Origin of the sequence: Streptomyces sp. NPDC096105 (assembly GCF_044763335.1) — a bacterium.
Taxonomy (GTDB): Bacteria; Actinomycetota; Actinomycetes; order Streptomycetales; family Streptomycetaceae; genus Streptomyces.
On sequence record NZ_JBIWGC010000001.1, the window covers coordinates 169,665 to 225,196 of the forward strand.

53 protein-coding genes and 2 riboswitches (1 of these 55 only partly in view) are annotated in these 55,532 nt (G+C 74.1%); of the genes, 23 read left to right on the forward strand and 30 right to left on the reverse strand.

The annotated features are described in order from the left end of the window. Positions 1-196: 196 nt before the first annotated feature. The 3 genes from ACIQ8B_RS00765 to ACIQ8B_RS00775 all read right to left on the reverse strand — a co-directional run bounded on the left by ACIQ8B_RS00765 (position 197) and on the right by ACIQ8B_RS00775 (position 2,336). Complete coding sequence (locus ACIQ8B_RS00765) at positions 197-601, reverse strand: DUF3040 domain-containing protein (RefSeq protein ID WP_290007506.1); 405 nt, start codon at positions 599-601, stop codon at positions 197-199. Positions 602-888: 287 nt separating this feature from the next. Next, positions 889-1,659, reverse strand: coding sequence for a methyltransferase (locus ACIQ8B_RS00770; RefSeq protein ID WP_290007504.1), 771 nt, complete (start codon positions 1,657-1,659; stop codon positions 889-891). Between the two features lie 113 nt (positions 1,660-1,772). After that, a complete protein-coding gene (locus ACIQ8B_RS00775; protein ID WP_290007503.1) occupies positions 1,773-2,336 on the reverse strand; it encodes an SAV_6107 family HEPN domain-containing protein in 564 nt (187 codons plus the stop codon). 168 nt (positions 2,337-2,504) lie between these two features. On the opposite strand from ACIQ8B_RS00775, the gene ACIQ8B_RS00780 reads away from it, so the two are divergent. The 4 genes from ACIQ8B_RS00780 to ACIQ8B_RS00795 all read left to right on the forward strand — a co-directional run bounded on the left by ACIQ8B_RS00780 (position 2,505) and on the right by ACIQ8B_RS00795 (position 8,136). Then, positions 2,505-3,506 carry an ABC transporter ATP-binding protein gene (locus ACIQ8B_RS00780; RefSeq protein WP_403544237.1) on the forward strand — a complete coding sequence of 334 codons (1,002 nt, stop codon included), beginning with the start codon at positions 2,505-2,507 and terminating at the stop codon, positions 3,504-3,506. Next, entirely contained in the window at positions 3,478-5,562 is a 2,085-nt protein-coding gene (locus ACIQ8B_RS00785) for a YhgE/Pip family protein (RefSeq protein WP_403544239.1), read from the forward strand. Before ACIQ8B_RS00780 ends, ACIQ8B_RS00785 begins: the two co-directional genes overlap by 29 nt. Before the next feature lie 35 nt (positions 5,563-5,597). Next, positions 5,598-6,227 (forward strand): TetR/AcrR family transcriptional regulator, encoded by a 630-nt coding sequence (locus ACIQ8B_RS00790; protein ID WP_106416467.1) that lies wholly within the window; start codon positions 5,598-5,600, stop codon positions 6,225-6,227. 424 nt (positions 6,228-6,651) lie between these two features. Next, a complete protein-coding gene (locus ACIQ8B_RS00795) occupies positions 6,652-8,136 on the forward strand; it encodes a phytoene desaturase family protein (protein WP_403544241.1) in 1,485 nt (494 codons plus the stop codon). A 54-nt stretch (positions 8,137-8,190) separates the two neighbouring features. Here ACIQ8B_RS00795 and ACIQ8B_RS00800 read toward each other — a convergent pair whose 3' ends face one another. The 5 genes from ACIQ8B_RS00800 to ACIQ8B_RS00820 form a co-directional block, all read right to left on the reverse strand. Beyond that, positions 8,191-9,108, reverse strand: a complete 918-nt coding sequence (locus ACIQ8B_RS00800) for a hypothetical protein (protein WP_403544243.1) — start codon at positions 9,106-9,108, stop codon at positions 8,191-8,193. Between the two features lie 56 nt (positions 9,109-9,164). Beyond that, positions 9,165-10,088: a methylenetetrahydrofolate reductase [NAD(P)H] gene (gene metF / locus ACIQ8B_RS00805; protein ID WP_403544245.1), complete on the reverse strand. Its 924-nt coding sequence runs from the start codon at positions 10,086-10,088 to the stop codon at positions 9,165-9,167. Positions 10,089-10,206: 118 nt separating this feature from the next. Beyond that, the gene (gene thiE, locus ACIQ8B_RS00810) at positions 10,207-10,866 is read right to left on the reverse strand and encodes a thiamine phosphate synthase (RefSeq protein ID WP_403544247.1); all 660 of its coding nucleotides are present in this window, start codon (positions 10,864-10,866) and stop codon (positions 10,207-10,209) included. 386 nt (positions 10,867-11,252) lie between these two features. Further along, positions 11,253-11,618 carry an Rv2175c family DNA-binding protein gene (locus ACIQ8B_RS00815; protein WP_006131264.1) on the reverse strand — a complete coding sequence of 122 codons (366 nt, stop codon included), beginning with the start codon at positions 11,616-11,618 and terminating at the stop codon, positions 11,253-11,255. A gap of 90 nt (positions 11,619-11,708) precedes the next feature. Next, a complete protein-coding gene (locus ACIQ8B_RS00820) occupies positions 11,709-12,944 on the reverse strand; it encodes an NAD(P)/FAD-dependent oxidoreductase (RefSeq protein WP_403544249.1) in 1,236 nt (411 codons plus the stop codon). A 95-nt stretch (positions 12,945-13,039) separates the two neighbouring features. Next, positions 13,040-13,151, forward strand: a riboswitch (TPP riboswitch). On the opposite strand from ACIQ8B_RS00820, the gene thiO reads away from it, so the two are divergent. The 5 genes from thiO to ACIQ8B_RS00845 all read left to right on the forward strand — a co-directional run bounded on the left by thiO (position 13,149) and on the right by ACIQ8B_RS00845 (position 18,302). Continuing rightward, positions 13,149-14,315, forward strand: a complete 1,167-nt coding sequence (gene thiO, locus ACIQ8B_RS00825; RefSeq protein WP_403544251.1) for a glycine oxidase ThiO — start codon at positions 13,149-13,151, stop codon at positions 14,313-14,315. It overlaps the preceding riboswitch by 3 nt. Continuing rightward, positions 14,312-14,533 (forward strand): sulfur carrier protein ThiS, encoded by a 222-nt coding sequence (gene thiS, locus ACIQ8B_RS00830; RefSeq protein ID WP_106414615.1) that lies wholly within the window; start codon positions 14,312-14,314, stop codon positions 14,531-14,533. The genes thiO and thiS overlap by 4 nt, the downstream gene beginning before the upstream one ends. A 2-nt stretch (positions 14,534-14,535) precedes the next feature. Further along, positions 14,536-15,330, forward strand: a complete 795-nt coding sequence (locus tag ACIQ8B_RS00835; RefSeq protein WP_403544254.1) for a thiazole synthase — start codon at positions 14,536-14,538, stop codon at positions 15,328-15,330. 110 nt (positions 15,331-15,440) lie between these two features. Continuing rightward, on the forward strand, positions 15,441-17,375 hold the full coding sequence (gene pknB, locus ACIQ8B_RS00840; RefSeq protein WP_403544256.1) for a Stk1 family PASTA domain-containing Ser/Thr kinase: 1,935 nt from the start codon (positions 15,441-15,443) through the stop codon (positions 17,373-17,375). A gap of 48 nt (positions 17,376-17,423) precedes the next feature. Continuing rightward, a complete protein-coding gene (locus ACIQ8B_RS00845) occupies positions 17,424-18,302 on the forward strand; it encodes a deoxyribonuclease IV (protein ID WP_366252705.1) in 879 nt (292 codons plus the stop codon). 13 nt (positions 18,303-18,315) lie between these two features. Here ACIQ8B_RS00845 and ACIQ8B_RS00850 read toward each other — a convergent pair whose 3' ends face one another. Then, entirely contained in the window at positions 18,316-18,963 is a 648-nt protein-coding gene (locus ACIQ8B_RS00850; RefSeq protein ID WP_290007481.1) for a sulfite oxidase-like oxidoreductase, read from the reverse strand. Positions 18,964-19,148: 185 nt separating this feature from the next. On the opposite strand from ACIQ8B_RS00850, the gene bfr reads away from it, so the two are divergent. Then, positions 19,149-19,667, forward strand: coding sequence for a bacterioferritin (bfr, locus tag ACIQ8B_RS00855; protein ID WP_106414610.1), 519 nt, complete (start codon positions 19,149-19,151; stop codon positions 19,665-19,667). Positions 19,668-19,684: 17 nt separating this feature from the next. Here the strand turns inward: bfr and ACIQ8B_RS00860 are convergent, their stop codons facing one another. Together ACIQ8B_RS00860 and ACIQ8B_RS00865 are read right to left on the reverse strand one after the other, a co-directional pair. After that, complete coding sequence (locus tag ACIQ8B_RS00860) at positions 19,685-19,933, reverse strand: bacterioferritin-associated ferredoxin (protein WP_403544260.1); 249 nt, start codon at positions 19,931-19,933, stop codon at positions 19,685-19,687. Between the two features lie 153 nt (positions 19,934-20,086). Next, on the reverse strand, positions 20,087-21,442 hold the full coding sequence (locus tag ACIQ8B_RS00865; protein WP_290007477.1) for a class II 3-deoxy-7-phosphoheptulonate synthase: 1,356 nt from the start codon (positions 21,440-21,442) through the stop codon (positions 20,087-20,089). A 170-nt stretch (positions 21,443-21,612) separates the two neighbouring features. On the opposite strand from ACIQ8B_RS00865, the gene ACIQ8B_RS00870 reads away from it, so the two are divergent. After that, on the forward strand, positions 21,613-21,669 hold the full coding sequence (locus ACIQ8B_RS00870) for a trp operon leader peptide (RefSeq protein WP_351712869.1): 57 nt from the start codon (positions 21,613-21,615) through the stop codon (positions 21,667-21,669). Positions 21,670-21,775: 106 nt separating this feature from the next. Further along, positions 21,776-23,686: an anthranilate synthase family protein gene (locus tag ACIQ8B_RS00875; protein WP_403544262.1), complete on the forward strand. Its 1,911-nt coding sequence runs from the start codon at positions 21,776-21,778 to the stop codon at positions 23,684-23,686. Positions 23,687-23,761: 75 nt separating this feature from the next. Here ACIQ8B_RS00875 and ACIQ8B_RS00880 read toward each other — a convergent pair whose 3' ends face one another. From ACIQ8B_RS00880 to ACIQ8B_RS00895, 4 genes are all read right to left on the reverse strand, one after another. Next, on the reverse strand, positions 23,762-24,757 hold the full coding sequence (locus tag ACIQ8B_RS00880; protein WP_106414605.1) for a 2-hydroxyacid dehydrogenase: 996 nt from the start codon (positions 24,755-24,757) through the stop codon (positions 23,762-23,764). A 114-nt stretch (positions 24,758-24,871) separates the two neighbouring features. Next, entirely contained in the window at positions 24,872-25,564 is a 693-nt protein-coding gene (locus ACIQ8B_RS00885) for a response regulator (RefSeq protein ID WP_403544264.1), read from the reverse strand. Then, entirely contained in the window at positions 25,561-26,799 is a 1,239-nt protein-coding gene (macS, locus tag ACIQ8B_RS00890) for a MacS family sensor histidine kinase (protein ID WP_403544266.1), read from the reverse strand. The genes ACIQ8B_RS00885 and macS overlap by 4 nt, the downstream gene beginning before the upstream one ends. A 35-nt stretch (positions 26,800-26,834) precedes the next feature. Further along, complete coding sequence (locus tag ACIQ8B_RS00895; RefSeq protein ID WP_290007517.1) at positions 26,835-27,638, reverse strand: 1-acyl-sn-glycerol-3-phosphate acyltransferase; 804 nt, start codon at positions 27,636-27,638, stop codon at positions 26,835-26,837. A gap of 197 nt (positions 27,639-27,835) precedes the next feature. Here ACIQ8B_RS00895 and ACIQ8B_RS00900 point away from each other — a divergent pair, with 197 nt between their 5' ends. Both ACIQ8B_RS00900 and ACIQ8B_RS00905 read left to right on the forward strand, forming a co-directional pair. Further along, positions 27,836-28,633: an alpha/beta hydrolase gene (locus ACIQ8B_RS00900; protein WP_403544268.1), complete on the forward strand. Its 798-nt coding sequence runs from the start codon at positions 27,836-27,838 to the stop codon at positions 28,631-28,633. Further along, positions 28,626-29,210, forward strand: coding sequence for a hypothetical protein (locus ACIQ8B_RS00905; protein WP_403544270.1), 585 nt, complete (start codon positions 28,626-28,628; stop codon positions 29,208-29,210). The genes ACIQ8B_RS00900 and ACIQ8B_RS00905 overlap by 8 nt, the downstream gene beginning before the upstream one ends. A gap of 6 nt (positions 29,211-29,216) precedes the next feature. Here ACIQ8B_RS00905 and ACIQ8B_RS00910 read toward each other — a convergent pair whose 3' ends face one another. From ACIQ8B_RS00910 to ACIQ8B_RS00935, 6 genes are all read right to left on the reverse strand, one after another. Next, positions 29,217-29,975, reverse strand: coding sequence for an endonuclease/exonuclease/phosphatase family protein (locus ACIQ8B_RS00910; protein WP_403544272.1), 759 nt, complete (start codon positions 29,973-29,975; stop codon positions 29,217-29,219). A gap of 96 nt (positions 29,976-30,071) precedes the next feature. Then, positions 30,072-31,025, reverse strand: a complete 954-nt coding sequence (locus ACIQ8B_RS00915) for an ROK family glucokinase (RefSeq protein ID WP_403544274.1) — start codon at positions 31,023-31,025, stop codon at positions 30,072-30,074. A gap of 117 nt (positions 31,026-31,142) precedes the next feature. Beyond that, positions 31,143-31,715: a DUF5304 domain-containing protein gene (locus tag ACIQ8B_RS00920; protein WP_106414598.1), complete on the reverse strand. Its 573-nt coding sequence runs from the start codon at positions 31,713-31,715 to the stop codon at positions 31,143-31,145. Between the two features lie 58 nt (positions 31,716-31,773). Continuing rightward, positions 31,774-32,925 carry an ArsA family ATPase gene (locus ACIQ8B_RS00925; RefSeq protein ID WP_403544276.1) on the reverse strand — a complete coding sequence of 384 codons (1,152 nt, stop codon included), beginning with the start codon at positions 32,923-32,925 and terminating at the stop codon, positions 31,774-31,776. Positions 32,926-33,064: 139 nt separating this feature from the next. Beyond that, positions 33,065-33,508 carry an SRPBCC family protein gene (locus ACIQ8B_RS00930; protein WP_106414597.1) on the reverse strand — a complete coding sequence of 148 codons (444 nt, stop codon included), beginning with the start codon at positions 33,506-33,508 and terminating at the stop codon, positions 33,065-33,067. 142 nt (positions 33,509-33,650) lie between these two features. Further along, positions 33,651-34,448 carry a metallophosphoesterase gene (locus ACIQ8B_RS00935; RefSeq protein WP_403544278.1) on the reverse strand — a complete coding sequence of 266 codons (798 nt, stop codon included), beginning with the start codon at positions 34,446-34,448 and terminating at the stop codon, positions 33,651-33,653. A 296-nt stretch (positions 34,449-34,744) separates the two neighbouring features. Here ACIQ8B_RS00935 and ACIQ8B_RS00940 point away from each other — a divergent pair, with 296 nt between their 5' ends. Next, a complete protein-coding gene (locus tag ACIQ8B_RS00940; RefSeq protein WP_403544280.1) occupies positions 34,745-36,550 on the forward strand; it encodes an AMP-dependent synthetase/ligase in 1,806 nt (601 codons plus the stop codon). Between the two features lie 222 nt (positions 36,551-36,772). Here ACIQ8B_RS00940 and ACIQ8B_RS00945 read toward each other — a convergent pair whose 3' ends face one another. Next, positions 36,773-37,915 (reverse strand): glycosyltransferase family 4 protein, encoded by a 1,143-nt coding sequence (locus ACIQ8B_RS00945; RefSeq protein ID WP_403544282.1) that lies wholly within the window; start codon positions 37,913-37,915, stop codon positions 36,773-36,775. Between the two features lie 121 nt (positions 37,916-38,036). Between ACIQ8B_RS00945 and ACIQ8B_RS00950 the strand changes: the two genes are divergently transcribed. Beyond that, a complete protein-coding gene (locus ACIQ8B_RS00950) occupies positions 38,037-39,272 on the forward strand; it encodes a glycosyltransferase 87 family protein (RefSeq protein WP_403544760.1) in 1,236 nt (411 codons plus the stop codon). Between the two features lie 9 nt (positions 39,273-39,281). Here ACIQ8B_RS00950 and ACIQ8B_RS00955 read toward each other — a convergent pair whose 3' ends face one another. From ACIQ8B_RS00955 to ACIQ8B_RS00975, 5 genes are all read right to left on the reverse strand, one after another. Next, positions 39,282-40,472: a hypothetical protein gene (locus tag ACIQ8B_RS00955; protein ID WP_403544284.1), complete on the reverse strand. Its 1,191-nt coding sequence runs from the start codon at positions 40,470-40,472 to the stop codon at positions 39,282-39,284. A gap of 33 nt (positions 40,473-40,505) precedes the next feature. Further along, entirely contained in the window at positions 40,506-41,513 is a 1,008-nt protein-coding gene (locus ACIQ8B_RS00960; RefSeq protein ID WP_403544286.1) for an NlpC/P60 family protein, read from the reverse strand. A 190-nt stretch (positions 41,514-41,703) separates the two neighbouring features. Continuing rightward, positions 41,704-42,741, reverse strand: coding sequence for an NlpC/P60 family protein (locus tag ACIQ8B_RS00965; protein ID WP_403544288.1), 1,038 nt, complete (start codon positions 42,739-42,741; stop codon positions 41,704-41,706). 231 nt (positions 42,742-42,972) lie between these two features. Then, positions 42,973-44,316 carry an NYN domain-containing protein gene (locus ACIQ8B_RS00970; protein ID WP_403544290.1) on the reverse strand — a complete coding sequence of 448 codons (1,344 nt, stop codon included), beginning with the start codon at positions 44,314-44,316 and terminating at the stop codon, positions 42,973-42,975. Between the two features lie 103 nt (positions 44,317-44,419). Then, positions 44,420-44,659 (reverse strand): hypothetical protein, encoded by a 240-nt coding sequence (locus ACIQ8B_RS00975; protein ID WP_403544292.1) that lies wholly within the window; start codon positions 44,657-44,659, stop codon positions 44,420-44,422. Between the two features lie 155 nt (positions 44,660-44,814). Between ACIQ8B_RS00975 and ACIQ8B_RS00980 the strand changes: the two genes are divergently transcribed. The 7 genes from ACIQ8B_RS00980 (at position 44,815) to ACIQ8B_RS01010 (ending at position 51,035) form a co-directional block, all read left to right on the forward strand. Further along, a complete protein-coding gene (locus ACIQ8B_RS00980; RefSeq protein ID WP_290007449.1) occupies positions 44,815-45,552 on the forward strand; it encodes a rhomboid family intramembrane serine protease in 738 nt (245 codons plus the stop codon). Then, on the forward strand, positions 45,549-45,830 hold the full coding sequence (locus ACIQ8B_RS00985) for an Lrp/AsnC family transcriptional regulator (RefSeq protein ID WP_030820493.1): 282 nt from the start codon (positions 45,549-45,551) through the stop codon (positions 45,828-45,830). The genes ACIQ8B_RS00980 and ACIQ8B_RS00985 overlap by 4 nt, the downstream gene beginning before the upstream one ends. A 127-nt stretch (positions 45,831-45,957) precedes the next feature. Further along, positions 45,958-46,287: a small secreted hydrophilic protein gene (locus ACIQ8B_RS00990; RefSeq protein WP_403544294.1), complete on the forward strand. Its 330-nt coding sequence runs from the start codon at positions 45,958-45,960 to the stop codon at positions 46,285-46,287. Next, positions 46,193-47,710: an ATP-binding protein gene (locus ACIQ8B_RS00995; RefSeq protein WP_403544296.1), complete on the forward strand. Its 1,518-nt coding sequence runs from the start codon at positions 46,193-46,195 to the stop codon at positions 47,708-47,710. The genes ACIQ8B_RS00990 and ACIQ8B_RS00995 overlap by 95 nt, the downstream gene beginning before the upstream one ends. After that, a complete protein-coding gene (locus tag ACIQ8B_RS01000) occupies positions 47,707-48,369 on the forward strand; it encodes a response regulator transcription factor (protein WP_403544298.1) in 663 nt (220 codons plus the stop codon). Before ACIQ8B_RS00995 ends, ACIQ8B_RS01000 begins: the two co-directional genes overlap by 4 nt. 76 nt (positions 48,370-48,445) lie before the next feature. Continuing rightward, positions 48,446-49,861: an SLC13 family permease gene (locus ACIQ8B_RS01005; protein ID WP_403544300.1), complete on the forward strand. Its 1,416-nt coding sequence runs from the start codon at positions 48,446-48,448 to the stop codon at positions 49,859-49,861. Between the two features lie 13 nt (positions 49,862-49,874). Further along, a complete protein-coding gene (locus ACIQ8B_RS01010; RefSeq protein ID WP_403544302.1) occupies positions 49,875-51,035 on the forward strand; it encodes a glycerate kinase in 1,161 nt (386 codons plus the stop codon). A gap of 162 nt (positions 51,036-51,197) precedes the next feature. Here ACIQ8B_RS01010 and ACIQ8B_RS01015 read toward each other — a convergent pair whose 3' ends face one another. From ACIQ8B_RS01015 to ACIQ8B_RS01025, 3 genes are all read right to left on the reverse strand, one after another. After that, entirely contained in the window at positions 51,198-52,619 is a 1,422-nt protein-coding gene (locus ACIQ8B_RS01015; RefSeq protein ID WP_403544304.1) for an aminotransferase class V-fold PLP-dependent enzyme, read from the reverse strand. 173 nt (positions 52,620-52,792) lie between these two features. Beyond that, a riboswitch (SAM riboswitch) is annotated at positions 52,793-52,909 on the reverse strand. A 97-nt stretch (positions 52,910-53,006) separates the two neighbouring features. Continuing rightward, entirely contained in the window at positions 53,007-54,071 is a 1,065-nt protein-coding gene (gene trpD, locus ACIQ8B_RS01020) for an anthranilate phosphoribosyltransferase (RefSeq protein WP_290007427.1), read from the reverse strand. A gap of 148 nt (positions 54,072-54,219) precedes the next feature. Next, positions 54,220-55,532: the 3' portion of a cytochrome bc complex cytochrome b subunit gene (locus ACIQ8B_RS01025; RefSeq protein WP_290007425.1), read on the reverse strand. Its footprint extends 325 nt past the window's final position; only the last 1,313 of its 1,638 coding nucleotides appear in the window; its start codon lies off the right edge, out of view — the gene reads right to left on this strand; it ends in the stop codon at positions 54,220-54,222.

The window sequence follows — 55,532 nt, forward strand, 5'->3', positions numbered from 1 at the left end:
CGCGGTGTTCGTGGGGGGGGGGCTGGGGGTGCTGGTCGTGTGGGTGGGCTTGGTCCCCCCCGCCCGCCCCGGGGGGGGGCACCCCCCCCCACACGACTACGGAGCGACCACGGGTGGGGCCGCGACCGGTGCCAGGGACGGCTCAGGGGCGCCCACCGTGTCGGTGGGCGCCCCTGAGCCAGAAGCTACGAGGACCTCAGTGGCCGCCGCCCTGTTCGTCACGGCGCCGCTGCCACCGCTCCTCGATGCGGTCCATCATCGAGCGACGCGCTCTGCTCTGGCGGCCGGCGCGCGGCGCGGCACTCGCACCGGCGGCCTGCTCACCCGGCTTGGGCGCCTTGCGCCATCCGGTCACCGCGAGTACGGCGCATCCCAGCATCACGAGGAAACCCACGACGCTGAGCCACACCAGCTGGGCGACCATACCGGCCATGAGGAGCGCAATACCTACGAGGAAGCCCGCGACCGCCTGGTAGACCCGTCGCCGGGTGTACGTACGCAGCCCGCTTCCCTCGAGCGCCGTCGCGAACTTGGGATCTTCGGCGTACAGCGCTCGCTCCATCTGCTCGAGCATGCGCTGCTCGTGCTCCGAGAGCGGCACGGAGTCCTCCTCATCGTGCAGTCGCCGGGGCGACCCGGGGGGTCCCTTCAGGATAGGCAGGGAATCGCCCCCGTGAAACCCGCCCCTCTGCGCCAATTGCCAACCGGTGTCCGCCATCACGCACCGGTCCGCTGAGGCTGTCATTCCCCGGCGGCCGGCCCGTCATGCCGGGCGGTCTCCTTCGATCATACGGCTCCGAGCCGCCGTTCGGGGGGCCTGTGGCACAGTCCATGCGCCCCGGGGCCGCCGGACGCGCCGCTGATCAGCGCCGTGTCACGGACGGCGGCTCACGCCTCGGCGGTCCCCCTGGCCCCACCGAGCACATGAAGCTGCGTGGCCACGGAGTGGAACGCGTCGAGCTCGGCCGCTGCGGCCTCCAGCTTCAGCAGCGCCTCCAGAGCTCCGGGCTCGGTGTCGACCAGCACTCCGGGGACGAGGTCCGAGAAGACCCGTACGCCGTGCACCGCGCCGACCTCCAGGCCCGCGCCGCGCACCAGCGCGGTGAGCTGGTCGGCGGTGAAGCGGCGCGGCACGGGGTCGCCCTCGCCCCATCGGCCGTTCGGGTCGCCGAGCGCCTGCCGGGCCTCCGTGAAGTGCCCGGCGAGGGCGCGGGCGAGCACCGCGCCGCCCAGGCCCGCGGCGAGCAGGCTCAGGACGCCGCCGGGGCGCAGGGCTGCCACCGTGTTGCGCACGCCCTCCGCCGGGTCGTCGACGTACTCCAGGACGCCGTGGCACAGCACGACGTCGTAACCGCCGCGCTCGGCGACGTCGAAGAGGCCGCGGACGTCGCCCTGCACGCCGTGCACCCGGTCCGCGACGTCCTCCTCGGCGGCACGGCGCTCCAGGGCGAACAGGGCGTCGGGGCTGGGGTCCACGACGGTCACCCGGTGACCGAGCCGGGCCAGGGGCACGGCGAAGTTGCCGCTGCCGCCGCCGGTGTCGAGGACGTCCAGGGCCTGCCGTCCGGTGGCCTTGACCCTGCGTTCCAGGGCGTCCTGGAGGACGTCCCAGACAACGGCGGTACGGAGAGCGGCGCGGGGGCGCATCGGGTCCGGCACGGTGGTGACTCCTCGGCGGGGCACCGCCTGGGGTGGGGCGGGGCGATCGGGTTTCAGGCGCTGTCCACCCTATGGCCTGCGCGGCGGCCCGCCCTCACCCGGTGGCGCCCCGGTCAGCCCGCGTCGGGCAGGCCGCCGCGCGGGGTGGTGTCCGGGCCGTCCTGGTCGGGGCGGGACTGGGGCAGCACCGGCTGGAGCACCAGCATCCGCTCGACCAGCCGCAGGAACATCGCCACGTCCCGGATCAGGTCGTCGGCGTCCCGCACGGTCGCCGCGCCCTGGATGCCCGCCTCGGCCCGGGCGCGGCGCTGCGCCCCGGAGGCGAAGAGGGCGCTCCACTCGGTGAGTTCGGGCGCGATCTCCGGGAGCACCTCCCACGCGCTTCGTATCCTCGCCCGCGCCCGGGGCGAGGTCTCGGGCCTGCCCCGGGCGGCGAGCACGGCGGCGGCGGTGCGCAGGGCGGCCAGGTGGGCCATGGCGTAGCGCTCGTTGGGGGTGTCGAGGACGGCGGCCTCGTCGAGTCCGGCGCGGGCCTGGGCGAGCAGGTCGAGGGCGGCCGGCGGGGCCGTGGCGCGGCGCAGCACGGGGTGGATGTCGCTCGCCGGGCCGTTGTTCAGTGAGGGGGCAGGGCCGGTTGCGCGGCGCCGACGGGCGGCTGCTGCGGACGAGTGGGCCATGACGAACCTCCTGTCGTCTTCGTGACGGCACGCCATGAGGCAAGTGCCGTATGTGCACATCGTGCGGTATGGCACTGACAATCCGTTCTGACCTGCGACGTTGCCCCGCTCGCCCGTTCGAGCTAGCTTTTGCACTGACCAGTCAGTTCAAAAGTTCCAGGGGGACTCGTGGACGATCCGGGCGGACTCGCCGTCGTGGCCGACGGCCTCGGCCTGAGGGGGCCGCGGGGGTGGGCCTTCCGCGACGTCTCGGTCCACGCCGGGCCCAGTGCGCTGATCGCGGTGACGGGACCGTCCGGCACGGGCCGCACCTGTCTGCTGCTCGCGCTCACCGGGCGCATGAGGCCGACGGAGGGGCGGGCCGTCGTCGGCGGGCTGGAACTGCCCCGGCGCATGGCCGCCGTACGCCGCCGCAGCGGCCTGGCGCACGTCGCCGGGGTGACCGACCTCGACCCGGCGTTCACCGTGGCCGAGCACCTGCGCGAGCGGGAGCTGCTGCGGCGCCGCTTCGGGGACGCGCTCCCCCGGCCCCGGCAGTTGCTGCGCCCGCGCGCCGAGCGGCGGCGGGAGCGGCGCCGGCACATCGAGGAGGCGCTGGCCACCGCCGGCCTGGACCCGGCGGCCCTGCCCAAGGGCGAGCGGACCGCGGTGCGGGACCTGGAGCGGGTGGAGGCGCTGCGGCTGTCGCTGGCGCTGGCGTTGCTGGGGCGTCCCCGGCTGCTCGGGATCGACGACACCGACCTGAAGCTGTCGTCCGCCGAGCGGGACGAGGTGTGGGGCCTGCTGCGGTCCGTCGCGGACACGGGCGTCACGGTGCTGGCCGTGTGCAGCGAGCCGCCGTCCGGCGCGGTGGTCGTCCGCACCGGCGCCGGACGGTCCGGCACGGGGGCCGACGAGCCCGCCGCTCCCGCCGACGACGAGCCGGGCACCTCCCCCGCCGGCACGGCAGCGGACCCCGGCGCCCCGGCAGCGGACCCCGGCCGGACCGACGCCGGCCCCGACGCCCGCCGGGACGGGACAGCCGAGGCCGACAGCCCCTGCGCAGCCGCCCACGCCGCTGCCGACGAGGCCCACGAGACCCACGGGACCGACGCCACCGGCCACTCCCCCGCCGACCACGCCGAGAAGGAGGCCGCCGACGATGCGATCGCCCCGACTGGCCGCCCTTGAGCTGCGGCGTTTCGGGCGCGGCACCCTCCCGCGCGCGGCGCTCGTCGCCCTGCTGGTGCTGCCCCTGCTCTACGGCGCCCTGTACCTGTGGTCGTTCTGGGACCCGTACGGCCGTCTCCACCGGATCCCCGTGGCCCTCGTGAACGAGGACAGGGGCGCGACCGCGGACGGCGAGCGGATCACGGCCGGCGACGACATCGCGGAGGGTCTGCACGACAGCTCCGCCTTCGACTGGCGGGAGGTGAGCGAGGAGGAGGCCAGGCGCGGGGTCGAGGACGGCACGTACTACCTGTCGCTGACGGTGCCCGCCGACTTCAGCCGCCGTATCGCCTCCAGTTCGGGCGACTCCCCCGAGACCGGCGCGCTGCGGGTGCGCACCAACGACGCGAACAACTACATCGTCGGGCAGATCTCCCGGACGGTGTTCGGCGAGGTGCGGCGGGCGGCGTCCACCAGGGCCTCCCGGTCCTTCCTGGACCGGATCTTCGTCTCCTTCTCCGACCTCCACGGCGAGACCGTGAAGGCGGCGCAGGGCGCCGACGAGCTGAACGGGGGCATCGGCGAGGCGGAGAAGGGCTCCAAGGACCTCGTCGACGGGCTGCGGGACGCCCGCTCGGGCAGCGGCAAGCTGTCCAAGGGGCTGAAGGACCTCCACAAGGGCGCGGGCGCCCTGGAGGACGGCTCCGGGAAGGTCGCGGACGGCACGCGCCGGCTCGCCGAGAAGGTGAACGCGCTGAACGCCGGGGCGGGCCCGTTCCTGAAGAAGAACGAGAAGGCCATCGGCGAGACGGCCCGGCTCGTCGCCGACGGGGCGGAACGACTGCGGGACGACCTGGACGCGCTGGCGGAGAAGGCGCCGGCCGCCGCGAAGGACGCCCGTGAGGCGTCCGGCACCCTGGACACGCTCCACCGCGAGCGCTGCGAGGACGCCGACGCGCCCGACCCCGCCTGTCCGGACCTGGAGAAGGCCGGGGAGGCGGCGGCGGCCGCCTCGTCCGTCGCCGACGACGTCGACGGCCTGGTGACCTCCCGCCACGCCGACCTGAAGAAGCTCGACGGGCAGCTCGCCGCCCTGGAGAAGCAGGCGCGCGCGCTGGCCGGGCGCGCCCCGCGCCTCTCCGAGGACCTCGAGGACGCCGTCAGCCGCGTCGACAAGCTCGACACGGGCGCCCGCAAGGTCGCGGCGGGGGCGAAGAAGCTGCACGAGGGACTCGCCACCGCCGAGACGGGCGCCCGGAACCTGGACAAGGGCGTCGGCAGGCTGAAGACGGGCGCGGACGACCTCAGCGGCGGGCTCTTCAAGCTGGCCGACGGTTCCGAGGAGCTGGCCGGCGGTCTGCACGAGGGCGCCGGGAAGATCCCCGACTACGACGAGCAGGACCGCGACCGGCGCACCGAGGTGATGGCCGACCCCGTGCGGCTGGTCTCCCACGACCTGCACAAGGCGCCCGATTACGGCACCGGTTTCGCCCCGTACTTCATCCCGCTGTCACTGTGGGTGGGCGCGATGGTGGCGTACATGCTGATCGCGCCGATGAACCGGCGGGCGCTCGCGGCGGGCGCCTCCGCCTGGCGGATCGCGCTGGCGGGCTGGCTGCCGGTGGCGGCGATCGGGGTGCTGCAGACCGTGGCGCTGATGTCGGTGCTGCACTGGGGGCTCGGCCTGCGGATGGCGCGGGCGGCCGGCACGGTGGGCTTCCTGTTCCTGGTCACGGCGTGCTTCGCGGCGATCGTGCAGTGGCTGAACGCCCGCTTCGGCGCGGCCGGCCGGATCCTGGTGCTGGCGCTGCTGATGCTCCAGCTCACCTCGGCGGGCGGCACGTACCCCGTGCAGACCAGTCCGGACTTCTTCAACGCGCTGCACCCGTTCCTGCCGATGACGCACGTCGTGGAGGCGCTGCGGCGGCTGATCACGGGCGGCGGGCTCGGCCCCGTGTGGACGGCCTGCGCCGTGCTGGCGGCGTTCACGGCCGGGGCGCTCGCGCTGACCGCGCTGTCGGCCCGCCGCCGGCAGGTGTGGACGCTCGACCGGCTGCACCCGGAGCTGAGCCTGTGAACGGACGGACGGGCGCTCCTGTGAGAATCAGGGCCATGGAACGCAGCAGCACCACGCCGGGCGGCAGCGCCCGCCGCGAGGCCACCCGGCAGAAGCTCTACGAGGCGGCCGTCACCCTCATCGCCGAGCAGGGGTTCTCCGCCACCACCGTGGACGAGATCGCCGAACGGGCGGGCGTCGCGAAGGGCACCGTCTACTACAACTTCGCGAGCAAGTCGGTCCTCTTCGAGGAGCTGCTGCGGCACGGGGTCGGCCTGCTGACCGCCTCGCTGCGGGAGGCGGCCGAGCGGACGGCCCGGGAGGGCGGCTCCAAGGTCGACGCCCTGGACGCCATGATCCGCGCTGGGCTGGTGTTCATCGACCGCTACCCGGCCTTCACGCAGCTCTACGTGGCCGAGCTGTGGCGCACCAACCGGGCCTGGCAGTCGACGCTGATGGTGGTGCGGCAGCAGGCCGTGGCGGTGGTCGAGGGCGTGCTGCGCGGGGGCGTGGCGGCCGGGGAGTTCAGCGAGGAGATCGACGTGCCGCTGACGGCGGCGGCGCTGGTGGGCATGGTGCTGGTGGCGGCGCTGGACTGGAAGTCGTTCCAGCCGGAGCGGTCCCTGGACGACGTGCACGCGGCGCTGTCGCGGCTGCTGCAGGGGCGGGTCAGCGGCCGCCGCTGACGTCCGCCGCGGAAGTGAAGGCGCCGGTCCGCCGGTGGCCGCGTCCCCCGCGGGCCACCGGCCGGACCAGCGCCTTCCGTTCCCCCGTACGTCCCCCCGTGGAACCCCCGTCGCGATCGTTCCCCCGGGTTCCCCCGTGCCTCGCTCCCGCCGACGGCGCCGGCGGAAGGAGCGGATCGCGGGCCGGCTCCCGTTCCGGCGCCCCGTGTCGCCGGTCCCGTGGGTCCGGGCCCCTCTCCGTGGCCTCCACTTTTCCGTTCCCGCCGGTCCGGGCCCATCCGCCGCCGTACTCATCTCGCCGGCTAGGTACGCGTACTCACGCCTGCGCACCCGGGCCCATCACGGTGTGCGCCCGGACGGTCGCGCCACGGGGGTGCGGGGCCTCGGGGACGGGCCGTGACCTGCGGCGGATAAAGTCCCTGGCATGGCACGGATTGCGGTGATCGGCGCCGGCGCGGGCGCGCTGGCGGCCGCCGCCCGGCTGGCCGTCGCGGGCCACCGGGTGGCGGTGTACGAGCGGACGGAGACCTACGGCGGTGCGCTGCGCCGCCGGGAACGGGACGGGTTCGCCTTCGACACCGGTCCCGGGCTGCTGCCGCTGCCCGCCGTCTACCGCGACCTGTTCGTGAAGACGGGCCGGGAGCCGCTGGAGGAGTGCGTCGAGCTGGTGCAGGCCGACCCGTCGTCGCACCACGTCTTCGCGGACGGCACCCGGGTGTCCCTGCCGAACGCCTCGCGCGCGGGCGTGATCTCCGCGCTGGAGGAGGCGCTGGGCGCGGACGCGGCACGGCGCTGGGGCGACTTCCTGGTGCGGGCCCGCGAGGCCTGGGACCGGGCGCGCCGCCCGCTGCTGGAGGAGCCGCTGTGGCCCAACTGGGAGGTGCTGGCCGGACGCGAGCCCTACCCCGCGGTCCCGCACCGGCGGCTGCTGCGCACGCGCAAGGCGGCCACACTGGCCGAGGTGGGCGACTGGGAGCTGCGTGACCCGCGGCTGCGGGCACTGCTGGAGAGCCACGCCCTGGCGTTCGGGCTGGATCCCCGGACCGCCCCGGCGAGCGCGGCGGTGCTGCCGTACATGGAACACGCCTTCGGCACCTGGTACGTGCGCGGCGGGCTGCGGGAGCTGGCGCGGGCGGTGTACGAGCGGTGCCTGGCCCGCCGGGTGGAGTTCCGCTTCGGCGCGGAGGTCACCGCGGTGCTGGAGAAGGACGGCCGGGCGGCGGGTGTGGAACTCGCCGACGGCACGGCGGTGGAGGCGGACCTGGTGGTCGCGGGGGTGGACCCCGGCGCGCTGGAGCGGATGAGCGGCACGCGGCTGCGCGGGGAGGGCGAGGTGCCCGCCCGGCGGGACGGGGCGAGCCGGACGACGGTGCTGCTGGCGCTGCGCGGCGGCCGCCCGGAGGGCACCCCGCACCGGACGGTCGTGCACACCCGGGACCGCGAGGCGGAGCTGGACGCGCTGTCCGGCGCCGGGCTGCCCGCCGAGCCGACGGTGACGGTGCTGCGCCCGGACGACCCGGCGCTGGTCCCGGACGCCGGGCACGAGGCGGTGACGGTGACGGCGGTGACGCCCGCCGGGACAGCCGGCGTCGAGGAGTACGCGGAGCGGATGGTCACGGCCGCCGCGCGGGCCGTGCCGGATCTGCGGGACCGGCTGCTGTGGCACGAGGTGCGCACACCGCGGGACGTCGCGCGGGAGACGGGCGCGGAGGGCGGCGCGGTGCCGTCGCCGGCGCTCGCCGCGGCGGACGGCCGTTTCCTGCACGCGTCCAACAGCACGCGGCTGCCGGGTCTGTTCACCGTCGGCGGCTGGTCGCACCCCGGCGGCGGGCTGCCGCACGCCGGGATGTCGGGGGCGCTGGTGGCCGGACTCGTCGTCGAGGGGCCGGACTTCCGCGGCTCGCGGTGAACACGGGCCGCTGAGGGGGCGGTTGAGCGGGACCACGCGGGACCGCCCGCTGGCTCAGAAGCGGTACTGCTCGTCGTACCCGCTGCCGTTGGCGCCCTGCTGCTGCCCGCCGTCCTGGTACGGGTACTGCTGCTCCGGCGGGAGTTCGCCGCCGTACGGGTCGTCGGTGCTGCGCTGCTGCGGCACCCACAGGCCGCCGGCCGGGGTCTCGCCGCCGTAGCCGCCCGTCGCGTACGGGTCCGGGGCCGCGTAGCCCTGCTGGGCGTACTGCTGGTCCGTGTAGCCCGTGTCGTACGCGCCGCCGTCGTACGCGGGGTTGCCGGTGTACGGCTCGGAGTACGCGGCGTACTGCTGGCCGGTGTCGTAACCCTGCTGTCCGTAGCCGGAGTAGTCGTAGGCGTAGTCGGCGTGGGCGGTCTGCGCGGTCGCGGCGTACTGGTCCTGGCCGGCGTGGCCCTGCTCGCCGTAGACGCCGTAGGAGCCGGTGTCGTCGGGCATCGGCTGCGGTTCGTGGACGGCGGTGGTCTCCGCGGCCGTCTGCCGGTCGGACGCGGGGGTGAAGACGTCGTCGTGGTCGTAGTCGTCGTCGGCGCCGTGACCGGCCGCCTCCGGGCGGGGGTCGAACGCGTCGGCTCGGTCGCCGGACGCCTCGAGGCCGCCGACCTCCAGCGTCGGTTCCTCCCGTTTGCGGCCGCGGCCCTTGGCGGCGGACAGCATCGGCGCGTTGACCGCCCAGCCGGCCTGGAAGCCGCGGCGGAACGACAGCGTGACGTAGGTCTGCCCGACGGCGAAGGCCGCGGCGCCCAGTCCGATCACCACCACGGACGGGATCAGCACGCCGAACACGACGCCGAGGAACCCGACGAAGGCGAGCAGCCGCCAGCGCAGGCGCGCCTTGTACTGCAGCAGCACCTCACCCAGCAACCACAGCGCGACGATGCCGAACGCGATGTAGAGGACCGCCCAGCCCATGTACGCCCCTCTCCCAGTGGCCGTTACGCAGTGTGTCGTATGCGCGTGCGACCGGTCTAGGTCTGCGGCGGGTGGTGCAGACCCAGGTTCTCGTAGATTTCCAGCGTCGCCGTGGAGTTGTTGAGCGTGATGAAGTGCAGACCGGGCACTCCTTCGGCCAGCAGCCTCGCGCAGAACTCCGTGGCGAAGTCGATACCGATGGAGCGTACCGCCGCCGGATCGTCCTTCGCTGTGAGGATCCGCTCTTTGAGGGTGTCAGGGAAGGCCGCGTTGCTGAGCTTCGGCAACCGTTCCAGCATCTTCACGCTGGTCACGGGCATGACCTCGGGGATCACGGGCGTCTCGCAGCCCGCCGCGTCGACTCGGTCACGCAGCCGCAGGTACGACTCGGGCCGGAAGAACATCTGGGTGATCGCGTAGTCCGCGCCGGCCCTGCACTTGTCGACGAAGCGGGCGACGTCGGTGTCCCAGTCGCTGGACCGCGGGTGCATCTCCGGGAAGGCGGCGACGCCGACGCAGAAGTCGCCCGACTCCTTGATGAGACGCACCAGTTCGGCCGCGTAGGTCAGGCCCTGGGGGTGCGGCACCCACTCGCCCATCGGGTCGCCGGGCGGGTCGCCGCGCACGGCGAGCATGTTGCGGATCCCGGCGTCGGCGTACTGGCCGATGATGTTGCGCAGTTCGGCGACGGAGTGCTCCACCGCGGTGAGGTGCGCGACCGGGGTGAGGGTGGTGTCGGCGGCGATCTGCTCGGTCGCCTTCACCGTGCCGGCGCGGGTGGAACCGCCCGCGCCGTAGGTGACGGAGACGAAGCTGGGCGCGACGGCCTCGATCCTGCGGAGCGCGTTCCAGAGGTTCCGCTCGCCCTTCTCCGTCTTGGGGGCCCAGAACTCGAACGAGTACGTCGTCTTCCCGGTGGCGAGCATGTCGCGCACGGTGCGTGCGCGGTCCGTCCTGGTGGATGCGGTTCCGAGGGCCATACGGGCAGCGTAGCCACGGGTCGGCGGCCCCCCAACCAGAAGCGAGATATTTGTCTGATTTGCCGACTTGCCGTCCACAGTGTGGACGGACGCGAGATGTCGGCCCCCGCCGCGCCGGTCAGCCGGCGTCCGCCGCCTCCCGCACACGGCGTGCCAGCTCGGCGGCCGCGGCGCCGGGATCGTCGGCCTCGGTGAGGGCGCGGACCACGACCACCCGGCGGGCGCCGGCGTCCAGCACCTGGTCGAGGGTGGCGAGGTCGATGCCGCCGATGGCGAACCAGGGGCGGTCGGTGCCGAGCCCGGCGGCGTACCGGACGAGGTCCAGGCCGGGGGCGGGACGGCCGGGCTTGGTGGGCGTGGGCCAGCAGGGTCCGGTGCAGAAGTAGTCCACGCCGGGCTGGACGGCGGCCGCGGCGGCCTCCGGCTCGGCGTGGGTGGAGCGGCCGATCAGGATCTCGTCGCCGAGGACCGCGCGGGCGGCGGGGACGGGCAGGTCGCCCTGGCCGAGGTGGAGGACGTCGGAGCCCGCGGCGTGGGCGACGTCGGCGCGGTCGTTGACCGCGAGCAGCTTGCCGTGGCGGGCGCAGGCCTCGGCGAGGACCGCCAGGTGCTCCAGTTCCTCGGCGGCCTCCATGCCCTTGTCGCGCAGCTGCACGACGTCGACGCCGCCGGCGAGCACGGCGTCCAGGAACTCCGGCAGGTCGCCCTGCCGCTTGCGGGCGTCGGTGCAGAGGTAGACGCGGGCGTCGGCGAGCCGGGCGCGCGGGCTGTCGGTCATGGGGTCCCCCCGGGTTCGTCTCGGCGGCACACGGGCCGGGCGGACCCGCGCTGCCGGCGGCCCCGGCCCGCCTCGGGCCGGACCCGCCGCCGGAACCCTATGCGGTGCCTCATGAGCACCGCACGGCGGTCCGGCCCCGGGAGTCCGGCGGCCCGGACGCACGGCACACCCCGCGCCCACCGGACCCGCACACGAGAACTCGCCAGCACGAGGGGCGGGCAGGGCCCAGCGCCGGTGCGGGGCGCGACAGGCCCGCGGCCCCGGGCGGGAACAGGCACCCGCCCGGCACCCCGGCCCCGCGCCCGCGGAACCCGCACGCGGCAGTCCGCGGCCGGGGCGGTGGGCCCCGGCCGTCGGGAACGGTGTTCGGACAGGGGCGGGCGCGGTCAGACCGCGAGGGCCTGGGCCCGGCGCTTCACCTCCGTGCCGCGGTTCTCCGCGAGGGCCTGGGCGGGCGTGCCCGGCAGGCTGGGGTCGGGGGTGAAGAGCCACTCCAGCATCTCTTCGACCGTGAAGCCGTCGTCCCGCAGGAGCGTCAGGGTTCCGGTCAGGCCCTTGACGACCTTGTCCCCGTCGATGAAGGCGGCGGGGACGTGCAGCGCGCGGTTCTCCCCCCGGCGCACGGCGATGAGCTGGCCCTCCTTGACCAGCTGCCGGACGCGCGTCACCTCGACGCCGAGCTTCTCGGCGATGTCGGGGAGGGTGAGCCAGGCGGGGACGAGAGCATCGATCTTTGCGTCAATCTCGGTCACGGGACAAGCCTGCCACCTGCCACCGACAGTCGGAAGCCAGCCCCGTCCCACCGGGCGGGCGCGTCGGCGGCGGACCCCGACGGCGGGGTGTCAGACGGCCGCCGATCTCAGCGGCCGCGCCGGGTCGGCCACCCGCTCCGCGTCCATCGCGGCGCCCGCCTCGATCAGCCGCCGCCCCTGCGCCAGGTCCCGGGGCCGCCCGACGGCGAGCAGCGCGACCAGCCGGCCCCCGCGCAGCCAGCAGACGCTCCACGCCGGGTCGGAAGGGTTCCCGCGCCACACCGTGCGGTCCGCGTCCGCGTGGTGGCCGGCGTACTGCACGAACCGCCCGAACTGCTCGGACCAGAAGTACGGCACCGGGTCGTACGCCTCGCGGCCCGCGGTCCCGCCGACGATGTTCGCGGCGACCGTGCGCGGCCCCTGCAGGGCGTTGTCCCAGTGGTGGACCAGCAGGCGCTCGCCGTAGCGGGCGGACGGGAAGGACGCGCAGTCGCCGACGGCGTACACATCGGGCAGGGAGGTCGCCAGGTGCGCGTCGGCGACGACCTCGCCGTGCGTCCCGAGGGCGATCCCGGACCCGGCCAGCCAGGCCGTGGCGGGGCGGGCGCCGATGCCGACGACCACCGCGCCGGCGGGCAGCCGGCTGCCGTCGTCGAGGAGCACGGCGCCGGGCTCGACGCCGCTCACGCGCGCGCGGGTGCGCAGGGTGACGCCGGCCTCCGCGTACCAGGCGGTCATCGGCGCGGCCACCTCCGCGGGCAGCACCCCCGCCAGCGGCCGCTCCTCGGCCTCCACGACGGTGACCGCGCAGCCCGCCTCGCGGGCCGCCGTGGCGAACTCCGCGCCGATCCAGCCCGCCCCCACCACCACGACGTCGTGGCGCGCGGCGAGCACCGGCCGCAGCCGCTCGGCGTCGTCCAGGGTGCGCAGCAGATGCACCCCGGGCACGCCCTCCGCGGCGGGCAGCCGCAGCGGTTCCGCGCCGGTGGCGATCACCAGCACGTCGTACGGGACGGGCCCGGCCTCCGTGTCCAGTTCGTGGTCGCCGGGGCGCAGGCCCGTCACCTCGCAGCCCAGCCGCAGTGCGATGCCGAGCTCCTCGAAGTCCACGTCGAAGGCGGAGCTCTCGGCGGTGCCCAGCAGCACCGCCTTGGACAACGGCGGCCGGTCGTACGGCTGGTGGGGTTCCGCCCCGATCAGCGTCACCTCGCCGGTGAAGCCCCGCTCCCGCAGCGCCGCCGCGGTCTGCACGCCCGCCATGCCCGCGCCCGCCACCACGACCCGGCGCGGCGCGGCCCCTCCCGGTTCCTGCGTCTGCTCGCTCACCCGCTCACCATAGACACCCGCGCCCGCCACGCCGGACCGCTGCCGGGCGGGGTCCCTTACGGGTGCGGCGCGGCGCGGGCTAGGGTGGCCCGCGTACACGCACTCGCGGGAGTCCGGACGCACCGGGCTGAGAGGGAGGCTGGCGGCCTCCGACCGTACGAACCTGATCCGGGTCATGCCGGCGAAGGGAGGGGCTGGACGCCCATGTCGCCCACGCGTACCGCGGACGTCCTCGTCGTCGGGGGCGGGATCATCGGCCTGGTCACGGCCTGGCGGGCCGCGCAGGCCGGTCTCGCCACGGCCGTCGTGGACCCCGAGCCGGGCGGGGGCGCCGCCCGGGTGGCCGCCGGGATGCTGGCCGCCGTCACCGAACTGCACCACGGTGAGCAGACGCTGCTGGGCCTCAACCTGGCCTCGGCGCGCCGCTACCCCGGCTTCGCGGCCGAGCTGGCCGAGTGCACCGGCCAGGACCTCGGCTACCGCCGCTGCGGCACCCTCGCCGTGGCGCTGGACGCCGACGACCGCGCCCACCTGCGCGAGCTGCACGCCCTGCACCAGCGCTCCGGCCTGGACTCGCAGTGGCTGACCGGGCGGGAGTGCCGGCGCCTGGAGCCGATGCTCGCGCCGGGCGTGCGCGGCGGGCTGCGGGTGGACGGCGACCACCAGATCGACCCGCGCCGGCTGGCGTCCGCGCTGCTGACCGCCTGCGAGCGGGCCGGCGTCGCCCTGCACCGCACCCGGGCCGAGCGGCTCGTCGTCCGCCGCGACCGCGCCACCGGCGTGGTCACGGCGGACGGCGGTGCGGCGGCCGCGGGCCAGGTGGTGCTGGCCGCGGGAAGCTGGAGCGGGCGGCTGGCGGGCGTCCCGCCGGAGGTGCTGCCGCCGGTGCGGCCGGTGAAGGGGCAGGTGCTGCGGCTGGCCATGCCGGACCGCCCCGAGCCGTTCCTGAGCCGCACGGTGCGGGCCGTGGTGCGCGGCAGCCACGTCTACCTGGTGCCGCGCGAGAGCGGTGAGCTGGTGATCGGCGCGACCAGCGAGGAGCTGGGCTGGGACACCACGGTCACCGCGGGCGGCGTCTACGAGCTGCTGCGCGACGCCCACGAGCTGGTGCCGGGCCTCACCGAGCTGCCGCTCACCGAGACGACCGCCGGTCTGCGCCCCGGCTCCCCCGACAACGCGCCGCTGCTCGGCCCGACCGGCCTCGCCGGGCTGCTGCTGGCCACCGGCCACCACCGCAACGGCGTGCTGCTGACGCCCGTGACCGGCGACGCCATGGCCCAGGTGCTGACCACCGGCGAGCTGCCCGAAGAAGCCCTCCCGTTCACCCCCCGGCGCTTCGGCGCCCCCGTCCTCGCGGAGCAGTCCGTATGAACGCCCCGGACCCCACGGTCACCGTCACCGTCAACGGCGAGCCCCGGCGGTTCCCGCCCGGCACGGCTCTCGACCTCGTCGTGAGGTCGCTCACCGCGGCCCCCTCGGGAGTGGCCGCCGCTCTCAACGAAACCGTCGTCCCGCGCGCGCAGTGGCCCGCCACCCCCCTGTCCGCAGGGGACCGGGTGGAGGTCCTCACCGCCGTCCAAGGAGGCTGACCATGGCCGACGATCCCCTCGTCCTGGGTGGCCGGACCTTCACGTCCCGGCTGATCATGGGCACCGGCGGGGCGCCGAGCCTCGACGTGCTGGAGCGGGCGCTGGTGGCGTCCGGCACCGAGCTGACGACCGTCGCCATGCGGCGGGTGGACCCCTCGGTGCAGGGGTCGGTGCTGTCGGTGCTGCGGAAGCTGGGCGTCGAGGTGCTGCCGAACACGGCCGGCTGTTTCACCGCCGGGGAGGCCGTGCTCACCGCGCGGCTGGCCCGGGAGGCGCTGGGCACGGACCTGGTGAAGCTGGAGGTCGTCGCGGACGAGCGGACCCTGCTGCCGGACCCGGTGGAGCTGCTGGACGCGGCGGAGACGCTGGTCGACGACGGGTTCACGGTGCTGCCGTACACCAACGACGACCCGGTGCTGGCGCGGAGGCTGGAGGACGTGGGCTGCGCGGCGGTGATGCCGCTGGGCTCGCCGATCGGGTCCGGTCTCGGCATCCGCAACCCGCACAACTTCGAGCTGATCGTGGAGCGGGCGGGCGTGCCGGTGATCCTGGACGCCGGGGCGGGCACCGCGTCCGACGCGGCGCTGGCGATGGAGCTGGGCTGCGCCGGCGTGATGCTGGCGTCGGCGGTGACCCGCGCCCAGGAGCCGGTGCTGATGGCGTCCGCGATGCGGAGCGCGGTGGAGGCGGGACGGCTCGCGCGGCGGGCGGGGCGCATCCCCCGGCGTCACTTCGCGCAGGCGTCCTCGCCGGCCGGGGGCCGGGCCGTGCTGGACCCGGAAAGGCCCGCCTTCTGACCCGCGGGACGGCCCGCGCCGGGACGCGGCCGGGTCGCACAGGTCACAGGTCCGCTCCAACGGTGGCCGACCGGGCCGGGGCTGTCGTCGCGGGCTCGTAGACTCGCTGCGTGGACACGACCCTTCAGGACCCGCTGGTCGGGCAGGTGCTCGACGGCCGTTACCGCGTCGACGCGCGGATCGCCGTCGGCGGGATGGCCACGGTCTACCGGGCCCTGGACGCCCGCCTCGACCGTGTCCTCGCGCTCAAGGTGATGCACCCCTCGCTGGCCTCCGACGCCGGCTTCGTGGAGCGCTTCATCCGCGAGGCCAAGTCCGTCGCCCGGCTGGCCCATCCCAACGTCGTCCAGGTCTTCGACCAGGGCGCCGACGGAGGGTACGTCTACCTGGCGATGGAGTACATCCCGGGCTGCACCCTGCGGGACGTGCTGCGGGAGCGCGGGGCGCTGCAGGCGCGGGCCGCGCTGGACATCCTGGAGCCGGTGCTGGCCGCGCTGGGCGCCGCCCACCGGGCCGGGTTCGTGCACCGCGACATGAAGCCGGAGAACGTGCTGATCGGGGACGACGGCCGGGTCAAGGTCGCCGACTTCGGGCTGGTCCGCGCGGTGGACACGGTCACCCGCGACAGCACGGGCACCGTGCTGGGCACGGTGTCGTACCTGGCGCCCGAGCAGATAGAGCACGGCTCCGCCGACCCCCGCGTCGACGTGTACGCCTGCGGCATCCTGCTGTACGAGATGCTGACCGGGGAGAAGCCGCACGACGGTGACTCCCCCGCGATCGTCCTCTACAAGCACCTGCACGACGACGTGCCGCCGCCCTCGGCGGTGGTGCCCGGCCTGGCGCCCGCGCTGGACTCGCTGGCCGCGGCGGCGACCGCGCGCGACCCCGAGGCCCGCCCGGCCGACGCGGTGGCGCTGTTCGCCGTGGCCCGCGAGGTGCGTGGCCGGCTCACCGACGAGCAGCTCGACGCGATGCCCCCGCAGGCCCTCTCGGCGGAGCACGACAACGCCGACGACCGCACCAGCGTCATCCCGCGCTCGCTCACCGTGCCGCGCCCCCTCCCCGTGAACGAGGACGAGGACGGCGGCGCGCACGCCGTGAACCGCACCAGCCGTCTGCAGTCCCCTCCGCCGCTCCCGCCCCGTCGCCGCACGGCGCTGCGCCGCGGGCCCGCGGCGGTCGTCGTGGCCGTGCTGCTGGTGCTGGGCCTGGGCGCGGGCGTCTGGTACATCAATTCCGGGCAGTTCACCGAGGTCCCGCCGCTGCTGTCGAAGGCCGAGCAGGAGGCCCGGGACCGGCTCGCCGACGCCGGGCTGGACGTCGGCGAGGTCGAGGAGGAGTACAGCGACACCGTCGAGCGGGGCAAGGTGATCAGCACCGACCCGGCGGCGGGCGCCCGCGTCCGCGGCAGCGCCTCGGTGTCGCTGACCGTGTCCCAGGGCCCGCGGACCGTCCGCGTGCCCGACCTGGACGGCTACCCGCTGGACAAGGCGCGGTCGCTGCTGGAGGACGGGGGCCTGGAGCCGGGCATGGTGACCCGCGCGTTCAGCGACTCCGTCGCCAAGGGCTCGGTGGTCTCCACCGAGCCGGGCAAGGGCACCGAGGTCCGCGCGGGCTCCGCGGTGGCGCTGACGGTGAGCAAGGGCAGCCCGGTGGAGGTGCCCGACGTCACCGGCGACGACCCGGAGGACGCGCGCGCCGAACTGGAGGAGGCCGGGCTCGAGGTGGAGATCGCCGACGGGCGGGTCCACTCCGAGCACGACGCGGGCCGGGTGGCCCGGCAGTCCCCGGGCGCCGGCGGACAGGCCGCCGAGGGCGACACGGTCGCCCTCACGCTGTCCAAGGGCCCGGTGATGGTCGAGGTGCCGGACGTGGTCGGCGACAAGGCGGACGAGGCCCGGCGGAAGCTGGAGGAGGCCGGGTTCTCGGTGAAGGAGGACCGCGGTCTGCTGGGTCTGTTCCGCGACACGGTCAAGGACCAGTCGGTGGACGGCGGCGACACCGCGCCCGAGGGCTCGACGATCACGATCAGGATCGGCTGACGGCGGGGGCCGTCCGGGTGACGTGCGCGTCCGTGACACCCTTGACGGGTGAAGAGTCACCCGTCCGGCCCCGCCCGCAACCCGATCGGCAGTCACGTCCCCGTGGCCGGCGGTCTGCATTCCGTCGGCCTGTCCTACGCCCGTGACCTGGGGGCGGAGACCGTGCAGGTCTTCGTCGCCAACCCGCGCGGCTGGGCCACCCCGGCCGGCAGCCCCGCGCAGGACGAGGCGTTCCGCGCGGCCTGCGCCGAGGCGTCCATGCCGGCGTACGTGCACGCCCCCTACCTGATCAACTTCGGCTCCCACACCCCGGCGACCGTCGAGCGGTCGGCGGAGTCCCTGCGGCACTCGCTGCGCCGCGGCCGGGAGATCGGCGCGCTGGGCGTGGTGGTGCACACCGGCAGCGCGACCGGCGGACGCGAGCGGGCCGTGGCGCTCCGGCAGGTGCGGGAGCACATGCTGCCGCTGCTGGACGAGCTGACCCGCGACGACGACCCGTACCTGCTGCTGGAGCCGACCGCGGGCCAGGGCGCCTCGCTGTGCTCCCTGGTCGAGGACCTGGGCCCGTACTTCCGGGAGCTGGACGCCCATCCGAGGCTCGGGGTGTGCCTGGACACCTGCCACGTCTTCGCGGCCGGGCACGACCTGGCCGCGCCCGGCGGCGCGCACCGCGCGCTGGACGAGCTGGTGGCGACCGTCGGCGCGGGCCGCCTGAAGCTGATCCACGCCAACGACTCGAAGGACGTCGTCGGCGCGCACAAGGACCGGCACGCCCCCATCGGGGCGGGACACATCGGCGAGGATCCGTTCCGGGCGCTGATGACGCACCCGGAGACCGCGGGCGTGCCGCTGGTCATCGAGACACCCGGCGGCAAGGAGGGGCACGCGGCGGACGTGGAGCGGCTGAAGAAGCTCCGCGACGGCTGAGCCGTACGGGAGGTCAGGGCTCGGGGCCGTCCCCGGGTTCCTCCTGGTAGGAGTAGCGCTGCTCCCTCCAGGGGTCGCCGACGTTGTGGTAGCCGCGCTCCTCCCAGAAGCCCCGGCGGTCGGCGGTCATGTACTCCACCCCCCGGACCCATTTGGGACCCTTCCACGCGTACAGGTGGGGCACGATCAGGCGCAGCGGGAAGCCGTGCTCGGCGGTGAGCAGCTCGCCGTCCTTGTGGGTGGCGAAGAGGGTGCGGTCGGACAGGAAGTCCGCGAGCCGCAGGTTGGAGCTGAAGCCGTACTCCGCCCACACCATCACATGGGTGACGTCGGGGGCGGGCGGGGCGATCTCCACGACGGTGCGCGCCGGGATCCCGCCCCACTCCGCGCCGACCATGCTGAACTTGGTCACGCAGTGCAGGTCGGCCTCGACGGTGGTGTACGGCAGCGCCGTGAACTCCTCGTGGTTCCAGCAGTGCTTCCCGCCGTCGGCGGTGGCGCCGAAGACGCGGAACTCCCAGCGCTCCGGGCGGAACTTGGGGACGGGCCCGTAGTGGGTGACCGGCCAGCCCTTCTGGAGCCGCTGTCCCGGCGGGAGCCGGCGATCCGCCGCTCCTCGTGTCGCGCGCTCCCCCGTTTCGCGTTCCGCCGGCTGACCCATGTCTCCATCCTGACAGACCGGTGGCCATGCTCCTGAACCGGGCTCCCGATATTCGGTCATCCCGGATCAAAAAGGGTCAACCGTGGGATTACTTACTAAGTCAAGACTTACTGGACGATCTTACGCGTGGGTGTAATCATGCGCCCCGACCCGCACATTCCCCCCACGCGGAAGGAGCCCGTGTCATGCAGGGCGATCCCGAGGTCCTCGAGTTCCTCAACGAGCAGCTGACCGCCGAGCTGACGGCGATCAACCAGTACTTCCTGCATTCCAAGCTCCAGGACCACAAGGGCTGGACCAAGCTCGCCGAGTACACCCGCGCCGAGTCCTTCGACGAGATGCGCCACGCCGAGCTGCTCACGGACCGCATCCTGCTGCTCGACGGCCTGCCGAACTACCAGCGGCTGTTCCACGTCCGCGTCGGGCAGACCGTCACCGAGATGTTCCAGGCCGACCGCGAGATCGAGCTCGAGGCGATCGACCGGCTCCGCCGCGGCGTCGAGGTCATGCGCAACAAGAACGACATCACCTCGGCCAACGTCTTCGAGGCGATCCTGGCGGACGAGGAGCTCCACATCGACTACCTGGACACCCAGCTGGAGCTGATCGACAAACTGGGCGAGGCGCTCTACCTGTCGACGGTCATCGAGCAGTCCCAGCCGGACCCCTCGGGCCCCGGGACGCACGGCTTCAAGTCGCCCTGACGGCGCCGGGAGACCGCCTACGCGGCTTCCGGGACCTCTGCCGGGACCTCCGCCGCGAGCGGCCGCTCACCCTGGTCGGCGAGCCGGCGCCGGGAGCATGCGCCGCGGCCGAGCAGCGCCTGGATGCGCCGGACGCAGCCGCCGCAGTCCGTGCCGGCCTTGCAGGCGGAGGCGATCTGCCGGGGCGTGCAGGCGCCGGCTTCCGCGTGGCTCCTCACCTGTTCCTCGGTCACGCCGAAGCAGCTGCAGACGAACACGCGGGTCACCTCCCGACGAAGAGCTGGGTCGTGCCGTACCGACCCTCCGCCGGTGAGGCAAACCTAACCTTACCTGCGCCCTCGAAGGGCGCAAAAGGGGGGTGGGGCGCGATCCCGTGTGAGACACGCCCCACCCCCGACGCCGTCGGCCGGCTCAGCCGGTCACTGGTCCCGGTACATCTCCGCGACCAGGAACGCCAGGTCGAGCGACTGGCTGCGGTTCAGCCGCGGGTCGCACGCCGTCTCGTAGCGCTGGTGCAGATCGTCGACGAAGATCTCGTCGCCGCCGCCCACGCACTCGGTGACGTCGTCACCCGTGAGCTCCACATGGATGCCGCCCGGGTGGGTGCCCAGCTCCTTGTGGACCTCGAAGAAGCCCTTCACCTCGTCGAGCACGTCGTCGAAGCGGCGGGTCTTGTGCCCGGAGGCCGCCTCGAAGGTGTTGCCGTGCATCGGGTCCGTCACCCACGCCACGGTCGCGCCGGACGCGGTCACCTTCTCCACCAGCTCGGGGAGCCGGTCGCGGATCTTGTCCGCGCCCATCCGGACGATGAACGTCAGCCGGCCGGGCTCCCGCTCCGGGTCGAGGCGGTCGATGTACTGCAGCGCCTCCTCGGCCGTCGTGTTCGGGCCGAGCTTGATGCCGATCGGGTTGCGGATCCGCGAGGCGAACTCGATGTGCGCGTGGTCCAGCTGCCGGGTGCGCTCGCCGATCCACACCATGTGCGCCGACACGTCGTACAGCTGACCCGTGCGGGAGTCCACGCGGGTGAGCGCCGACTCGTAGTCGAGCAGCAGCGCCTCGTGCGACGAGAAGAACTCGACGGTCTTGAACTCCTCCGGATCCGCGCCGCAGGCCCGCATGAAGTTCAGCGCCTGGTCGATCTCCCGGGCCAGCTGCTCGTAGCGCTGGCCGGACGGCGAGGACTTCACGAAGTCCTGGTTCCAGGCGTGCACCTGGCGCAGGTCGGCGTAACCGCCGGTGGTGAAGGCGCGCACCAGGTTCAGCGTGGACGCCGACGCGTGGTACATGCGCTTCAGCCGCTCGGGGTCCGGGACCCGGGCCTCCTCGGTGAACTCGAAGCCGTTCACCGAGTCGCCGCGGTACGTCGGCAGCGTCACGCCGTCGCGGGTCTCGGTCGGCTTCGAGCGCGGCTTGGAGTACTGCCCCGCGATCCGCCCGACCTTCACCACGGGCACGGAGGCCGCGTAGGTGAGGACGGCGCCCATCTGGAGCAGGGTCTTGAGCTTCGCCCGGATGTGCTCGGCGGACACCGCGTCGAACGATTCGGCGCAGTCACCGCCCTGGAGCAGGAACGCCTCGCCTCGGGCGACCGCCGCCATACGGGCGCGCAGCTGGTCGCACTCGCCGGCGAACACCAGCGGGGGATACGTTTCCAGCTCGGCGATCACATCGCGCAGAGCCTGGGCATCCGGGTACTCGGGCTGCTGCGCCGCGGGCAGGTTCCGCCATGTCGCCTGTGCGGCGACGCTCAGAGAATCAGCGTTCACGGTCACGGGCTCCACAGTACGCGGTCGCTTCGCGTGCCTTTCGCCCCGCTCATCCAGTGAGACGGCTCCGTCCGGCCGGGCGGGCGGGGCCGGAACCGGCCGTTCCCGCGCCGGCGGGGAGCGTCCTGGGCGCCGACGCTCACGCGTCACGGGCGGGATCGTGTAGCGTGCCGTCCATGTTCGCGCACTCGACCCGCACCTGGTGGTGGACCGCTTCTCCGGCGGCCCACTGACTGCGCGTACGCACCGACTTCGCGAAGGCCGCCCGAGGGGCGGCCTTCGGTGGTTTCCGGGGCCGTTCCTCACCGCTCACGACAGCGACGAAACGAGGAACGCCCCATGGACCTGGCACGGCTCCCCCACGACGACCGCCCCTTCGCCCTGCTGCGCCGCCGCACCCCCGGCCACGACCACGACACGGTGGAACTGCTGATCGGCCCGGTGACGGCCCACGAACGCCTGGCCGACCTGCCCGACGAGGGCCTGGCGCTGGTGCCCTTCCGGCAGATCCGCGAGCGCGGCTTCGACGTCCGCGACGACGGCACCCCCCTGCTGGTGCTGACCCCCGAGGAGCGCCACGCGTTCCCGCTCGCCGAGGTCCTGGAGGCGCTGCCCGCGCATGACGTGCGGGTCGAGGGCGGCGGCTTCGACGTCGGCGACGAGGAGTACGCGCGGATCGTCGGGCGCGTGCTCGACGAGGAGATCGGCCGGGGCGAGGGCGCCAACTTCGTGATCCGCAGAACGTACGGGGGCACGGTCCCCGGGTTCGGGCGGGCCGACGCGCTCGCGCTGTTCCGGCGGTTGCTGGAGGGCGAGCGGGGCGCGTACTGGACGTTCGTCGTCCACACCGGTGAGGGGAAGGGGTCCGAAGGGCCGTCTCCGGAAGGGCGGGGGCGGGGGACGGGCGGGCGGACGCTGGTCGGGGCCAGCCCCGAGGTGCATGTGCGGGCGTCCGGCGGGACCGTCGTGATGAACCCGATCAGCGGCACCTACCGCTACCCGGCCGAGGGCCCCACTCCCGAGCACCTGCTCCGCTTCCTCGCCGACGGCAAGGAGATCGAGGAGCTGTCGATGGTCGTCGACGAGGAGCTCAAGATGATGTGCACGGTCGGCGACATGGGAGGCGTCGTGATCGGGCCCCGGCTGAAGGAGATGGCGCACCTCGCGCACACCGAGTACGAGCTGCGCGGCCGGTCCTCGCTGGACGTGCGCGACGTGCTGCGGGAGACCATGTTCGCGGCGACCGTCACCGGCTCGCCGGTGCAGAACGCCTGCCGGGTGATCGAACGGCACGAGGCCGGCGGACGCGGCTACTACGCGGGCGCGCTGGCCCTGCTCGGCCGCGACGAGGGCGGCGCCCAGACGCTGGACTCCCCCATCCTGATCCGCACCGCCGACATCGACGCCGACGGGCGGCTGCGGGTGCCGGTCGGCGCCACGCTGGTGCGCGGCTCGGACCCGGCCGGTGAGGTCGCGGAGACCCACGCCAAGGCCGCCGGGGTGCTGGCCGCGCTGGGCGTGCGCCCCGGACGGCCGCGCGCGGAGGCGGTGCGGCCGAAGCTGGCGGACGACCCGCGGGTGCGGGCGGCGCTGGACGGGCGCCGGGCCTCGCTCGCGCCGTTCTGGCTGCGGATGCAGGAGCGGTCGGACGTGCTGACCGGGCACGCGCTGGTGGTGGACGCGGAGGACACCTTCACCGCGATGCTCGCCCATGTGCTGCGGGCGGCCGGACTGGAGGTCACCGTGCGCCGCTACGACGAGCCCGGCCTGCGGGAGGCGGTGCCGGCGCACGAGGGCCCGCTGGTGCTGGGCCCCGGCCCCGGCGACCCCTCCGACACGGCCGACCCGAAGATGCGGTTCCTGCGCGAGCTGACCGCCGGGGCGATCGCCGGCAACCGGCACGGCATGCTCGGCGTCTGCCTCGGCCACGAGCTGATCGCGGCCGAGCTGGGCCTGGACATCGTCCGCAAGGAGGTGCCGTACCAGGGGGCGCAGACGGAGATCGACCTGTTCGGGCGGCGGGAGACGGTCGGCTTCTACAACAGCTTCGTGGCGCACTGCGACGAGGAGGCCGCGCGGGAGCTGGCCGCCCACGGCGTCGAGGTGAGCCGCTCCGCGGACGGCGAGGTGCACGCGCTGCGGGGGCCGGGCTTCGCGTCCGTGCAGTTCCACCCCGAGTCCGTGCTGACGCTGAACGGCCCGGCCGTCATCGCCGCGCTGATGCCCGAGCCGGTGCTCCGGCAGCCGTGACCGTCCCGTGCCGTGGGAGCCACGGGGCCACCGTCGTCAGGACGGTGCGTTCCCCGGCCGCGCGGGGACGACGCGTCAGCCGCGCGGCACCAGCACGTTCTCGGAGCGGCGGCCCGCGGTGTAGTCGAGGACGTTGTCGACCGTCGTCGCGACGATCTGCGTGACGGCGTCCACCGTGTAGTACGCCTGGTGGGACGTGACCAGGACGTTGGGGAAGGTGACGAGGCGGGCCAGGGTGTCGTCGTCGACGGCCTCCAGGGACTTGTCGAGGAAGAACAGGCCCGCCTCCGCCTCGTACACGTCCAGTCCGACGCCGGTGAAGCGGCCCGCGCGCAGTTCGTCGACGAGGGCGGCGGTGTCGACGAGGCCGCCCCGGCTGGAGTTCACCAGGATCGCGTCGTCCCGCATGGTCTTCAGCGCGGTCGCGTCGATGAGGTGCCGGGTCTCCGGCAGCAGCGGGACGTGCAGGCTGACCAGGTCGGACTCGGCGAGCAGCCGCTCCTTGGGGACGTACGTCATGCCGAGTTCGCGGCAGGCGGGGTTCTCGGCGACGTCCCAGCCGAGCAGCCGCATGCCGAAGCCGTGCGCGATACGGGCGAACGCCTCGCCGATCTTCCCGGTGCCGAGCACACCGGCGGTGCGGCCGTGCAGGTCGCGGCCCATCAGCCCGTCCAGCCGGAAGTCGAAGTCACGGGTGCGGGTGGAGGCGCGGACGATCCGGCGGTTGACCGCCATGGCGAGGGTCCACGCGAACTCGGCGACGGAGTACGGCGAGTACGACGACACGCGGGCGACGGTGATGCCGAGGCGGTCGGCGACGTCCAGGTCGATGTTGTTGAAGCCGGTGGAGCGCTGGGCGACCATCCGGGTGCCGCCGGCGGCGAGACCGGACAGGACGTCGGCGCCGAGGTCGCAGTTGACGCTGGTGGAGATGACCTCGTGGCCGGCGGCGATGGGGGCGGTGTCCGTGTTGAGGAAGACGTCCAGGCCGCGGACGGCGTGGTGGTCCGCGAAGGCTCGCTCGATGAGGGGCTTTTCGTCGGCTTGTACGCCGAAGGCGAGCAGTTCCACGGGCCCCTCCGGGGGTGTGCGCCGGTTTCTTTCCGTGGGGGTGAGGATACGGGGCCGCGGGCGGGGACGCTCGGGCCTGATGGGCCGCGGTGCCGGCGCGGGGCGTCGGAGCGGCTACTCGTCGTCGAGGCCGCGCTCGATGGCGTACCGGACGAGTTCCACCCGGTTGTGGAGCTGCAGCTTGCCGAGGGTGTTCTGGACGTGGTTCTGCACGGTGCGGTGCGAGATGACGAGGCGTTCGGCGATCTGCTTGTAGCTCAGGCCCTTGGCGACCAGGCGCAGCACCTCGGTCTCGCGCTCGGTGAGCCGGGGCGCCTTCCGATCCTCGCCGCCGGCGGCGGGCGCGGCCGGTTCGGAGGCGAGGCGGCGGTACTCGCCGAGGACCAGTCCGGCGAGGCCGGGGGTGAACACCGGGTCGCCGGTGGCGGTGCGGCGCACGGCGTCCCGCAGTTCCCCGGTGGAGGCGGACTTGAGCAGGTAGCCGGTGGCGCCGGACTTCACGGCCTCCAGGACGTCGGCGTGCTCGCCGCTGGCGGAGAGCACCAGCACGCGGACGGAGGGGTGGGCGGCGACGACCTCCTTGCACACCTGCACGCCGGGCTTGCCGGGCAGGTTGAGGTCGAGGACGAGGACGTCGGGGACGGCGGCCTTGGCCCGGCGGACCGCCTGGTCGCCGTCGCCGGCGGTGGCGACGACCTCGAAGCCGGACTCGGAGAGGTCGCGGGCGACGGCGTCCCGCCACATCGGGTGGTCGTCGACCACCATCACCCTGATCGGCGTGCCGGTGGTGCCGGTCGTCCTGTTCATCGCTGTTCCGCCTTCCCCCGCGGGTCGTTGGTCTCCTGCCGGCGCCTGGGCACCCTGAGTTCGACCTCCGTGCCCTGTCCGGGCACCGAGATCACCTCGGCGCTGCCGCCGAGGTCGCGCAGCCGGCCCCGGATGGACAGGGCCACGCCGAGCCGGCCCTCCCCCTCGGCCTGGGCGAGCCGTCCTTCGGGGATGCCGGGGCCGTCGTCGCGGACGGTGACGATCACCTCGTCCGGTTCGTCCTCCACCAGGATCCAGGCGCGGGCCTGCTCCCCGGCGTGCCGGCGGACGTTGTCCAGGGCGGCGCCGACGGCGGCGGCCACCTCGCGCGCGGCGTCCGGGGCGAGCGTCACGGGCGCGCCGGGTTCGGCGAGGCCGACCCTCGACCCGGCGTGCGGGGCGAGCAGGGACCGCAGGTCCACCGGCCCGCCGTCCTCCGGCCCGTCCTCCTCCACGGTCCGTACGACGGCGCCCCGGGCGGTGTCCTCGGAGGCCCGGGAGACGGGGACGAGGCCGCCGGAGACCAGGGTGCGCAGGGCCACCTCCTGCTCGCCGGCCAGCCGGCCCAGCTCGGCCGCCTCGCCGCCGATGACGGCGCCGCGCCGCTGCACCATCGCCAGCACCTGGAGCACGCTGTCGTGGATGTCCCGGGCCAGGCGCTCCCGTTCCCGGGTGGCGGCCTCGATCTCCAGGGCGCGGGCGAGGGTGCGCTCGGAGGCGCGGGCGACCTCGACGACGTAGCCGATGGCGATGGAGGCGACCCAGACGAGGACGACGTTGTGCACGGTGTCGCGGGCGGGGCTGCCGCGCTCGACCAGGTTGGCGACGGCGACCAGGGTGGAGGCGAGGGCGGCCCAGCGCCAGCCGCCCTTGACGGCGAAGGCGAGCACCGAGCCGGCGGTCCAGATGGACGGCAGGGTGGGGCCGCCGTCGTGGACGCGCTGGACGGCGTCGGTGACGGGGGTGATGAGGATGCCGGTGAGCGCGAGGGCGAGGTCGACGGCGAGGAAGGGCTTGGTGCAGGCGGCGGCGCTCGCGACCTTGGGGAGGGTGGCGAGGGTCCACACGCCGAGGACGGCGAAGTAGGCGACGGCGAGCCAGGGGCGGGTGAACCCGTCGTGGGCGGCGGCGAACAGGCCGACCGCGTAGATCATGGCCAGGACGCGGTAGCCGGCGAGCGCGCGCCACAGCGGCTGCTCGACCGACATGCGCATGACTCTGTCGCGCTGGGCCATGTCCCCCCACTCCCCCCGGTGCGTGCCGGGCCCGGCTACCGCTCGGACGGTCCCCCGGACCCTCCCCGGTCCGCCTGCTCCATGGCCGCCCTGAGCTTCTCCGCCTGCTCCTTGTCGGCGCGGGCGAGGGCGGCCTTGGCGGCCTTCTCGGCTTCCTTCTCGGCCTTGGCCGCCTCGGCGAGCTGCCGCTTCATGGCGGTGGCGTACATGTCGACGTACTCCTGGCCGGACAGTCTCATGATCTCGTACATGACCTCGTCCGTCACCGCGCGGAGCACGAAGCGGTCGTGCTCCATGCCCTGGTAGCGGGTGAAGTCGAGGGGCTTGCCGATCCGGATGCCGGGGCGCATCAGCTTGGGCACGACCTGCCCCGGGGGCTGGATCTTCTCCGTGTCGATCATGGCGACCGGGATGACCGGCGCCCCGGTGGCCAGCGCCACGCGCGCCAGGCCGCCCGGCTTGCCGCGGTAGAGGCGGCCGTCGGGCGAGCGGGTGCCCTCGGGGTAGATCCCGAACAGCTCGCCGCGCTCCAGCACCTCTATGCCGCTCTTGATCGCGGCCTCGCCGGCGCCGCGCGCCCCGGAGCGGTCCACGGGGAGCTGGCCGACGCCCTTGAAGAAGGCCGCCGTCATCCTGCCCTTGACGCCCGGGGTGGTGAAGTACTCCGCCTTCGCGATGAAGGTGACCTTGCGGTCCAGCACCGCGGGGAGGAAGAAGGAGTCCGAGAACGACAGGTGGTTGCTGGCCAGAATGGCGGGGCCCTCGGCGGGGACGTTCTCCAGGCCCTCCACCCAGGGCCTGAAGGCGAGCTTCAGCGGCCCTCCGATGGCGACCTTCATCGTGCCGTACAACAACCGAGTGCCTCCTGTGCGTGTTGGTCAGACCATATCCCGGAGCGCGGTCCGAGGCCCCGACGGCCCTGGTCGGTGTCAGTGCGGTCGCGTACGGTGAAGGTCCTGCAATCCCTGTGCCGGCCGCGCGCCGGCCGGGACGACGTGCCGGACCTTCCACGAGTCCCCAGGAACAGGAGGCCGACGTGCCGCTCCTGACCGGAGCCGAGCCGCTGCGCCACGAGGGCGGGGAGACCGCAGTCCTCCTCTGCCACGGCTTCACCGGTTCGCCGCAGTCGCTGCGCCCGTGGGCGGAGCATCTCGCCGGGCGCGGGCTGACCGTGTCGCTGCCGCTGCTGCCCGGGCACGGCACCCGCTGGCAGGACCTGGGGGTGACCGGCTGGCAGGACTGGTACGCGGAGGTGGACCGCGAGCTGCGGCTGCTGCGGGACCGCTCCGCGCGGGTGTTCGTGGCCGGACTGTCGATGGGCGGCGCGCTGGCGCTGCGGCTGGCGGCGCGGCACGGCGACGCGGTGGGCGGCGTGATGGTCGTCAACCCGGCGAACAAGGTGCACGGTGTGACCGCGCACGCCCTTCCGGTGCTGCGTCATCTCGTCCCGGCGACCAAGGGCATCGCGAGCGACATCGCCAAGCCGGTGACCAGGGAGCTGGGGTACGACCGGGTGCCGCTGCACGCGGCGCACTCGCTGCGGACCTTCTTCCGGATCGTCGACCGCGAGCTGCCCCGGGTCACGCAGCCGCTGCTGCTGATGCGCAGCCCGCAGGACCATGTGGTGCCGCCCGCGGACTCGGCGCGCGTCCTCTCCCGGGTGTCGTCGGCGGACGTGACGGAGATCCTGCTGGAACGGAGCTACCACGTGGCGACGTTGGACCACGACGCGGAGCTGATCTTCCGGGAGAGCACCGCGTTCATCGGCCGGCTCGCGCCCGGCGCCGTCAGGGAGCCCGGTCCCGGCGAGGAAGGGACGACCACAGGTGGCTGACCACGACGCGGACCGTGAGGGCCGCGAGCCGGAGGACAAGGGCGTCCCCTTCGACGAGGGCGCCGCGTGGGAGGCGATCGTCGCCGGGTACGGCGAGGAGCCGCCGGACCCGCCGGGCGCCAAGCCGTTCAAGTCGGTGGAGGACCTGGCGCTGCTGGAGGCCGAGACCAACGACGAGGACGGCGCCGGGACCAAGGCGCCGCCGCGGAAGGCGGAGGAGGAGCCGCCGGACAGGCCGCTGGGCGGCTCCGTGGCCTTCGCGCCGGGGGTCGGCCCACGCGACTACAGCGTGGCCGAGCCGGCGGAGGAGGACCTCGACGAGAGCGACGAGGGCCACTTCGTGCCGCCGGAGCCGCCGCCGCTGCCGGAGGGGGACGCGACCTCCAGGTTCGCCTGGCTGGGGGTGCTGGGCGCCCCGGTGCTGCTCCTGCTGGCGATCCTGCTGGGCTGGGAGATGTCCTGGTGGCTGACCACCCTGTGCATCGGCGGCTTCCTGGGCGGCGCGGTCACGCTGGTGATGCGGATGCGCCCGGACGACGAGGACGACGACGATCCGGGCCGGGGCGCGGTGGTCTGACCGCCGTCAGACAGCCGGGGGCACGGCGAGGGCGGCCAGTACGGGCAGGTGGTCGGTGGCCGCCCGCAGGTCCGCCTCCGTCACCCCGGGCTGGTCGTACGGCACGCCGCAGCCCAGCACCTCGACGCCCTTCGTGACGAACAGGGCGTCGATGCGCTTGGGCGGGTCGCCGCGCACCCAGGTGTGCTCGCCGCCCCAGGGCGCGGCGGTGCGGCAGTCCGTCAGGGCGCCGGCCAGCCGCCGGAAGGTGCGCCCGGCCGGCTCGTCGTTGAGGTCCCCGCCCGCGACGACGTGGTCCACGCCCATCCCGGCCACCCGGTCCAGCAGCATCCCGCCCTGCTCGTGGCGTTCGCCGGCGTGCAGGGAGAGGTGGCAGCTCAGCACGCCGAGCCGGGCCCCGCCGAACCGCACGACGGCGGTGGCGAAGCCGCGCCGGTGCTGCCCCGGGGTGAGCGGCAGCAGCACGTCCTCGGTCCGTTCGACGGTGGCGCGCAGGGAGCACAGCAGGGCGGGCCCGGCGGCGGTGGCCCCGCCGGAGAGGATCACCAGGCCGGAGTCGGAGGCGAGCCGGGCGAGCTTCTTGCGCCAGCGGAAGAAGCGGGGCGCCTCCTGGAGCAGCACCAGGTCGGGCGCGCAGGCGCCGATCACCCGGGCGAGGGCGGCGGTGTCGTCCTTCATCGAGCGGATGTTGTAGCTGAGCACCCGGACGACGGCCGAGCCGTCGGCGTCGGTCCGGGACCCGGGAAGCAGCGGAGTCGTCGCCATGCGGATCAAGATACGCCGCGCGGCCGTCCGGGAAACGGCGACGCCCGCCGTTCCCTCCGGGGGGTCGGGCGGGCGCCGCCGGGTGCCGGTGTGCCGTCACATGACCGGGTCGGGCTCGCGGGCGAGGTCCGCCGCGCCGACCAGGCCCGCCTTGTTGCCGAGCCGGGCGCCGAGGACGTCGGCGACCGGACGCCAGTTGCCGCCTACCAGCCAGCGGCGGTACGACTTGCGGATCGGGCCGAGGACCAGTTCGCCCTCGTCGGAGAGGCCGCCGCCGACGATGAAGGCGGAGGGGTCGAACAGGGAGGCCAGGTCGGCCAGGCCCGCGCCGACCCAGCGGGCCAGTTCGCGGTAGGAGTCGACGGCCACCCGGTCGCCCTGGCGGGCGGCCATGGAGACGTGCTTGCCCTCGATGCCCTCGGGGGTGCCGTCGCCGAGCGAGAGCAGGGTCTGGGCCTGGTCCGGGGTGGCGTTGGCGCGCTGCTTGGCGTAGCGGACGAGGGCACGGCCGGAGGCGTACTGCTCCCAGCAGCCCTGCGAGCCGCAGCCGCACAGCAGGCCGTCCGGCACCATGCGGATGTGGCCGAACTCGGCGGCCACGCCGAAGTGGCCGCGGCGCAGCTTGTTGCCGATGATCACACCGCCGCCGAGGCCGGTGCCGAGCGTGATGCAGATGACGTTGCGGTGGCCCTTGCCCGCGCCGAACTTGTACTCGCCCCAGGCCGCCGCGTTGGCGTCGTTCTCCACGACGACCGGGAGGCCCACGCGGGCCTCGACCTTCTCCTTGAGCGGCTCGTTGCGCCAGTGGATGTTGGGGGCGAAGTAGACCTCGGAGCGCTGGCGGTTGACGTATCCGGCCGCGCCGATGCCCACGCCGACGATGTCGTGTCCGGCGCGTGCTCCTTCCACCGCGGAGGCGATGGCGTCCACGATCTCCTCGGGCGTGCCCGGGGTCGGCACCTTGTGGGTCGAGAGGATGGTGCCTTCCTCGTCGACCACGCCGGCCGCGATCTTGGTGCCGCCGATGTCGACGCCGATGGTGAGTCCCATGAATCCCTCAGTTTCGGTCGAGCCCCGCTACGCCAACGGTACCCGAGGGGACGGACTCGCCGTCCTTGTGTCCGCAGGCCGGGCGGCCCCGCGCGGCCGGGAGGGTCCGGGGTGCGCTCAGTCCAGGTCGATGCGTTCGCCGGGGCCGGTGCCGGGGTCGTCCCCGCGGTCGCGGCGCTCGCCGGGGTCGCGCGGCGGGGTGTCGCGCGCCGTCCAGCGGCGCTCCTGGTCCTGCACGGCGGAGCGGTAGGCGGCGAGGAGTTCACTGCCGGCGGCGGCGAGGTGGTCGAACACGTCGGGGTTGCGTTCGATGACGGGCTCGACGGCGGCCTTCGCCTGCTGCACGACCTGGCGGACGGCCTGCTGGGCGGCGGGTCCGGCGACCGCGCCGAGCAGCGGGGACGGCAGTTCGGAGAGCTTGTCGGCGACCGCGTCGACGAGCTTCCTCAGTTCCTCGGCGGCGGAGCCGGGCGGCGTGCCGTGGCGGGCGCGGCGGCGGGCCCGCTCCGCCTCGAGGTCCTCGGCGGCGGCGGTGGCCCAGGCGTCGGCGTGCACCTCGGAGGGCACTTCGGCGGGCGTCTCGGCGCGGTCCGTGCGGGCGTCGTCCGCCGGCGTGCCGGGGATGTCGTCACCGGCCTGCTTCCCGGCCTCGTTCCCGGTGTCGTCGGGCGGGGGGAGCTGTTCGCTCATGACGGACTCCTTGACTGCGGGTGGCCCCCTCGACGGTACCCGAACGGCCGCCGCGGCTTCACCGGGTGCGCGGCCAGAGCTCCGGATCGGGCCGGAACCTGACGCTCAGCTCGCCCTCGCGCAGGGCGGCGCCGTCGACGGTGCAGCGGCGCAGCGCGGAGGGCAGCGGCACGACGCGGCGGAACGGCCCGGCGGTGACGGTCAGTTCGTCGCCGCGGCGGACGAGGTCGAGGGCGTCGCGGCGGGCGCCGGGCAGGGGGAGGCGCCAGACCAGGACGCCGTCCTCCCGGATGCGGTCGTCGACCGGCCACTCGACGGGTCCGGTGGCCGCGGGGGCGGCGGGCACCGCGAGGGCGGCGAGGTCGTCGGCGCCGCGCGGGTCGCGGCCGAGGTGGGCGACGGGATGCACGGCGTGCTCCGCACGCCACTCGTCGAGGGCCTTGCGCTGCTGGGCGACGGGCCCGGCCAGCCAGCCGCCGGCGTCGTCCTCCGGCAGGACGCGATTGGCGACGACCGCGTCCAGGCGCAGTCCGCGCAGGGCGACGCCGAGGACGGCGGTGCCCAGGGCGTCCGCACCGGCGGGTCCCGGTTCGGCGACCAGGCGCACGGCGGTGCCGCGGTCCGCGAGGAGGGCCTCGACGGCGGCGAGCTGGAGGTCGAGGCGGGCGGCGGTCTCGTGGATCCACTCCGCGGGCATCGGGACGCCGGCGAGCCGCCCGAGCACCGGCCGCAGCGCGCGGGCCGCCTGCCGCTCGGGCGGCAGCAGCCGGCGCAGGACGCGGCGGAGCTCCTCGGGCAGGGCGAGCAGGGAGACGGCCCGCGGGGTGGCCGGAAGATCGACGACGAGGAGGTCGTACGCCTCCTCGGAGGCGGCGGCGTCCCGCAGGGCGCGCAGCACGGCGAGTTCCTCGGCGCCGGGGAGCGGGCTGGTCTCCTCGGGCGCCAGGCGGGAGGCGCCGAGCAGGTCCAGCGCACCGCCGGCACGCTCCTGCAGCGCGGCGAGGTCCGCCCGGAACCCCGCGTCCGGATCGACCCGCCGCACGGTGAGCCCCGGCGCGTCCACGTCCCCGAGCACCGGCCCCAGGCTGTCCGCCGGGTCGGTCCCGAGCAACAGCGTGCGGGCGCCTTCCCGGGCGGCGGCGTACGCGGTGGCGGCCGCGACAGTGGTGCGGCCACTGCCGCCGGGGCCCGTGATCAGGAGGGTGCGCATGGAGGTGAACGCTACCGGCCGACCGCACGCGTTCGGCACGCGCGCCCCGCGGCCGGGCGTCCGGTCCGCGGGCCGGGCCGCGTGTCCGGGTACCACGGTGCGCTGGGGGCGTGCCCCGGAGGACGCGCGCCGGAGGCGGCTACTCGGCGCCGGACTCCACGCGCTTCTTCAGGCCCGCCAGCGCACGGTCGATGATGACCTTCTCCGCCTTGCGCTTGATCATGCCGAGCATGGGGATCTTGACGTCGACGGTCAGCCGGTAGGTGACCTCCGTCGCGCCCGCGCCCGCCGGAGTGAGGACGTAGGAGCCGTCGAGGGAGCGGAGCATCTGGGACTTCACCAGCGTCCAGGAGACCTCGTGCGGGCCGCTCCAGGTGTACGCCAGGGTCTGGTCGTCCTTGATCGCGCCGGCGTCCATGACCAGGCGCACCTGCTCGGCGCGGCCCTCGGCGTCGGTCCTGAGGACCTCCGCCTCCTTCACCTCGCCCGTCCAGTCCGGGTAGCGGGCGAAGTCGGCGATCACCCCCATCACGTCGGCCGGTGCCGCCTCGATGGTGATGCTCGAGCTGGTGTGTTCCGCCATCGCCGTGGCTCCTCCAGATGCGGGCCGGTAGGTCGTCCTCGCCGTGCGTGGGCCGGGCAGCGCACGCGCGTGCAGCGGAAGGCTATCGCGCGACGCGCCGGCCGAGCTCACCCGACCTGGGGCGTCCGCGTCCGGGACGGTCTCAGAACTCCAGTGCCCAGGGCCGTCCGGTGCTCGCGAAGTGCCCCACGTTGACGCACTCGGTGACGCCGATCCGCATCCGCCGCACCAGCGGCTGGTGGACGTGGCCGAACAGGGAGTAGCGGGGGCGGGTCCGGCGTATCGCGTCGAGCAGCGCCACGCTGCCGCGTTCGAAGCGGCGGGCGACGGTGTCGTAGACCAGTTCCGGCACCTCCGGCGGGATGTGCGTGCACAGCACGTCGACCTCGCCGACGGCCTCGATCTTCGCCGCGTACTCCTCGTCGTCGATCTCGTACGGCGTGCTCATGGGGGTGCGCAGGCCGCCGCCGACGAAGCCGAAGGTCCAGCCGCCGATCTCCGCCCGCTGCCCGTCCAGCACGGTGGTGCCGGGGCCCGCGTACTCCCGCCACAGGGGCGGCACGTCGACGTTGCCGTAGGTGGCGTACGTAGGGGTGGGGAAGGCGGCGAACAGCTCGGCGTACTGCTTGCGCACCGCCGTCTCGATCGCCGTGGCGCGGTCGACGCCGACGCCGGCCCACAGCCCGCGCTGGAACGCGCGCGCCTCCTCGAAGCGGCGGGCGGTGCGCAGCCCCACGATGCGGTGGGCGTTCTCCGTGCCGAACAGGTCGGGGAAGATGCCGCGCGAGTGATCGGCGTAGTCGAGGAACAGCACCAGGTCACCGAGGCAGACCAGGGCGTCGGCGCCCTCCTTCGCCCGGGCGAGGTCGGTCGCGTTGCCGTGTACGTCGCTGACCACGTGGACGCGGGTGCGCCGGTCTCCGCCGGGTGTGGGTGCCATGGCGATCAAGCGTAATCCTGTGGGGCATACCTGAACAATGGCGGGCCTACCTGCGGTTACTGGCTCGTCGCTTCGGCCGTGGACTACTGTGCGCGATGAAACACCAACCTGTGTGACGCAGCGAACATCTGGCAGGGACCCCCTGTCGGGACAGGCATACCGGCGGGTAACGTCCGGGCAGTCCAGTCGTGCTCGGGATTTCAACCAGTGAATTCGCGAGCATCCGCCCGAGTCTTGGACCGCACCGTCGCATCGCACAACGTCGTGGCGCCGGCGCCCTAAGAGGAGCAGCAGTCTTGCGCGAGTTCAGCCTTCCGGCCCTGTACGAGGTCCCTGCGGACGGCAATCTGACCGACATCGTCCGCAGAAACGCCGCGCGGCATCCGGATGTCGCCGTCATGGCCCGCAAGACCGGCGGAACGTGGCAGGACGTGACGGCCGCCGCCTTCCTCGCGGAGGTGCGGGCCGCCGCCAAGGGGCTGATCGCCGCGGGCGTGCAGCCCGGCGACCGGGTGGGCCTGATGTCCCGCACCCGTTACGAGTGGACACTGCTGGACTTCGCGATCTGGAGCGCCGGCGCGATCACCGTGCCGGTGTACGAGACCAGTTCGGCGGAGCAGGTGGCGTGGATCCTCGGCGACTCCGGCGCCACCGCCTGCCTCGTGGAGCTCGACACCCACGCGGCCACCCTGGAGTCCGTGCGCGACCGGCTGCCCGCGCTGGAGAACGTGTGGCAGATCGAGGGCGGCGGCCTGGCGGAGCTGGGCCGCCTCGGCGCGGACGTCGGCGACGAGACGGTGGAGGAGCGCTGCTCGGTCGCCAAGGCCGACGACCCGGCGACCATCGTCTACACCTCCGGCACCACCGGCCGCCCCAAGGGCTGCGTGCTGACCCACCGCAGCTTCTTCGCCGAGTGCGGCAACATCGTGGAGCGGCTGCGCCCGCTGTTCCGCACCGGTGAGTGCTCCGTCCTGCTGTTCCTCCCGCTCGCCCACGTCTTCGGGCGGATGGTGCAGATCGCGCCGATGATGGCGCCGATCAAGGTGGGCTGCGTGCCCGACATCAAGAACCTCACCGACGAGCTGGCCGCGTTCCGGCCGACGCTGATCCTCGGTGTGCCGCGGGTCTTCGAGAAGGTCTACAACTCGGCGCGCGCCAAGGCGCAGGGCGAGGGCAAGGGCAAGATCTTCGACAGGGCGGCGGACACCGCGATCGCCTACAGCCAGGCGCTGGACACCCCGTCGGGCCCGTCGCTCGGCCTGAGGATCAAGCACAAGGTCTTCGACAAGCTGGTCTACAGCAAGCTCCGCGCGGTGCTGGGCGGACGCGGCGAGCACGCCATCTCCGGCGGCGCCCCGCTCGGCGAGCGCCTGGGCCACTTCTTCCGCGGCATCGGCTTCAGCGTGCTGGAAGGCTACGGCCTGACCGAGTCCTGCGCGGCCACCGCCTTCAACCCGTGGGACCGGCAGAAGATCGGCACGGTCGGCCAGCCGCTGCCCGGCTCGGTCGTGCGCATAGCGGACGACGGCGAGGTGCTGCTGCACGGCGAGCACCTGTTCAAGGGGTACTGGAACAACCCGGCCGCGACCGCCGAGGTGCTGGCCGACGGCTGGTTCCACACCGGGGACATCGGCACCCTGGACGAGGACGGCTACCTGCGGATCACCGGCCGGAAGAAGGAGATCCTGGTGACGGCCGGCGGCAAGAACGTCGCCCCGGCGGTCATCGAGGACCGCATCCGGGCGCACGCGCTGGTCGCGGAGTGCATGGTGGTCGGCGACGGGCGGCCGTTCGTGGGCGCGCTCATCACCATCGACGAGGAGTTCCTGGGCCGCTGGTGCGCGGAGCACGGCAAGCCGGCGGGGTCGACGGCGGCGTCGCTGTGCGAGGACCCGGATCTGCTGGCGGCGGTCCAGGAGGCGGTGAACGACGGGAACGCGGCGGTGTCGAAGGCGGAGTCGGTGCGGAAGTTCCGGATCCTTCCGGCCCAGTTCACGGAGGAGTCGGGGCACCTGACGCCGTCGCTGAAGCTGAAGCGGAATGTCGTGGCCAAGGACTACGCGCACGAGATCGAGGCGATCTACGCGAAGCAGGGCGCCTGAGCGGGGGGTCGGCCGGCCGGCGTGGGCGGGTGCGGGTGAGTGGGGGATTGGCCGGCCGGCGTGGGCGGGTGCGGGTGAGCGGGGGCTGGTCGCGCAGTTCCCCGCGCCCCTGAGGGGCGGTTTCCGTCCGTGGCGCAAGTGCCGCGCCGTAGGGGCTGAGCGCGCAGTTCCCCGGGCCCCTTCGAAGGGAAAAGGCCGCCCTCGGCGAGGGCGGCCTTTCGGTCACAGCAGGGTTCTCAGCTGGTCGGCCAGGAGGTCCCAGCGCCATTTCTCCTCGACCCATTCCCGGCCCCGCCGGCCCATTCCGCGGCGGAGTTCGGGGTCGGCCAGGAGCGTCGTGACGCGGTCGGCCGTCCGGGACGGGGAGTCGCCGGGGACCACCCAGCCGGTCTCGCCGTCGAGGACGGCGTCCGGCGCGCCGCCGGAGTCGCCGGCGACGACGGGGAGGCCGGTCGCGGACGCCTCCAGGTAGACGATGCCGAGGCCCTCCACGTCCAGGCCGCCGCGCCGGGTCCGGCAGGGCATCGCGAAGACGTCGCCGGCGCCGTAGTGGGCGGGCAGCTCGGACCAGGGGACGGGGCCGGTGAAGCGGACGGAGTCGGCGACGCCGGTGTCGGCCGCGAGGCGGCGCAGGTCCTTCTCGTAGGGGCCGCCGCCGACGATCAGCAGCACGGTGCCGGGTTCGGCGGCGAGGATCGCGGGCATCGCCCGGATCAGCGTGTCCTGGCCCTTGCGCGGCACGAGCCGCGAGACGCACACGACCACCGGGCGGTCGGTCAGCCCGAGCCGGGCGCGCACCTCGTCGCCGCCCGAGCCGGGGTGGAAGGTCTTCTCGTCGACCCCGGGCGGCAGTTGCACCATGCGGGCGGCGGCCTCGGGGGTGAGGGCGCGGGCGATCCGGGACCGGGTGTACTCGCCCAGGTAGGTGATCGTGTCCGTGGACTCCCCGATGCGGCGCAGCAGTTGCCGTGCGACGGGCAGCTGGGCCCAGCCGGCCTCGTGGCCGTGCGTGGTGGCCACGATCCGCTCCGCGCCCGCGCGGCGCAGCGCCGGCGCCATCAGGCCGAGCGGTGCCGCCGCCCCGAACCACACCGAGCTGCAGCCGTGTTCGCGCAGCAGCACCACGGCCCGCCGGGTGACGGCCGGTGTGGGCAGCAGCATCGTCGTACGGTCGCGTACGACGGTGAAGGGCTGCTCGGCGTCGAAGGCGGCGGTGGCCTCGACGCCCTCCCGGGTGCGCTTCCAGGTGGAGGCGTAGACGACGACGCGCTCCGGGTCCAGCCGCAGGGCCATGTTGTGCAGGAAGGCCTGGATGCCGCCGGGACGGGGCGGGAAGTCGTTGGTGACGATCAGGGTCTTGTGCATCGCCGCCGACCCTACCGAACGGTTGCCGTGCGCCCCGTCACGGCGCTGCTCGGTGGCATGCACACCGGCTTCCGGGACATCATGGCCCCTCATGACCGCACACCCGACGGGCAGGGATCACGTGGAACCGACGGCCGCACGAGGCCCCCTGGCACGGCTGCTGGGGATCTGGGGCGTCACGCGCGCGGCGCTGCTGCTGTGCGTGCTGAAGGTGGTGGTCTTCCCGGGTCCGGACGTCACCAGCGACGTGTCGGTGATCTACCGGGGCTGGTACCACGTCCTGGTCACCGGAACGTTTCCGCTGGACGACGTGACCTGGCAGTACCCGCCCGCGGCGGCCCTGGCGGTCCTCTCCCCCGCCGTGCTGCCGTTCCTGGAGTACGCCACCGCCTTCTTCGTGCTGGCGCTGGCGGCCGACGCGGTGACGCTGGCGCTGCTGCTGCGCGGGGCGCGCGGCACGGGCCGGTCCCGCCGCGGGGCGTGGCTGTGGGTGGCGGGCGTGCCGCTGCTCGGGCCGACGGTGTACGCCCGGTACGACGTGATGGTGACCGCGGTGGCGGTGGCCGCGCTGCTGGCGGCCGGCCGGCATCCCCGGCTGGCGGGCGCGCTCGCGGCGTTCGGGGCGCTGCTGAAGGTGTGGCCGGCGCTGTTGCTGCTCGCGGTGCGCCGGCGTGACGCGTGGATGTCGGCGGCGGTGACCGGCGTGGTGGTGGCCGGGCTGTTCGCGGCGCTGATGCCGGGCGCGTTCGCGTTCCTGGGCTTCCAGCGGGACCGGGGCACGGAGGTCGAGTCGCTGGGGTCGCTGGTGTTCCACGTGGCCCGGCACCACGGCTGGGACGGCGAGGTGCTGCTGAACTACGGCTCGGTGGAGTTCCTCGGCCCGTACGTGAGCTGGGTGAGCACGGGGGCGCTGTTCCTGACCGGGGCCGCGCTGGCGTGGCTGGTGCTGTGGCGGCTGCTGGCGTCCCGGTTCGCGGCACACACCGCGGCGGACGCGGCGTTCACGGCGGTGCTGCTGTTCACGGTCACCAGCCGGGTGATCAGCCCGCAGTACATGGTGTGGCTGGTGGGCACGGCGGCCGTGTGCCTGTGCTTCCGGGACAGCCGGATGGGACGTCCCGCGGTGCTGGTCCTGGTCGCCTGCCCGGTGACGACGCTGGAGTTCCCGCTGTGGTTCGCGCACGTGGTGGCGAGCGACTGGCTGGGGATCACGCTGCTGGTGGTGCGCAACGGGCTGCTGGTGGCGGCGTCGGTGCTGGCGGCGCGGGCCCTGTGGCGCGCGTCGATGCCGGGGCGCCGGGAGGCCCCCGCGGTGTCCGGGCCGTCGTGGGCCGAGCGGACCACGGTGTCGTCCTGACCCGGTGCGTCACCGCAGCACGGCCCCCACGTAATCACGCCACCGAAGGGTGAACTCCCCCGGCGTCGTGCCGAGGACCCGGCGCATCGCGTCCTCGACGGCGCCCTCGCGGTCCCCGTGGGCGCCCACGGCGCGGTAGAAGGCGCCGAGGCGGTCCTCGCCCCAGTGGTCGGCGATCATCCGGCAGGCCAGCCAGCTCCCCTCGTAGGCGCGGGCCAGGCCGTCCGCGTCGCCGGTGAAGCCGAAGTCCTCGTCCTCGGGCAGCGCGTCCGGCACCTCGCCGCGGCCGACGGCGTGCGCGAGCTCCGGCGCGGCCTCGGCGGGGGTGCCGTCCGCGCCGCGGTAGCCGACCCAGTCCGCGTATCCCTCGGACAGCCACAGCGGGGTGGCGGCGGAGGTGTGCGCGCGGGTGGCGACGTGGGCGGTCTCGTGGGTGAGGACGACCTGCCGCCCGGAGTCGCCGAGCAGCACGAAGGCGTCCGGGTTGACGATCACCCGGTCCGCGGGCGCCCGCGGGCCGCCGCCGGTCGCCCCGGTGGTGACGGCCGCGATGCCCCGGTAGGAGGACGGGGGCGAGCCGAGCAGGCCCGCCATGCCCTCCAGGGTCTCCGGGACCAGGACGACGACGCTGCGCGCCCACGCGGGGCCCCAGGCGTCGGAGACGGCGGGCACCGCGCGGTCGGCCAGTTCCGCGTAGTCGCGCAGGGTCGCGTCGGACTGCCCGACGCCCAGCACCAGGCTCCGCTCGCCGCGCACGGCGCGCGCCCGGCCCTGGTCCCAGAGCTGCTGGCCGGACTTCTCGGCGGGGCGGTCGGACTCCACCGTCCAGCGGCCGTCCCGGTCCCGGCTGAGGCTCAGGGTGCGGGCGGTGACCACCGGGGAACGGTCGTGGCCGTCGACGCGGTAGCTGAGGTCGGCGGCGGCGGTGGCCCGGTCGCCGGTGCGGTCCAGGGCGGTGACGCGGTAGGACCAGTCCGCGAGCGGCACCGCGCGCAGGTTGTCGAAGCCGTCGCGGGTGCCGGTGCGGGCGTAGGCGGCGGCGTCCCGGTCGAGGACCGCCTCGGCACGCCGGTCGAGCAGGGACTGCACCTCCGCGCGGGCGGCGTCCACGGCGGGACCGCCGCCGCATCCCACGAGGGCGGCCAGCAGCAGGCACCACGCCGCCACCGCCGCCTGCGACACCCGCGTTCGACCGGCCACCTTTCCGAGGGTACGGGCGCGGGCCCGCCGGAGTCAGACCCTGGTGACCGACGAGACCGGCATCATGCCGACCGGGTCGTAGCGCACGGGGGCGCCGGGGTACGGCGCGTGGATCACCTGGCCGTTGCCCGTGTACATCCCCACGTGGGAGGCGTCGGAGCGGTAGAGGACCAGGTCGCCGGGGCGGGCCTCGGACAGCGGGACCTGCCGGCCGGCGTACCGCTGGGCCTGCGAGGTGCGCGGCAGCGCGACCCCGGCCTGCGCGTACGCCCACTGGGTGAGTCCGGAGCAGTCGAAGGCGGAGGGGCCGCTCGCACCCCAGACGTAGGGCTTGCCGAGGGCGGAGCGGGCGGCGGCGAGGGCGGCGGCCGCGCGCCCGGAGGCGGGGGCGCCGCCGGGGCCGTCGGTGCGGCCGGAGCGGGAGGCGCGGTCCCAGGCGGCCCGTTCGCCGGCCGGGAGGGAGCCGAGCAGCCGGCGGGCCTCGGCGAGCTTGCCCTCCACGGTCCGCTTGTGGGTGGCGGCGGCCTTGCGGCTGCGTTCGAGGGCGCCGAGCCGCTTCGCCGCCTCGGCGCGGTCCTGGGACAGCGAGCGCAGGGTGCCGCGGAGCCTCTTCAGCTGGGCGGCCTGGCGGGCGCCGATCCGGTCGAGGACGGAGGCCTTCTCGAGGTAGTCCTCCGGGTCGTCGGAGAGCAGCAGGGCGAGGGCGGGGTCCAGTCCGCCGGAGCGGTACTGGGAGCCGGCGAGCGAACCCAGCGCCTCCCGCATGGTGTTGACGCGCTGCTGTTTGCGGGCGATGCCGTCCTGGGCGTCGGCGATCTCCCGGCGCAGGGCGCCGGCGCGCTCGTCGGCCGCGTTGTAGGCCTCGGTGGCCCTCTCCGCCTCGCGGTAGAGGCGGTCGACCTCGGCCCGGGTGTCCTCCTGGGGCGCGGCCGTGGCCGGTACCGCGCCGAGGGCGGTGGCGGCCGCGGAGAGCAGGCCCAGGGCGAGGGCGGCACTCCGCTCGGCCCCTGAGGACGGTGCGGTACGACGATGGGACCCCACGGGAAGCCGCGCTCCTTCCGCTGGCGGACAGGGAAACGCGGCAGACAGTAGCCTCCGGGGCGGCCGGCGGAGCCACGGCCAGGGCGGCACACACGGTGACGCCCCGCCGTTGACCTGGATCGAGGCGGGGCGTGGAGGCGGCGCGGAACCGCCGGAATCCCCCGAACGGGGGCACCCAGGGCGGTGTACGTCAGACGCGGACGCCGAACATGAAGGGGCCGCCGATGGTGTTCATCGACTCGTAGCGCACGACGGTGCCGGAGCGCGGGGCGTGGAGGACCTGGCCGTTGCCGGCGTAGAGGCCCACGTGGTGCAGGTCGTTGAAGAAGAACACCAGGTCGCCGACCTTGAGCTGGTCCACCGAGTAGATCTTGGTGCCGGCGCCGGTCTGGGCCTCGGAGGTGCGCGGGATGCCCACGCCGGCCTGGGCGTACGCCCAGGAGGTCAGGCCCGAGCAGTCGAAGGAGGACGGGCCGGTGGCGCCGTAGACGTAGGGCGTGCCGAGCTTGCTCTGGGCGGCGGCGAAGGCGGCGGCGGCGCGGCCGGAGCCGGCCGGGACGTTGACCGAGAGGGCGTCGCGCTCGCTGGCGCGGGTGGCGCGGTTCTCCTCATCGGCGAGCTGCGCCTTCTCCTCGGCGGTGAGGCTGTTGAGCAGCTTCTGCGCGGCGGCGAGCTTGCCCTGGACCTCCTTCTTCTTCTTGCCCAGTTCGGTCCGGGTGGAGGAGAGGTCCTTCAGCTTCTCGGCGGCCTCGGAGCGCTGCTGGGCCAGCTCGCGCTGCTTCTCCTGGATCTCCTTCAGCGCCTCGACCTGCTGGGCGCTCAAGTGGTCCAGGGTGGACGCCTTGTCGAGGTAGTCGTCCGGGTCGGCGGAGAGGAAGAGCTGGACCGAGGGGTCGATGCCGCCGCTGCGGTACTGGGCGCTGGCCATCGAGCCGAGGCCGTCGCGCAGGTCGTTGAGCTCCTGCTGGCCCTTGGCGACGTTGTCCTGGATCGTGGAGATCTCCTTCTGGAGCTTCTCCTGCTTCTCCTTGGCCCCGTTGTACTTCTCGGTGGCCTGCTCCGCCTGCTGGTAGAGCTTGTCGACCTTGGCCTTGACCTCGTCCTTGCTCGGCTTCTCGCCGGGGGCCGCGTTGGCGGCCTGCGAGCTCATGACGACGGCAGCGGCGGCGGCGGTGAGCACGGTCACGCGTGCGCGGCTCGGCTGCTTGGGACGACGGTGGGACGCCACGGAGACGAGCTCCTTCTCGAGAGTGATCGCGCGAGCGAGGGTTCGAGGGCTGACCCTAGTGATTCTCCTGTGATCAGTTCAAATCCCTGGGCACGAAATTTCCGCTACAGCGCGTTTATCCCATGACAACTCACCTGCAGTGACGCCTTCTTGACGCTACGTTGCGTGATGGTTCCGTCAATTAGGGCATTGCCCCTGTACGTTGCACGAGGGACAGATGTGCATCAGATACTAGGAAAGCCTTTTGAGGAGCACGGCTGACGCGACGGGGCGCGCGCCGGCGCGCGCGACCCCGTCGGCGACCTCGCGGTCGGTGGAGGCGACGATGACCGGCCGCCCCGGCGGCTCGGCGCGCACGAGCTGGCGGATGAGCTCGTCGGCGGTGACGCCCGGCTTGGAGAACAGCACCCGCACCCCGCGCGGCGGCGCCAGCAGCACCGGCGCGGCCAGTTCGGCGCCGTCGAAGACACAGGTGACCTCGGCGCCGGTCTGGGCGGCGAGCTGGGCGAGCTGGCCGAGCAGCCGCAGCCGCTGCTTCTCCAGCGGCATCTGCGGATAGCCGGTCTTGGTGACGTTGTAGCCGTCGACGACCAGATGCGCCTGCGGGAGGGCGAGGAGCTGGTCGAGGACGGCCGGGTCGTCCTCGGACAGCGCGCGGGCGGCGATGTCCTTGGGGGTCATCCGGCCCGGCTCCACGGCGTCCACGGTCTCCGCGGGCCGTACCGACACGGGCGGCAGTGCCAGTTCGCGCCGCAGCCCCTGGGCGGCGTCCAGCACGGTGTCGAGCAGCAGCCGTACGCGCATGTCCTCGACGCTGCGGCCCTCGCGGGCGGCACGGCGGGCGGCCTCCAGGGCGGCCTCGGTCTCCCCCAGCCGGGCCTTGAGGCGCCGGGTCTCGCTCTCGGCGGCCGACACCTGGGCCTGCCCGTCGGCGCGCACCGCCTCCATCTCGCCGCGCAGTTTGCGCAGGGCGGCCTCGCCGCGCTTGACGTCGGCGAGGGCGGACCGCAGCTTGCGGTGCAGGGAGTCGCTCTCCCTCTTCGTCGCGTCCAGCTCGGCGCGCAGCCGCTCGGTCTCGGAGCGGGTGTGCTCGCGGGCGCGGTCGAGTTCGGCGCGCAGCCGCTCCAGCTCCGCGCGGGTCTCCTCGTCGGCGCGTTCGGCGTCGGCGCGCTGGACCTCCTCGCCTGCGGCGGCGACCAGCTTGACCCAGCCCGGCGGGCGGAGCACATAGGCCGCGGCCGCCACGTCGAGCGGGTCCGCGGCCGGGGGCGGGGAGCCGGAGTCGAGGGCGCCGGTCAGTTCCGGCTGGGCCTCTCTGAGCTTCTCCCCGATCCGCTGCCGGAACAGCGGATCGGTCTCCAGCGCCGCCGCCATGGCGTTCCCGGCGAACTTGGCGCGGCGGCTCGGGGTGAACCGGGCGTACTGCCGCAGTTGCGCGGGCAGCTCGGCGACGGTGAGTCCGCCGAAGCCGTCCGCGACGATCTGGACGACCCTGCGGCGCACCCCGTCGGGCAGCGGACGGTCGAGCACCTCGGCGGCGCCGTCCTGCGGCCCCCCGCCTGTGGTCTCCACCATCCGTCACACCCCAATGCCTGTGTGCGGCCCCGTCCGCGGGGCCGCCGTCAGCGGGGCCCTCCCCCGCTCTCGACTTCGCTCGAGCGGGAGGGACCCCCTTGTCTCAGGAGCCGGCGCCCGGCCTGTCCACGAGTTCCACCTGGTCCACGGCGTTGCACCAGCGGCACCGCACCGACTCGATCGCCTCGTCGAGCACCTCGCGCTCCTCGACCTCGGGCTCGCCGGCCAGATCGAGGTGCACGTACTCGACGACCTTCGACGAGCGGGTGACGTCGAAGCGGGTGAGGTTGCCGCAGAGGGTGCAGCGCCACCGCGTCGAGGCGGTCGGCAGGGGAACCGTCATCGTGGCTGTCCGCCTTTCTCCAGTGTCCGTGACGCGCCGGGCGGCCGGTGCGTGTGGCTCGTAACCCTACGGCCTGCCGGGCTTCCGCCGCCCGCCCGTCCACGGCGGCGAGGCGATCCGCACGGTTACGTCCGGCTACGTCATGCTCTGTACTCATGATCCGCACCTGGACCACGGCGGCCGCCGGGGCGTTCCGGACCACGCCCGCCCCGGTCACCCGCACCCTCATCGTGCTGTGCTGCCTGGTCTTCCTGATCGGGCCGGTCTCGGGGCTGCACCCGGCCCACGGCTCCGGGGAGGAGCTGCTGGCCGCGCAGCGGGCCTACGTCCGCCGCTGGGGCGTCATCCCCGCAGACCTGTTCGACGGATCCCCCGCGGCCGTCCTCACCCCCGCCACGGCGCTGTTCGTGCACGGCAGCTGGGTGCACCTGCTGGGCAACATGCTGTTCCTCCACGTGTTCGGGCCGATGACCGAGGCACGGATGGGCCGGGTACGGTTCGCCCTGTGCTACGCCGGCTGCGGCTACCTCGCGCTGCTGGGGTACGCGGCCGCCCACGCCGGCTCCGAGCGGTCCCTGGTCGGGGCCTCGGGGGCGATCTCGGCGCTCCTCGGTGCGTTCCTCGTCCTGTTCCCCCGGGGGCGGGTCACCAGTCTCCTGCCGTTCGCCTTCTTCCTGCCGGTGCGGCTGCCCGCGTGGGTGGTGCTGCCGTTCTGGGCGGCGCTGCAGTGGGCGGCGGCCGGGCGGGCGGCGGAGGGCGGGCCGGGGGTGGCGTATCTGGCGCACCTGGTGGGCTTCGGGCTGGGGATCGGCTGCGCATGGGTGTGGCGCGGCGGGGCGACTACAGTGAAGTCCGCCCCTGCTCCGGCCCCCGAGGGAGAGAACCAGCCGTGATCACCGCGATCGTCCTCATCAAGACCAGCGTGGACCGGATCCCCGAGATCGCGGAACGGATCGCCGCGCTGGACAGCGTCAGCGAGGTCTTCTCCGTCACCGGCACCTACGACCTGATCGCCATGGTGCGGGTCCGGGAGCACGAGGACCTGGCGGAGGTCATCCCCGGCCGGATCAGCAAGATCCCGGGCGTCGAGGGCACCGACACGCATGTGGCGTTCCGCACGTACTCCCAGCACGATCTCGAGGCTGCCTTCGCCATCGGGCTCGACAGCTGACGTCCTTTCCGGGCCCCGCCCCGGACCCCTCTCCTCAGGCGCCGGAAGGGCTGGTGCTCGCGCAAGATGAAAGGTTCCTCATCGGAGCCTCATCCTGGGCCGCGGGTGCCCGGCCCAGGATGAGGGCATGGCCTTCACTCGCCGGATGGCGGCCCTCGCCGCCGTCGTACTGATTCCCCTGGGCGTCGCCGCGACCAGCTTCGCGCTCTCCGACAGCCCCGAACCGCCGAAGGTGCCCCCGCGGGTCGAGCTGGACAGCGGGTCGCCCGCGCCGACGCCGTCGGACGCCCGGCCCGCCCCCACGCCCAGCGACGAGGTCGTGTCCCGGCCTCCGGTGACCGACGGACCGACGGACGACGACGATGACGACGACCAGGACCGAGGCCCCTCGGACGACGGACCCGACCGGGACGACGGACCCGACCGGGACGACGGACCCGGCGGGGACGACGGCTGACCGGGGCCGCCGGCGGCTCTCCGCCCGGGTCCGCATCCTGCTGTGGCTGCTGTTCGTGATGACGGTGGCCCTCACCTCGGTCGCCGCCACCACCCGTTCCTTCCTGCTGCGGGACGTCGACCATCGCAGCAACGGGCTGCTCGCCCAGGAGACCGGCGAGTTCGCGGCGTTCGAGGAGCGGGGCCTGGACCCGGAGACGGGCCGGCCGTTCACCGAACCGGACCGGCTGCTCAGGGTGTTCCTGGAACGGCAGTACGCCGACCCCGACGAGGAGCTGATCGGCCTGGTGGCCCGGCCCGGCGGCGACCCGGCGCAGATCATCCAGCCGCGTGACCTGCCCGTCGCGCTGCCGCTGCACCGGGACGCCGGCGCCCGGCGCCGCATCTTCGACTCCCCCGACCCGTCCGGGGTGCTGCACCGGCCCGAGGGCGAGATCCGCTGGGCGAAAGTGCCCGTGGCCCGGCACGGCGGCCACTCCGAGGTGGCGTTCGTCGTCGCCTACCACCCCGAGCGGGAACTGGCCCGCGTGGACCAGGTGTTCCGGGTGCTGCTCGCCATCTCGGGAGTGGCGCTGCTGCTCACCACCGGCATCGGCTGGGCGGTCGCCGGGCGCATCCTGCAGCCCGTACGGCTGGTGCGCACCGCCGCCGCACAGCTCACCGAGCAGGACCTCACCCGCCGCATCCCGGTGCGCGGCCACGACGACATCGCCGCCCTCGCCAAGACCTTCAACGCCATGCTGGACCGGCTGGAGCGGGCCTTCGCCGTCCAGCGCCAGTTCGTCGACGACGCCGGGCACGAGCTGCGCACCCCGATCACCATCGTGCGCGGCCATCTGGAGCTGATGGGCGACGACCCGGCGGAACGCGAGGAGACCGTCCGCCTGGTCACGGACGAACTGGACCGGATGAGCCGCATCGTGGAGGACCTGCTGCTGCTCGCCAAGGCCGAACGGCCCGACTTCGTCAGCCCCGAGCCGGTGCAGCTCGCCGAACTCACCGCCGACGTCTTCGTGAAGGCCCGCACCCTCGGCGACCGCGACTGGCAGCTCACCGACACCGCCGACCGGGAGGCCGAGCTGGACCCGCAGCGCATCACGCAGGCGATGGTGCAGCTCGCGCAGAACGCGGTGCAGCACACCACGCCCGGGCAGACCATCCGCATCGGCTCCCGCGCGGAGGGCTCCCGCGTCGAGCTGTACGTCGCCGACTCCGGCCCCGGCGTGCGCCCGCAGGACCGGGAGCTGATCTTCGAACGCTTCCGGCGCGGCACGTCCCGGCGCGGGGCGCGCGGCTCCGGCGCCGGTCTCGGCCTGTCCATCGTCAAGGCCATCGCCGAGGGCCACGGCGGGCGGGTCCGGCTGCACGACACCGAGGGCGGCGGCGCCACCTTCGTCCTCACCCTGGAAGAGGCCCGCGGATGAACCGGATCCTGATCGTCGAGGACGAGGAGCGCATCGCCTCCTTCATCGAGAAGGGGCTGCGCGCCAACGGCTTCACCACCACCGTCGCCGGCGACGGCGAGGCCGGCCACGCGTACGCCCTGACCGGCGGCTTCGACCTGGTGGTCCTGGACATCGGGCTGCCGGGCCGGGACGGCTTCACGGTGCTGCGCGAGCTGCGCGAGGCCCGGGTGACGGCCCCGGTGATCGTGCTGACCGCCCGGGACTCGGTACGGGACACCGTGGCGGGTCTGGAGGGCGGCGCGGACGACTGGATGACCAAGCCGTTCCGCTTCGAGGAGCTGCTCGCCCGGATCCGGCTGCGGCTGCGCACCGCGGCCCGGGCGCCGGAGGTGACCGTGCTGCGGTCCGGCGCGCTCAGCCTCGACCTGCGCACCCGGCGGGCCCGCGCGCACGACCGGACCGTCGACCTGACGGCCCGTGAGTTCGTGCTGCTGGAGCTGTTCCTGAGGCATCCCGGCCAGGTGCTGTCCCGCGAGCAGATCCTCTCCCACGTGTGGGGCTACGACTTCGACCCGGGCTCCAACATCGTGGACGTCTACGTGCGGGCGCTGCGCAAGAAGCTGGGCGCGGACCAGCTTGAGACGGTCCGCGGGATGGGCTACCGTCTGCCGGCCTGACGTACCGGCGTCCCGGTGAAGGTTCCTTCATCGAGGACTCATCGGCGGCTCACCGCCCGAGGGGACCGTCGATGACGTGACCTTGAGCATCCGTTCCACCGTGGCGCTGTGCGCGGCCCTGTCTCTCTGCGCGGCGCTCGCCGTTCCCGGTGTCTTCCCCGGCCTCGGCGGGGACGCCCGGCTCACCCTCGCCGTCTTCGCGCTGGCCACCTGCGCGTGGATCGGCACTCCCGTCGACGACACCTACATCGCGCTCGGCGCGGGGCTCGCGCTCACCGTGACCGGGGTGATCGACAGCGACACCCTGTTCGGCACCCTGGGCGACTCGACCGTGTGGCTCCTGATCTGCGCGTTCGTGCTGGCCGCCGCGGTCACCCGGACCGGGCTCGCCGGGCGGGCGGCCGCCTTCCTGGTCGGCGGGGCGCGCACGGTACGGCAGTTGACGCATCTGACGACGGCGGCGCTGGTCGTCACCGCGTTCGCGGTGCCGGCCACCTCGGGCCGGGCGGCGCTCGCGCTGCCGGTGTTCCTCGCGCTGGCCAAGGCGCTGGCCGGGCGCGGGCGGCTGGTGGTGATGCTGGCGCTGCTGTTCCCCACCGTGATCCTGCTGTCCGCGGTGGCGACCCTGATCGGCGCGGGCGCCCATCTGATCACCGTGTCCGTGCTGTGGGAGGCCACCGGGGAGCGGGTCGGCTTCACCGAATGGCTGCTGCTGGGGCTGCCGCTGGCCGTGGTGTCCTCCCATCTCGCCGCCGAGACCGTGCTGTTGACGACCACCCGGCGGGCCGACCGCGCCGGTCCGGTACGCATCACCGCCGAGGAGATCCAGCGGCACAGCGACCGCCCGGTCACCGGCCCCTGGACGCAGGCGGAGAAGCGGTGCGCCCTGCTGCTGGCCACGGTGGTCGCCCTGTGGTGCAGCGAACCCCTGCACCAGGTGTCCCCGGCGGTGATCGCGCTGATCGGCGCGGTCGTCGCCGCCTCCCCGGCGCTGGGCACCGTGCGCCTGAAGGACGCGCTCAAGACGGTGCCGTGGTCGCTGCTGCTGTTCATGGCGGCGACCATGGCGATGGGCGTGGCGCTCGCCGAGTCGGGCGCGGCCCGCTGGCTGGTCGACGGACTGCCCGCGGGCATCGGCCCGTTGACGTTCCTGACGGTCGTCGTCGCCGTCAGCACGGCCGCCCACCTGGTCCTGCAGTCACGGTCCGCGCGCTCCTCCGTGCTGGTGCCGCTGGTGGTCGCGGCGGCCGTGACGGCCGGGGTGAACCCGGTGGCGGCGGCGCTCGCGTCCACCGCCGCGGCCGGCTTCTGCCACACCCTGCCCGCCTCCGCCAAGCCGGTGACGCTCTTCGCGGACATCCCCGGCACCCCCACCTACACCCCGCGCGACCTGCTGCGGCTGTCCGCCGTGCTGGCCCCGCTCACCGCCGCCCTCGTCCTGCTGTTCGCCGTCACCGTGTGGCCCGCGCTGGGCGTGCCGGTGACCCGCTGAGGAGTGATCGCCCATGCTGAACCGAGTCGTCGTGGCCCCCAGCGGCTTCAAGGAGTCGCTGTCCGCCCCCGCCGCCGCCGACGCCATCGCGGCGGGCGTCCGCCGGGTGCTGCCGGACGCCGAGATCGACCGCATCCCGCTGGTGGACGGCGGGGAGGGAACCGCCGCCGCGCTGGCCCGCGCGACCGGCGGCCGGCTGGTCGCCCTGGCCGCCACCGGCCCCGTCGGCGAACCGGTCGGCACGCACTTCGCGCTGCTCGGCGGGCAGGACACCGCGGTGGTGGAGATGGCGGCCGTCGCCGGGCTGTCCCTGGTCCCCCGCGCCCGCCGCGATCCGGGCGTCACCACCACCTACGGCGTCGGGGAGCTGATCCGTGCCGCTCTCGACCAGGGGGTGCGGCGGATCCTGGTGGGCTGCGGCGACTCGGGCACCTCAGACGGGGGTGCGGGCGCGCTCCAGGCGCTCGGCGCGCGGCTGTTGGACGCGGACGGGGTGGAACTGCCCCCGGGTGGCCGTGAGTTGTCGCGTCTCACCCGGATCGACGCGACCGGGCTCGATCCGCGCCTCGACGGCGTGGAACTGGTCGTCGCCTGCAACCCGTACAACGTGCTGTGCGGGGAGCGGGGCGTGGCGCGGGTGTTCGGGCCGCAGAAGGGGGCGACCCCGGGACAGGTGGAGGAGTTGTCGGCGGGGCTGGAGAACTGGGCGCGGGTACTGACCCGGGACCTCGCCGTCACCGGCGTCGACCTGCGGCTCGGCCGCGGCACGGGCGCCTCCGGCGGGCTGGGGGCGGGGCTGGCCTCGCTGGGCGCGGCGCTGGTGCCGCGGTTTCCCGTCCTGCTGGACCATCTCGGTCTGGACGAACGCCTCGCGCGGGCCGACCTGGTGGTCACCGCGGAGGGGGCGCTGGACCGCCAGACGCCTCGCGGCAAGGTCCCCGGGGAGGTGGCCCGGCGGGCCAAGCTGGCGGGGCGGCCGGTGCTGGCGCTCGCGGGGACGTTGGGGGACGGGGCGGGGGAGGTGCCGGGGGTGGATGCGTGTCACGGCATCCTGCCGGGGCCCATGGAGCTGGCGGAGGCGCTGGTCCGGGGCGCGGAACTGCTGACGGACGCGACGGAGCGGGCGCTGCGGATGATCGTGCTGGGAGCCCGGCTCCCGTCCCCTCAGGGGTGATTCGCCCCCCGCCGCCCTGTCCCGTCCCACCCCGGGGCTCCGTCCCGGACCCCGCTCCTCGAGCGCCGGAGGGACTGATTCCAGCCCGTCCGGCGTTCGAGGACGAGGGGGTCCGGGGGCGCAGCCCCAAGGACGGGAAGGGGCGGCGGGGGCGGCTCCCTCCTACGCCCGCCCCGACGTGTCCGGCACGCACCGCCCGTCCACCGTCCGGTACTTCCACCGCGCCCCGTCCCGCACGAGCTCCCGCACCGCCCGCACGAACCGCTCGACATGCTCCTCCGGCGTGCCGGCGCCGAAGCTCACGCGGATCGCGTTCAACGCCCCCGCCTCCGGCGCCCCGCACTCCCCCGCACCGCCCGTGTCGCCGCCCAGCAGCCGCCGTACCAGCGGGTGCGCGCAGAACAGGCCGTCCCGCACCCCGATGCCGTACTCGGCGGAGAGCGCCGCTGCGAAGTGGGAGCTGTTCCAGCCGGCGACCACGAAGGACAGCACCCCCACCCGGGGCGCGTCGTCGCCGAACAAGGACAGGAACCGCACCTGAGGCACGTCCGCCAGCCCCTCCCGCACCGTGCGGACCAGCGCCTCCTCCCGCGCGGCGAGCGCGTCGAACCCCGCCTCGGTGAGCGCCTTGCAGGCGGAGGCGATGGCGTGGGCGCCGATGACGTTGGGCGAGCCGGCCTCGTGGCGGGCGGCGGTCTCGTGCCACTCCACGTGCACCGTCCCGTCCGCGCGCCGCGTGACCTTGCGGCTGGCGCCGCCGCCGGCGAGGTAGGGCTCGGCCTCGCGGAGCCAGTCGGCGCGGCCGGCCAGCACCCCGGCGCCGAAGGGCGCGTACAGCTTGTGTCCGGAGAAGGCGACCCAGTCGACGTCGAGGTCCCGCACGGACACCGCGCGGTGCGGGGCGAGCTGGGCGGCGTCCAGCACGATGCGTGCGCCGTGCGCGTGCGCGGCGGCGGCGAGTTCGCGGACCGGCCACAGCTCGCCGGTGACGTTGGAGGCGCCGGTGACGCAGACCAGGGCCGGGCCGTGGGGGTCGCGGCCGGCGAGGGCGCGCTCCAGCGTCTCGACGGCCTGCGCGGGGGTGCCGGGCGCGTCGAGGACGGTCACCCGGGCCGCCCGCCGCCACGGCAGCAGCGCCGCGTGGTGCTCGGTCTCGAAGACGAAGACCTCGCAGTCCTCGGGCAGGGCGGCGGCGAGCAGATTGAGGGAGTCGGTGGTGGAACGGGTGAACACCACCTGGTCCCCCTCCCGTCGCCCGCCACCGCCCTTGCCGGACCGGGCTTCGCCCGGGCTGTCCTCGATGCGGCAGCCGAGGAACTCGGCGACGGTCCGGCGGGCGTTCTCGAACAGGTCGGTGGAGAGCTGGGAGAGGTAGCCGGCGCCGCGGTGGACGCTGCCGTAGTAGGGGGCGTAGGCGGCCACGTCGTCCCAGACGCGCTGGAGGGCGGGGGCGCTGGCGGCGTAGTCGAGCGCGGCGTAGACGGCCTCGCCGCCGGTGACCAGGGGGACGGCGACGTCCCGGCCGAGGACGGGCAGCGGGGAGCGGACGGACGGCTCGGCGGCGACGGTGGGGGCAGCGGGCATGACGGAACTCCCGGAGGGCAGGCGGGTCCCCGCGCGAGCGGACGGCACGACGGCGGCGCTCCAGCGCGAAGGAGAAGAGGGAAAGAGGGTGTGCGGAGGCGGGGCTCGACGCCCTAGCGCATTCGCTTGCTCACGGAAGACTCCTCGACGACCAGGACCCCTGGTGTGCGAGGGGTCCGCGCTTGCCGTGAGCCCTGCTGCTCACGGCCCGGTCTTCACCCGGGGCACCCCGCCACGGACGGAGGGTTGCCGGACAGCCGGCCGGGGCCTGATGGCTGTCACTCATGACCTGAGAGGGAACGTACGTGAGGTGACCGGCGTCCCGCAACCCGCATCCGGATCGCGGGACGGCCGTCACGGGGCCCGCGCGTCGGTCCGCGCCGCGGCCTACGCGTGGGTGACGGCGACCCAGCGCTCGAGGACCCGCTTGGCGGCGCCGGAGTCGATCGACTCGGCCGCCTTCGCCATCCCGGCGCGGATCTGCTCGGTGAGCGTGCCGCTGCCGGGCTCCAGGGCCACCAGCGCCGCCGCGGAGTTCAGCAGCACCGCGTCGCGGACCGGACCGCGCTCGCCGTCCAGCAGCCGGCGGGCGACCTCGGCGTTGTAGGAGGCGTCGGCGCCGCGCAGCGCCTCCACCGGGACCAGCTCGATGCCGGCGTCCCGCGGGTCGAACGTCTCCTCGGTGACCTCGCCGTCGCGCACCACCCACACCCGGGAGGTGCCGGTGGTGGTCAGCTCGTCCAGGCCGTCGTCGCCGCGGAACACCAGGGAGGAGTGGCCGCGTCCGGCGAACACCCCGGCCATGATGGGCGCCATGCGCGCGTCGGCGACGCCGACCGCCTGGGCCTTGACCTTCGCCGGGTTGGCGAGCGGGCCGAGGAAGTTGAACACCGTGCGGATGCCGAGCTGGCCGCGCGCGGCGGCCACGTGGCGCAGCGCCGGGTGGAACTTCACCGCGAAGCAGAAGGTGATGCCGGCCTCCTCGGCGACCTCGGCGACCCGGCGCGGGGTCAGGTCGAGGTTGACGCCCAGCTTCTCCAGGACGTCGGAGGCGCCGGAGGCGGAGGACGCGGCGCGGTTGCCGTGCTTGACGACCTTGGCCCCGGTGCCGGCGACGACGATCGAGGACATGGTGGAGATGTTCACCGTCCTGGCGCCGTCGCCGCCGGTGCCGACGATGTCGACGGTGGCGCCCGGCACCTCGATGACGTTGGCGTGGTCGTAGAGCGCCCGGACGCAGCCGGTGATCTCCTCGACGGTCTCGCCCTTGGCCCGCAGCGACACCGCGAAGCCGGCGATCTGCGCGTCGGTCGCCTCGCCCCGCATGATCAGGTCCATCGCCCAGGCGGTGTCGTCGGCGGACAGGTCGCGGCCGTCCAGCAGTCCGTTCAGCAGGGCGGGCCAGGAGCGGCCCGCCGCGTTGTCGCCTCCAGCGGGGGTCACAGCGCTCATGGTCGCTCCTGACGGTCGTAGCGGGTGCCTGGGGACCGGACGGGTCCCGCACCCACCCTATCCAGCTCCGGGCACGGCGAAGGGCCCCCGTCCGCAGAACGGACGGGGGCCCTTCGCTGTCGTGTGGCGACGTGTGGAGCTCGGGGGATCAGTGGTGGCCGTGGCCGCTCGTGATCTCCTTGTACTCCTCGACGGTCGGCTTCGGAACCTGCGACTCCTCGCCGTAGAAGCCCTTGCTGAGCTTCGCGCGCAGCTTCTCGGTGGCCTTCACCTTGCGGCGGACACCGTTCTCGTCGACCTCGGGGCCGATCTCGAGCGGCTTGGGCTGCTCGTGCGCGGTGAGGGTGTAGAGCTGCTCCTGGCTGAGCGGCTCGTGGACCTCGATGAACTCACCGTGCGGCAGGCGCTTGATGATGCCCGACTCGCGGCCGTGCAGCACCTTCTCCTTGTCCCGGCGCTGCAGGCCGAGGCAGATCCGCTTGGTGACGATGAACGCCACGACCGGGGCGACGAAGAACGCGATCCGGACGAACCAGGTGATGGCGTTGATCGACAGGTGGAAGTGCGTGGCCCAGATGTCGTTGCCGCCGCCGACGAGGAGGACGAAGTACAGCGTCATCCAGGCGACACCGAACGCGGTGCGGGTCGGGGCGTTGCGCGGGCGGTCCAGGATGTGGTGCTCGCGCTTGTCGCCGGTGACCCAGGACTCGATGAACGGGTACACCGCGATGGCCGCCAGGACCAGCGGGAAGACCATCAGCGGGATGAACACGCCCAGGGCGAGCGTGTGACCCCAGAAGTTGATCTCCCAGCCCGGCATGATGCGGACCAGGCCCTCGGAGAAGCCCATGTACCAGTCCGGCTGGGCGCCGGTGGAGACCATGTCCGGCCGGTAGGGGCCGATGGACCAGATCGGGTTGACCGTGGCGATCGCGGCGATCGCGGCGATCACACCGAAGACCAGGAAGAAGAAGCCTCCGGCCTTGGCCATGTACACCGGCAGCAGCGGCATGCCGACGACGTTCTTGTTGGTCTTTCCGGGGCCCGCGAACTGCGTGTGCTTGTGGTAGAAGACCAGGATCAGGTGCGCCACCACGAGGCCGAGCATGATGCCCGGCAGCAGCAGGACGTGGATCGAGAAGAACCGGGCGACGAAGTCGTCGCCGGGGAACTCGCCGCCGAAGAGGAAGAACGCGAGGTACGTGCCGACGACCGGCACGGACAGGACCGCGCCCTGCATGAAGCGCATACCGGTGCCCGAGAGCAGGTCGTCCGGGAGCGAGTAGCCGGTGAAACCGGTGAACATGCCGAGGACGAGCAGCAGGAAGCCGAACAGCCAGTTGATCTCACGCGGCTTGCGGAACGCGCCGGTGAAGAACACGCGCATCATGTGCACGAACATGCCGGCCACGAAGATCAGCGCGGCCCAGTGGTGGATCTGCCGGATGAGCAGGCCGCCAC

What these genes read in the sequence shown, in the direction of transcription:
- ACIQ8B_RS00850 (WP_290007481.1), bottom strand. Translation starts at nt 18,963, where the DNA reads ATGGGTCAGCCGGCGGAACGCGAAACGGGGGAGCGCGCGACACGAGGA.
- macS (WP_403544266.1), bottom strand. Translation starts at nt 26,799, where the DNA reads ATGGCCCAGCGCGACAGAGTCATGCGCATGTCGGTCGAGCAGCCGCTG.
- ACIQ8B_RS00775 (WP_290007503.1), bottom strand. Translation starts at nt 2,336, where the DNA reads ATGGCCCACTCGTCCGCAGCAGCCGCCCGTCGGCGCCGCGCAACCGGC.
- ACIQ8B_RS00835 (WP_403544254.1), top strand. Translation starts at nt 14,536, where the DNA reads ATGGCCGACGATCCCCTCGTCCTGGGTGGCCGGACCTTCACGTCCCGG.
- ACIQ8B_RS00980 (WP_290007449.1), top strand. Translation starts at nt 44,815, where the DNA reads ATGATCCGCACCTGGACCACGGCGGCCGCCGGGGCGTTCCGGACCACG.
- ACIQ8B_RS00910 (WP_403544272.1), bottom strand. Translation starts at nt 29,975, where the DNA reads ATGGCGACGACTCCGCTGCTTCCCGGGTCCCGGACCGACGCCGACGGC.
- ACIQ8B_RS00795 (WP_403544241.1), top strand. Translation starts at nt 6,652, where the DNA reads ATGGCACGGATTGCGGTGATCGGCGCCGGCGCGGGCGCGCTGGCGGCC.
- ACIQ8B_RS00785 (WP_403544239.1), top strand. Translation starts at nt 3,478, where the DNA reads ATGCGATCGCCCCGACTGGCCGCCCTTGAGCTGCGGCGTTTCGGGCGC.
- ACIQ8B_RS00920 (WP_106414598.1), bottom strand. Translation starts at nt 31,715, where the DNA reads ATGAGCGAACAGCTCCCCCCGCCCGACGACACCGGGAACGAGGCCGGG.
- metF (WP_403544245.1), bottom strand. Translation starts at nt 10,088, where the DNA reads ATGGCCCTCGGAACCGCATCCACCAGGACGGACCGCGCACGCACCGTG.
- ACIQ8B_RS01010 (WP_403544302.1), top strand. Translation starts at nt 49,875, where the DNA reads ATGCTGAACCGAGTCGTCGTGGCCCCCAGCGGCTTCAAGGAGTCGCTG.
- ACIQ8B_RS00970 (WP_403544290.1), bottom strand. Translation starts at nt 44,316, where the DNA reads ATGGTGGAGACCACAGGCGGGGGGCCGCAGGACGGCGCCGCCGAGGTG.
- ACIQ8B_RS00975 (WP_403544292.1), bottom strand. Translation starts at nt 44,659, where the DNA reads ATGACGGTTCCCCTGCCGACCGCCTCGACGCGGTGGCGCTGCACCCTC.
- trpD (WP_290007427.1), bottom strand. Translation starts at nt 54,071, where the DNA reads ATGAGCGCTGTGACCCCCGCTGGAGGCGACAACGCGGCGGGCCGCTCC.
- thiS (WP_106414615.1), top strand. Translation starts at nt 14,312, where the DNA reads ATGAACGCCCCGGACCCCACGGTCACCGTCACCGTCAACGGCGAGCCC.
- ACIQ8B_RS00915 (WP_403544274.1), bottom strand. Translation starts at nt 31,025, where the DNA reads ATGGGACTCACCATCGGCGTCGACATCGGCGGCACCAAGATCGCGGCC.
- thiE (WP_403544247.1), bottom strand. Translation starts at nt 10,866, where the DNA reads ATGACCGACAGCCCGCGCGCCCGGCTCGCCGACGCCCGCGTCTACCTC.
- ACIQ8B_RS00935 (WP_403544278.1), bottom strand. Translation starts at nt 34,448, where the DNA reads ATGGCACCCACACCCGGCGGAGACCGGCGCACCCGCGTCCACGTGGTC.
- ACIQ8B_RS00800 (WP_403544243.1), bottom strand. Translation starts at nt 9,108, where the DNA reads ATGGGCTGGGCGGTCCTCTACATCGCGTTCGGCATCGTCGCGCTGTGG.
- ACIQ8B_RS00925 (WP_403544276.1), bottom strand. Translation starts at nt 32,925, where the DNA reads ATGCGCACCCTCCTGATCACGGGCCCCGGCGGCAGTGGCCGCACCACT.
- bfr (WP_106414610.1), top strand. Translation starts at nt 19,149, where the DNA reads ATGCAGGGCGATCCCGAGGTCCTCGAGTTCCTCAACGAGCAGCTGACC.
- ACIQ8B_RS00990 (WP_403544294.1), top strand. Translation starts at nt 45,958, where the DNA reads ATGGCCTTCACTCGCCGGATGGCGGCCCTCGCCGCCGTCGTACTGATT.
- ACIQ8B_RS00945 (WP_403544282.1), bottom strand. Translation starts at nt 37,915, where the DNA reads ATGCACAAGACCCTGATCGTCACCAACGACTTCCCGCCCCGTCCCGGC.
- ACIQ8B_RS00895 (WP_290007517.1), bottom strand. Translation starts at nt 27,638, where the DNA reads ATGAAGGTCGCCATCGGAGGGCCGCTGAAGCTCGCCTTCAGGCCCTGG.
- ACIQ8B_RS01000 (WP_403544298.1), top strand. Translation starts at nt 47,707, where the DNA reads ATGAACCGGATCCTGATCGTCGAGGACGAGGAGCGCATCGCCTCCTTC.
- ACIQ8B_RS00930 (WP_106414597.1), bottom strand. Translation starts at nt 33,508, where the DNA reads ATGGCGGAACACACCAGCTCGAGCATCACCATCGAGGCGGCACCGGCC.
- ACIQ8B_RS01015 (WP_403544304.1), bottom strand. Translation starts at nt 52,619, where the DNA reads ATGCCCGCTGCCCCCACCGTCGCCGCCGAGCCGTCCGTCCGCTCCCCG.
- ACIQ8B_RS00875 (WP_403544262.1), top strand. Translation starts at nt 21,776, where the DNA reads ATGGACCTGGCACGGCTCCCCCACGACGACCGCCCCTTCGCCCTGCTG.
- ACIQ8B_RS00790 (WP_106416467.1), top strand. Translation starts at nt 5,598, where the DNA reads ATGGAACGCAGCAGCACCACGCCGGGCGGCAGCGCCCGCCGCGAGGCC.
- ACIQ8B_RS00995 (WP_403544296.1), top strand. Translation starts at nt 46,193, where the DNA reads ATGACGACGACCAGGACCGAGGCCCCTCGGACGACGGACCCGACCGGG.
- thiO (WP_403544251.1), top strand. Translation starts at nt 13,149, where the DNA reads ATGTCGCCCACGCGTACCGCGGACGTCCTCGTCGTCGGGGGCGGGATC.
- ACIQ8B_RS00885 (WP_403544264.1), bottom strand. Translation starts at nt 25,564, where the DNA reads ATGAACAGGACGACCGGCACCACCGGCACGCCGATCAGGGTGATGGTG.